The sequence below is a fragment of the Pseudovibrio denitrificans JCM 12308 genome, from assembly GCF_001310815.1.
In the GTDB taxonomy this organism is placed as follows: Bacteria; Pseudomonadota; Alphaproteobacteria; order Rhizobiales; family Stappiaceae; genus Pseudovibrio; species Pseudovibrio denitrificans.
In genome coordinates, this window is the sequence record NZ_BAZK01000034.1 from 1 (window position 1) to 45515 (window position 45515).

The following is a 45515-nucleotide window of genomic DNA, read 5'->3' on the forward strand; positions in this document are numbered from 1 at the left end:
TGCCATGCAACACCGCAAACGGACAAGTCCGGGTTCTTTGATAACTGAAGAAAGAAAAGCACCACCTCACCACGAAGCCGGGAGAAGTATGCAATGTAGGCCGATCCCTAAAGCCGAGGCTAAGCCACGAGGGATCATACATCTAATAGAAGCGGCAAATGACCGTCAGCAGTTCGAACTGAGAAAGGAGAAACTACCGAAAGCCAACATCATCACTTACGCAAAAACTGCTCCAATAGGTAACGCCCCTCAAACTGCCAATGCGACAGGCGTCCTGTATGTCCCATAATCAGCAAGCCCATACATTGAGCAATGGAGCCCGCAGTCCATTCCTTTGCTCGATCACCAAACTCAGCGGCAGCACTGCATTCAATCATACGAACGGTTGCGCCGACCTGGCGATTGAGCACAGCATCAAGCTCGCGGCCCAGACCAACCGGCTTGAGACCGTTGAACAGATATAGGCCAAGTGCGAGGTCATCTGGGCGGCTGTCATAAAAGTCAAAGAACGCAAGTACTCCGGCAGAGGCAGACTGCGCAGGAGATGCAGCACCCTCGATTGCTTCAGTCACCGCATGATGAAGCTGATCAAGCGTTTCTTGCAGGACAGCGCAGTAGAGTTCTTCCTTTCCGTGAAAGTAAGGATAGATGGCCCCTGTCGTACAACCTGCAGCCCGGGCGATGGAGCGCATTGAAGCTCCATCAAGTCCGTCCTGTGAAAACACGTCGCGGGCAGCTTTGACAATGAGTGAACAGCGAGCTTCACGCAAATATTCAGCCCGCTTCTGCCGTGCCTCAGCTTCTGGGTCGTCCTGATGATTTAAGTTGGTCATGATCTCTCATATTATAAAGGAGCATTTATTGGTCTGTTTGCGGTCCAATCAAAGGTTCCTTTATCGCGCTCACGGACAGCTTGCTTCCAGGAGACATCTTCTGCACGCTTCTTGAAGTTCATCTTCCGGGCTATGGCGAGTAATACCATCAAACAGCGTGGCAATCATTTGCGTCTGGTAAAGCCCCATAGACTCGATTGCTTGATTGATCATGAGTTTTTGCATCATCAACTGGTTTATCGGAATGCCAGCCATACGCTCAGCCAGTCTTTCAACTTCCGCATCAAGCTGATCAGCTGGCACTGCCTTGTGAACCAGTCCAATTCGCTCAGCTTCATGGCCATCAATCTTATCACCTGTCAGCAACATACGTTTCGCACGTTCAGCGCCAAGCCGGTACACCCACATCGCAGTCGTTGGACAGCCCCAAACACGCACCGGCATGTAGCCAATATGAGCATCTTCCGACATCACGATCATATCTGAACAAAGAGCAATATCTGAACCGCCAGCAACGGCATGGCCGTGCACCTTAGCGATAACAGGCCGGTAACTTCGCCATAATGACATGAATAGGTCCGTGTTCTGCTTCATGAAGGCATAGTCCTTCATCGGGTCCCATGGCATTTCCTGCACACCCGGGTTACTGCCTTCGGTTTCGGCATAAGCCGTCAGATCATAACCTGCACAAAACGCCGGGCCGCTTCCTCCCAGCACGATCACATGAACACCGTCATCTGCATTGGCTCGTGCCACACAGGCAGCCAACTCATGCGGAATATCCATATCAATGGCATTCATCACATCAGGTCGGTTTAATGTAATGCGCGCAATCCGACCGTCCTTTTCATAAAGTACCTTTGCCATAATCCCCTCCCATAACGACTCAATTAAAATATAACAGTGTTATATTGAGAGGAATTGGCCAAAAGAAGAACCCGGCAACACCATCAGTTACCGGGTTATAAGGAGCTAGAGCTTTTCTAGATTGGGAAGCGCCATACGATCAAGGACGAGAAGCGGCGTGATCCACTGATCCGGGCGATTGTACGCCCCACAAAAAACAGTGACGACAATATCAAGAGCCGGCACCACAAAAAGTCGTTGCCCACCATTCCCAGCACCTGAGATGACAGGAAAAGCACGATTGGCCGCTGGTACGAAATGCTCCTGCCAATACCAGGAATTGCTGTAGTGCGAACCGAAGGCAGTTCTCACCTGCGGCGCCATATAAGTCTCAAGCCATTCTTGAGGAACAATCTCCCTCTCATTCCATCGCCCACCAGCGGCAACCATCTGGCCAATGCGGGTTAATCCTTCCGCCGTCAATCTTAGGCCGGAAGCGGGAGAAGGAACCCCATCCGAGCCACGCATCCATTGGAACTGCGAAATACCAAGAGGTGCGAACAGCTGCTCTTTGGCAAACTCTTCAAGATCTTGCCCTGTTCCTACAGAAATCAAATGCCCCAACAAAGCAGTGCAACCGCCATTATAGTGCCAACGCACGCCTGGCTGCCCAATAATCGGGCGATCCAGAATAAAGCGATATCTGTCTGGAGCATTCTCCATCATGATCTCACTGTTGCGTGGGTCAGAGTACGGCAGATCTTCATTCCACTCAGTACCCATCGTCATGTTCAGCGCATTGCTAATGGTCCAGGCAGCACGCTGCGGGTCTTTTTTCAGATCCGCATAATCCGGAAAAGCATCGAGCAAAGGCGCATCGGGTGTCGGCACCTTGCCCATCCCCAAAGCGATACCATAGAGCAAGCTGGTAATGCTCTTGGTCACAGAGCGCAGATCATGCAGCGTATCACGCTCAAACTTCACAGTGCCCAGATCGTCTGCCCAGGCAAAATCCCGCCCTTCAAAAAAGTGCTCAAACACAACCTTGTCGCCATGGGCAATCATCACACCATGCAAATCGGTCAGCAGCCCCGACTGCACGCCAAGTTCCAGTTTCTCAGAAAGGTCATGCGCTGTTTTGAACTGAGCCTGCACCGCTCCAGTTCCGGCAGCCAGTGTCATGCTTCCAACCGCCATTTTCAGCACACTCCGTCTGTTCATTGTCATTCTGATGATCCTATTCCAGTGCCGAGATGTCCCCTTGCTCGCAAAACGCGTGAGAAGATTGACAGAGATCCCGGCAGAAAAGCCAATTGGCAAAATTCTAGTAGTGTTTATTGTGGTTCCAAAATGGAAAAATCAAAGATTTTGGAAAGATCATTGAAGGCGCACTAACGTGTCACCCTGCGCAGAAAACGCAAGATCCAGATTTAAGATAGAAACTACTTCCAACTCCATCAAGGCGGAAACTGGTATCCCCGCCCTGAAACCAAAAAGAAAACACTGCGTATTTTTCACCTAAAGCTCAAGCAGAAGCTCTGCGCCTGCGTCCTTTGCACGGGAGCAGCACAGAACCAGAGTGTCTTCCTTCTCTTTTCCGCTCAGCACAAAGTCACGGTGCTCAACATCGGCACCCTTGTATTTTGCGGTGCAGACGCCACAAATACCGTCCGAGCACTTGGTTGGAACAGAAATCCCCTTCTCGTTCAGTACATCCGCTGCGCTCTTATCCTCTGGGATCTCAATGCGCTCACCCGTTGAGGCCAGTTTCACAAAGAAGCTGGTGTTCACATAGTCGCCTTGATCAGGAACGGAGAAGTACTCCTTGTGCAGGCTCTCTTTTGCCCAGCCATTAGCAGCGGCCGTATCCAACACCCCATCCATGAAGACATCAGGGCCACACGTATAGACATGATAGCCATCCTCATAGCCGGCAAGAATAGACTTCAGATCAGCGCGCGTTCCTTCGCTGGAACAATGAATGAAGGCTTTATCTGCCCAAGGCGCGTTTTGGATTTCTTCGATGAAGCCCGCTTTGTGGCGATGGCGGAAGCAGTAATGCAGCTCAAAAGGTTTGCCGAGCGCATGCAGCCGGTGTGCCATGGCGATCATCGGCGTTACCCCGATACCACCACCAAACAGGAGCGTCTTCTTGGCATCTTCATGCAAAGGGAAATGATTGATCGGCTTGGAAATGAAGACACGGCGTCCTTCGTGGAAGATCCGGTGCATCAGCGCAGAACCGCCGCGCCCTTCTTTTTCTTCTAAAACGCCAATAACATACTTGCTGTTATCTGCCGGATCACCCGCCAGCGAGTATTGGCGCAGGAACTCAGGTGCAACAACCACATCAATATGGGCACCCGCCTCAAATACAGGAAGCGGTGATCCATCATCCAATGTGAACTCGTAACGCGACACGCCTTCAGCTTCCGCATTCACTTTGGACAGGCGTACAGCCAGAACAGGAGAGGAGCTTGCACTCACCTCGTACACAGGAGCAAGATCGTTAGATCCAGAAGCGAGGCGAACCTTGTACTCCTTAGCAGAAATCATGCCCTGATACGCTTTGATGCCCGCTTCACGGTCCATCATAAACGGAAACGGCCACGGATGCGGCGCGAGGTTGGCTGGGTACACGGCGAGGGTCTGGTCTTCATATTTCAGGTCGAGGTCCAGCTGCAACTCACGCGCGTTGGTCTCCTCCGCGATCACGTAGTTCCCTTCACCGCTGGCAACCAGATCCCACCACCATTTCTTGACCGGATTGATGGAACCATTACCCAACTTGTCATCAAGCTTGGCAAGCATTTTGGCCGAGGATGGCATCTTCATAGCCGTCCAGCGGAACGGTGCTTCACTGAACAGGCCCTCAAGGTTCCACGGACAGGTTTTCATACAGCGTCCGCACAAGGAGCCAGCGGGCTGAGACACACGGTAGCGCGCGCATTTCTCGGAATCTGACTTCCAAATCTCATAGCCGTTGAACATACGCTTCGGCCCGGCAGTGATCGCACCAGATGGACACTCGCGGGCACACTTGTTACAGCTTTCGCAGAAACGCTGCAGGCCGAAGTCGATGGGCTTGTCATAGGTGAACGGCATATCGGTGGTCACAACGCCGGACTTCAGACGCGGGCCGAGATACGGGTTCAGAATAACCTCACCAATGCGGCTCACTTCGCCAAGGCCGGAGAGCAGCAGCAGCGGTGGTTGGAGCACTTCGCCATCCACGACGGAGTGACACCGCGCCGGATAACCAAGACGGCGGATCTGCTCAGCGACAATACCACCGATAATGGAAGTACGCAGATAAGCACGCATGGATTGAGCGCCGGAGATCCAGTCATCTCCGCTGGCCCCCTCCATCGTCTCATGGCCCTGATCCACTAGAATGGAGATTGCGTTCTTATGATACGGCGTAATCGGCTCGCCGCGCGCATCGTGGGAGTAATATGCATAGTCCGGGCAGCGAGACAGGCCAACGGCATCCGCGCCGAGGAAATACAGCGCTGACTTCACGTTGGCTGCGTTCTTATCTGGATCCACCGCGCTTGGGGAGACCTCCGGTGCTGTATCACCATCTTGCAGCAGGATCAGCGCGGCTAGGGCACGGCGGGCGCAGTATCCCATCGGATTTTTTGCCAGATAGCCGCCATTTTTGGCAGCCTCCTGCAACGGTTTGCCCATATCGCCAAACAGCGCACGCGCGAACATGTCGGTGCGTTTAGGAACACGAGGCACGCGCGGCTCATCAATAAAGGTTGTCGTCTCTTCAACCCGCTTGATCCGCTCAAACGGAAACGCCCCCATGTGATAGTCACGGTTTTCAAAAGGCTTACGGTTGAAGGCATTTTTGAACGTCCCCATACCCAACTGCCAGGCAGGGCCGTGAGAACTCCAGATATCCGCTAGGTTGCGCGGTGCAAGCGGTTGGTCCGGCGTCAACTCCAGCGTGGTGGTGATGGCAGCCAGAGTGAACTCATGGCCAACATACGGATTGGAGACAACCGTCTCCCCATCCTTCTCCACCACCTCAACGAGACCGGCAGAAACAGCCAGTCGGTTCAGATCCACATCCGCACTGCTGGTGGTGTGCGCACGCGCCTCCACACCCAGCAGGCGCAGATAGTTGGCCAGCACCACGGCCACTTCTGCTGCCCGTATGGCAGAGCGCTGCTCGCAGGTGCCGGTGATCCAGTCCCCACCCGGCTCGTCGGCCCTTGGTGCGCGCGGATGTTCCATCAACACAACAAGCGCAGAACCATGGTGTGTCACGGGCCCCGGCGTGGCAGCCGCACTGTCGCGCACATCTGCCATAGTCACGTCGATACCGGCAGCAAGCGTCTTCGGTTGGAACGTCTGCAGATCTTTCGCAAGCTTATCCAGATCTGGGTTGCGCAATGGCTGATCAAGGAAGTGCTCAGGAACCAGATCACAGGTCCCCATCATGGTCGCATCAAAGAAATAACCCGCGGCCTTCAGGTGATTGGCTCGCTCCTGCGGATCATCAGGAATTTCAGAGAGCTTGGCATTGTGCGCGCCATCACGGATCGCATCCATGATGGCGCTAAACGAAGCCATCGAATTGCTCAGGATCTCGGGAGTGTCAGCTTGAGAGTAAATCGTTGGCTGCACACGGGGCACGCGCCCCAGATCAACAGCCTCGTGCGTCCGCTTCAGTCGTTCAGAAGGATACGGCCCAAGATGAACCTTTCTGTTTTTGTATGAAAACAGACGCATAATATTCTCCCCCAACCGGTGTGAGCTTGGCGATGCTCTTATTCCGGCTTTTTAGCAGCAGCAGTAGTACAGCCCTCCCCGACCGGACCACCACGAAAATTCAACAATCAACTCATAGGCATTGCTGAGCTCATGTCAACAATAAGCACCCGGATCACGACGACGTGAAAGAAAACCCGCAGCCAAACGACAATATAATTGCCAGCAAAGCGACCACAATTGAGATTTTCACTCAAATCACCTCGCATTTGAGGGGATACTGCCAGTTTCAGCCCAACACCACCCAATCTCAATTCCATCTGCCGGAACCGGCCAGACACACACCAGCAAACTGTAGAAGCAGCATATGATCACCAAATCTGCTTCAGCCAAATCACAGAGACACGAAGGACAGCGCCGTCATCCGCACATAAAAAAAGAGGCTCAGCATTTTCAGCTGAACCTCTTATGCGATGGAGTTTGCGAGCTTTTACTTGATCTCAATCTCATAGGTATTTCCGCCGGAGATCACGCGACCTGACGTGTACATCCGAAACTTCGTCACCACTTTGTCTGTGCCGCGAAAGTCTTTGTCCGGCGAGTAGTACATGATCAGATCGTTCGTCACCTTGCCCGCGCACTTACCTGCAGAACTTGGCAGCGCAGAGCGGGATTGCACAAAACGTACAACACCATGCTCCGGCTTTTTGACGAAAGAGACCTTAGGCAACTCTGCGGAGCCGCAGGTTTCAGGAACGTAATAGCTATAAACGTTGAGTTTTGCAGTGCGATTGGCTGCAACCTGCTTCCGAATAATGTCCGCATTTACACTGAATGAGAACATCACAAACACGAAGACTAAAAAATACTTCATCGCAATTCTCCCAAAATTTAATTCAAAATTATATAAACTAGAGAATCGACAAAGCACAATAAAACATATGTAATATTCATATTGAGCACACAGATAGATCTATTCTTTAATTTCAAGCATCTCCTTTACGTCAGGTTCTATTTTAGCAAAACAACACAAGCTAATATTTAGAATATTAACTCTAGTTCTACATCGAATTCTTATAAATCATTGATTGTGCAAGGCTCATGCAGATATTCGCAGCACTTGAACGACCAGTTCTTCTCGCGTAAGCCGTCCATCCAATCGCAAAGCTGGCTTGCCACAGCTTTTCATCCACGCCTCATGCCGATGCCGGCTTCTCCCAGCAAACTCAGGATTTTCGTATTGTGATGCCCATTTAAAGAAGGCGTCATGGATCTCAAACATGTCTCCACCTTCCAGAATGCGATCTCCAAAACGCTCTTGCTCTCGCTGCTTCAGGCGCTGCAACCGCAACTCTTGCGGCAAGCTGAGAAAAACAATCAGGGTCGCATCCGCAATAAAATCTTTGGCCCAGTTCTCGCAGGCACCAGTCAACACCCAGCTTCCATCTCCCAGAACTGGCGCCATAAGCTTCACCCGCTCTTCCTCAGGTCGCTTTTTGGAAAACGGAGGATCTGTTTGCTCCCAGAAATAATCATCTGAATCCGCATGAGGAATGGAAAGGGCTTGTGACAAGCCACGCCCAAGCGTGGTTGACCCGGAGCAGGAAGCCCCGAAAACATAAATTCGATTGTGCATCGCTAAAACCTTTTGGAAAGGCAATCAGGAAGGGATCCGCGCAGCAAGATCACTGGCAAACCGAACAAGCTCGCTTTGCGAGACAAAGCCAACCTTCTCAGTTATTCGTGCCAGATGATTACGCGCAGTGTTATAACTAATCTGCATTTTGTCAGCTGTCTCCCGCATTGACAGCCCACCCACAAGACATCGCACCAACTCAGCTTCTCGCAGTGAAATGCTTAGATAGCTCTGCAGCATCTGAACGTCAGTCACCGGAAGATCTGCCGGATCAATAAGAATGCAAAGGACAGGCTGAAACTCACCGAGAAAACAATCAAGATAGGGCTGTGTCGCCATTAAAGTTTCAAGCGGAACAGCAGCAAAAATCATTGAGGCTCGCTCTTCACTTTGAAGTACACAAGGAACCTGAGGCATCTGTGTTGAGCGTGCCATGTGAACAGAACGCTCAATATGCGCACGATGAAAACGACACTTGCTCGAAAGGGAGACACTTCGGTCAACAAGCACCCCCTCTCCTTTACGCAGCACAGCTTCTCCCCGCTGGTTTGCAAGCGCGACATGCAAGCCATGGTCCAGCACGAAAGCAGCACTCGGTATACGCTCCAACCAAAATAACTGATCATCACACTCAAACCGCCGCCGCTCCAACTCCAACCCAAGGGCAAAGGCGGATTGAAAGCTCGGCTTGATAAATTCAAGCATCGCGCAAAGTTCATCATCCTCCTGCCCCACAAACCTTTCTGGCATGGTCGCTGTGATGACAGCACCATCGGTTCCTCTCCGGTGCAGGATGATGCCACGTGAACGATCACACTTGTTCTGTCTGGAAAGGACGCGCTCATAGAACTCAGAGCGCTTAACTTGATCAGGGCTGATGAACCGCTCGCTGTAAATCACTTCATCAAAAGCAGCAGCATCCATGAGAGCTGGAAACGGGTTCACACTCTCTCCCTCCCGCATGTCCTGTTCAAAGCCATCATCGCAGTTCCAAAAAGCAAGATGATGCGTTTTCAGCCTGCAAAAGCACTGGGCCTGCACGCCAAACAACACCTCCGGATACGTGTGCGCCAACGGCTCAAGCGCGCTGAAGATATCCTCGCCAAGGGCCGCGCAGGCATACATGCGTTTCACAAGAGTATCTTGCAGGTTCTGCAACGGGCTTCTCCAGAAGATGTTGGCAGATCAGCGCCAACGAAATAGTCAGTCTAGCGAGGCACTCGCACTGAAAGGTCACTGGCCAAACGCACCAGTTCACTTTGCGAGCCTAAGGACACCCGGTCGGTAATACGGGCCAGATGGTTGCGGGCGGTGTTGTAGCTGATCTGCATTTTGTCAGCTGTTTCACGAACCGACAAACCAACCACAAGGTTCTGGATCAACTCCGCTTCTCGTTTAGATACATCCATACACTCCTGCAGATAAGTCACGGGTGCAACGGACAAACTGGACGGATCGATGACAATCGCAAGCACCGCCTCATCCGCAGGAACAAAGCAATCAAGATAAGCAGGCGAGCGCTCCAACACCCGAATGGGTGTCATCGCAAATAGCGTGCCCGGCATAAATTCCCCGTGCAAGGCCAAAGGCCCGACAGGCCTCTTATTTAGCCGAACATTTGCCGCCGTATCTTCCAGCAATTTACGTTGGCTATGAGAGCGGGTGGAAAGCTCACCACGGCAATCCACATCTATCAAATCTGAGGAGCGAAACATCCGTTCTGCCTCAGCATTGGCAACCGCAACATGTAAGCCACGATCAAGGACCATCGCCGCACTGGGAATGCGTTCAAGCCAATGTGCACCAAGATAAGCCTTCTGCTCTCGCTGCCTCAACTCAAGTGCCAGAGAGAATGCACGCTGAAAGTGAGGCCGAATGCGCTCCAATGTATCGCAAAGAAACAGATCTTCTTTGCCAACAAAATCATCCGGCATTGTAAACGCAACAATCGCCGCATCCCCATCCTTCCGATGCATCAGAAAACCACGGGAGCGATCAAACGTATTTCGCTTGCTCAGCACCCGCTCATAAAACTCCGAGCGCTTGACCATTTCCGGCGCAATGTAGCGCTCGCTGTAAAGAACGGACTGAAACGGGATAATCGCAGCCAATGGCGGAAACGGATTGCAGCCCCCGGCCTCATCCATGTCTTGCGCCATCCCTTCCTCAGCATTTTGAAAGGACATGTAATAGTAGTCATTGTTCAGATAACACTGCACCTGAACACCAAACAAAACATCACGGTTAGCAGCAGCAAGACCTTCAAAAACCTGCCCAAGATCCTGCCCCAGTATCACACTGGAGTACATTCTCCCGATCAGGTCTTCAGCAACGCTCATCTCACCCTCTATCGCGGCACTCTCGCTGCCAGATCACTAGCAAGACGCACCAACTCACTTTGTGAGTTCACTGAGACCTTGTCTGCAATACGCGCCATATGATTGCGGGCAGTGTTGTAGCTGATGTCCAGCGCATGCGAGGTTTCTCCCATGGAAGCGCCCTGAACCAGATGCTGCAGCAACTCCGCCTCTCGCTTTGAGATGCCAAAGTAATGTTGCAGGTTCTCCAGCTCTGCCAGTGGACGATCGCCCGGATCCATAATCATGCAAAGCAATGGCTGCAGCCCGCGCACAAACGGTGCCAGATAAGCGGGCGTTTCAGCCAGCACATCAATAGGCATCACCACAAAGAATGGATTGGGCGCTGCCTCTCCCTCCAAGACCAAAGGCCCCAACGGCTTGCTCGTCACCCGGCATTTGGTAACCGCATCCTCAAACAACTTGCGATGCCCGTTGTGGCGGGAGGAAACCTCACCGCGTCGGTCAATAAAAAAGCTTTCGTTACTGCCAAAGAACACCTCAGCCTGCTTGTTCGCAAAGGCAACATGCATGCCCTGATCCAGAATGAAGGCAGCGCTCGGAATACGATCCAGCCAGAACGTATAAGCATCCGTCAGCCCCCGCCGCTGCTCCAAATGCAACGCCACCGAAAACGCACTTTGGAAATGGGGCCGTACCGTATCAAGGGTCTTGTCAAGCTGTACAGCATCAGAACCGTCAAAGTCAGACTGCACGGCAACTGAAACCATGGCTGTGTCCATACCATTGCGATGGATCAGAAAGGCTCGAACACGGTCAAACGTGCCGTAGTCGCTGAATACGAGATCAAAGAAGTCCGTATCACGGATTTCATCCGGACTGATGAAGTCCTCAGTATGGATCAAACCATTCATAGGCGCGAACTTAGCAAAACGCGGAAGTGGGTTGCTCTGCCCAGCGGCAACAATCTTCGCCGCCATGTCATCCTCTGTATTGTGCAAGGCCATGTGGTGATATTGGAGCGAGTTGAGAGAAACGATCTTGTAGCAGAGCAAGGTCTCACGAAAGGAGGATGCCATTGGTGCAAAAGCCTGACCGATATCCTCTCCAAGAGCGATATTGGCGTAGAGCTTTCTCACCATCTCATCATGCACACCCTGCATCAGCCCACCCGAATCGAATAAACACCCCTTCTGTCTCTACGTAAATTAAATAGTAAAAATTCCAGATAGCAACAAATTGAGATAATATTTTCTTCGGATGCCGATGCGAAAAACAATTCACACCGATATCGCTCGAGGAACACCCCTGAAAAAACTCAGATATTCATGATGAATACAGACAAATACGTACGCTACTTAGCGAACAACTGCTGCTCATCATCACTTAAGGCTTGCGCGTCTCTTTCAACACCAGTCGCGTCACAATCGCATTGTCTCGCTCTTCCAGTGTGAACTCCCACCCCATCCTCCGGGCGATGCGCTCACAAAGGGAAAGCCCGAAGCCAAAGCTCTCTTCATAGATCGAAGCAGCCCCGTCTTTCTTGCCGGTAGCAACCGGGTTTTCGATCAGGAACACACCATCACGATAGCTGATCTTGATCTCCCCTTTCTGGGCATGCTGGAATGCATTGCGGATCAGGTTGCCAAACAGAATAAGCAGCGGCGCCTTCGGAAGCTCAGCCTCATCTTCACTCAGGTCCAGATGCTCCGTCAGCGGTTTGTTGCCCTTCAGATAATCCAGCTCCTCAATGCAGCCCATAATCAGTTTCGCGGGCACAAGCTTCTCTACCCGCGGCGGCGCTGAGCTCTCTCGTCCCAACCACAACAACGTCTCAACAATGATCCGCATGTTGAGGTTCGCCCGCTGGATGCGCTCCACCGGTATCGCATCTTCCGGATCACTCTCCCGGCTCTTCAGCAACGAGATATTGCCGGCAATCACCGTGATCGGCGTCCGTAGCTCATGGCTCGCATATCGCAGGAACGTCTGCTCCCGCTCCACAAACTCCGAAATCCGCGCCACGGTACGGGAAAGCTTCACGGCAAGATTATTCAGCTCCCGATACCGGAAGTTCGGCGGCGCTTCACCCGCATTTTCGCTATCCAGAGATTGCGCCCAGTTCTCCAGCGCTGCGATGGGTTTGATCAGCCGCTTGGAAAGAATGCGGGCACACACAAAAGTCGCCAGCAGGTTGATGAACCCAACAATCGCGAAAGCTATGATGACAACCTGATCCTCTTCGGAACCTTCAACATACTCTTCCGTGCTCTCAAGCGTGATGTAGAGATTTCGCCCATCTTCAAGCGGATAGATGTAGAGATAGAGGTAATACGTCGACTTGCAGTTGCCCTCCGCATCACACTCCTGGTCTTCCTCATCAAAATACAGCTCCAGCGGCTCCAGCGTTTCATCTTCAAAATGACGTGCCATTTCTGGCGGCAATGTCTCCAGCGAAAATGCACTTCGGATCAGATAAGTCTCAGGCAACGGAGCATTCGGATCAACCTGCGCGGCCTCCTCATAGGATCGCCCCAGATCATCCATCATGTAGATGATGCTCTCATCGGAGCCGGCGATGAAGAAGATCGGCAGCAAGAACGTATAGAGCAGCAGCAGCAGAATGACGCTGATGAAGAACGTGATGCCAAGCTCACGAAAGATGCTGCGCCCGCGCACCCCAACGGCTGCCTTACTCGCCATCCACTTTCTCCCGAAGACTGTATCCCCCATTGGCATCGCGATAAATCACCTCAACCTCATCAGGTTGCTGAAGTTGCTGGCGGAGTTTGTAAAGATGCACATTCAGGCTGTTGCTTTCCGGCGGCTCATCCCCCCACAACGCCCGTTCCAACTGCTCCCGGCTCACAGAGGCCGGACTGTGCTTGACCAGAACACTCAGGATCTTCCAGGCCGTTGGCGACAAACGCAGCACCCGATCCCCACGCTTGGCGATGTTGCGCGCAAAGTCTACCTGCAGATCCGCAAGCTCAAACAACTTCGACTGCGCACTCCGCCGTCCCGACAGCGCCCGTATCCGCACCACAAGCTCTTCAAAGGCAAAGGGTTTGACCAGATAGTCATCCGTCCCGGCCTCAAACCCGGCCAGCTTGTCGGAAAGCTCATCCCGCGCCGTCAGCATCAACACCGGACGATCAATCCCTTCACTCCGCAAGGTCTCGCAAACGGTCAGTCCATCCATCTTAGGCAGCGTCAGATCAAGGATGATGACATCGAAGTATCCTTCCCGCGCAAACTCCAACCCCGCCTCGCCGTTATAAGCATGATCGCAGCTGATGCCGTGCATCTTCAGCACATCAGAAATAGTGCCCGCCAGATCCAGATCATCTTCGATCAGAAGCGCAAGCAGGTTCTCTTTTTCGGTTTGTGCCATCATCTCATTTGCCCAACGTGCTCAACCACCACAAAACTCTCAGGTACACAGCACCCCATGGCAGCATGCATCCCACTCTCAGCATTCATCAATAGGCCATCGCCAATAACCAACGAGTGAACGCCGACGCACTTTCTGCCAACCACAGATATTTACCTGGAGCCTCCACTGGCCATATACATAGCCAAACAACACACCACCTGGAAATGTACCTGAGAAGTCGATATGCCAATCAGAATGAAACCCAAGTCTTATGGCCCCCTCACCGTCGCGTCTCATGAGTACGGCCAGTTCTGGGTGACCAACGAGTTCGGGCATCAATACTCAGCAGGTCTGGGAGACTCCGATGAGTTCTCCGCTCCATCAGACCTGATCATGTCCGCCCTTGGGTCGTGTATGGCAATCTCTTTGGAAATGGTAGCCAAGCAGCAAAAGGTGGCGCTTGGCAATGTCTACATCACTGTAAACGCGGAAAAGGCATCCACATTGCCCCACCGCTTTGGCAGCTTCCATCTGGAGTTTGCTCTCCCGGAGTTTGAGGACCGCGAGAAAGCAGAAGCCATGCTCAAAGCTGCCAAAGAAATTTGTACGGTGTCTAACACGCTCAACGCAGAGATCAGCTTCTCACTCGTTTAACGCAGAACACCAGCTCAGGCTTTCACAATCATCTTGCCGGTATTAGCGCCAGTGAACAGACCACACAGCGCCTCCGGCAACGTCTCAAAGCCGCCAATCAAGGTCTCATTGTACTTGATCTTGCCATCACGCACCCACGGACCCATCACCCTCAGCATTTCATCCATGCGAGCGGTGTAATCCCGTGCCAAAACTCCAGTCATAGTCGCACGTTTGTAAAGGAAGTGATGCAGCAATCGCGGCCCCATGTTCGGCACTTCAAGACCAGACTGATACTGACTGATCTGACCGCAAATAATGATACGTGCACGCAGGTTCATGCTCTCAATGAAAGCATCTGTCGTAACGCCGCCCGTGTTGTCGTAGTAGATATCGACACCGTCCGGAGCATGTTCTGCAAAAGCCTGCTTCATGCTTTCAACATCACTCACTTGCCGATAATTGATGGCTGCATCAAATCCAAGTTCTTCGGTGATCCAGCGCGCTTTCTCATCAGAACCGACCACACCAATCACTCGCAAGCCAGCCAACTTGCCGATCTGGCCAACAATGGAACCAACTGCACCGGCAGCTCCGCTCACTACCAGAGTTTCACCCGGTCTTGGCTTTCCAGCTTCCAGCAAACCGAAGTAGGCAATCCGCCCCGGCATACCAAGCACGTGCAACGCTGTTGAGGGCGAAACCTCATCAGCATTCAGCAAGCGGCAGTCTGCAACGGCCCGAAGCCCCGCACTGCGCCAACCCATATAAGTTTCAACCCAGTCACCAACTTTGAGAGCCGTAACACCCTCACCCACACAGGTGACCCGACCAACTACAGCTGCACCCTGTACTTCTCCGGTTGGATGCGGCGCTTCCCAGGTATCTTTGGAGCTTTGCTGAATACGCATATATGGGTCGACGGACCAGTACGCCCCTTCAACCACAACCTCACCCCGTACAGGCGTAAGGTCTTGCTCCACTTCCTCATACCGATAGTTCGCAGGAGACACGTCCGCCTCTGGCCGCATCTCATAAATCCACTGTTTAACCAGCACCATGTTCTTCTTCTTTTTCAGTAAGAAGCCCGGGACAGATCCGCCTCGGGCCAAAATATCAGCTCATCAAAAGACAGTATCAGCGCATCTGGCGCGCACTGCCGGAAATGCGAATGGAGGAACCTGCCTCAGCTGGAATACGAGCGGTGATGAGAGACTTTGATCCCATATCCTCGCCCTGCACAATGTGGATTTCACCGCCATGAGCCCAGCCAATATCCCGCAGATAACCGGAAAACGCCGCAGCAGCAGCGCCTGTAGCTGGGTCTTCAAACACACCCGCTGAGGCAAACGCATTGCGCACATCAAACTCTTGCGGCCCGCGAACATGAACCAGCATGATCGTCACCAAGCCCTGTCCAAGCATAAACTGCTTCATGGCTTCCAGGTCATAGGCCATTCCAGCCAGTTTAGCTCTGTCACTCAACGCGAGCACCAGATGGTTTGCGCCACCATGAATGCGAGCTGGCGGAATGCGAAGGTCCAGATCACTTTCATTTAAACCAAGCAGCCCAAGCAACTCAGCTTTCACCCCATCTTCCAAGCCCGCACTCTTGGTCAGCGGAGATTGCAAAGCAGCTTGCAGCTGCCCATTCTCCTGCCAGCTCTCAACGGAGATGACGGTTTCATTTAGTTCAAGCTGATGCGTTTTTCGGCCATGTTGCTGAGCCAGCACCGCGCCCAGCGCGATCGTTGCATGCCCGCAAAACGGCACTTCATTTTCAGGCGAAAAATACCGCACCCGATACCCATCTTTATCAGCAAGAGGCACCGCAAACACGGTCTCGGAATAGCCGAGATCAGCCGCAATAGACTGCATCTGCGCATCTGGAAGCATCACCTCCCCCACAAGAACACCAGCAGGGTTGCCACCCTCCTCTCCATGGGAGAATGCCGAGATGTGTTGAAGCGCTAAAAGATCTGTCTGCATGAGAACCTCCAATCGTCATGACTGAAAAAATAGCCAGCAACGGCTCTCTGCTATATAGAGAATAAAAGGCAAATTGCACGAAATGCCCTCACATTTTAAAGCGAGAGAACAAAAGTGCCTAAAGAGATAAAACAGCTAGACGAAACTGCCTGCAAAATCCTCGAGATTCTGGAGCGTGATGCCCGCATATCCATCAGCGAACTGGCCAGTCGCATCGGCCTCTCCGCCCCCAGCACCACAGAGCGTGTCCGCAAACTGGAGCAGGATGGCATCATCACAGGCTTTACGGTAGAGATAAACCCAAAGGCGCTTGGCTACATTCTGGAAGCAATCGTGCGCGTCAAACCAAGCCCGGGCAACCTCCATGTAGTGGAACAACTCATCCTCAACGAGCCCCGCTTTACCTCCTGCGATAAAGTCACCGGAGAAGACTGCTTCGTCACCCGCATCTACCTAAAAGACGTCAGCGAACTCGACGACCTGCTCGACCCACTCCACGAAAAAGCAATGACCAACACCTCAATTGTGAAGGCTTCTCCGATTAAGAACCGGATGGTACCACTTCGGTGAGAACTCCTTCACCTAGTTGATGCAACTCAGAACAAGACATTCAAATGCAAAGCTTCTTTACATTTCTAATCTTATTACTTTTTGCTGCAAACGACCAAGCCGATGCGGCATCCGTTTCGAGCCTATTAAGTAAGGATAAATGCATCAAACTCAACACCTTACTTGAAGTAGATATGGAGAGTTATCTCGAAAACGAAAAACGCTATATGATGGAGCGTAACCCATGCGATGCATTTGGCCTTTTGTATGTCCTCGGCCTTGGTCTCAATCCACCTCCATCAAGTCACTTCGATATAAATGTGGGCGCTGCGTACCAATTCTATTATTTTGCCAAAACATACCTTTGGAAGAAATCAAAACCGGCAAATACACCTGAGTATACCCAAGAACTCAACGTTTTGAGAAGTTTGACCCTAACAACATTATCAGACGGGGAAATCGAGATCTCCAAGGATAGAAAAGATATCTATCGGGTATTTCTGCTACGAGAACTTTTCTTTAATTCAAGAAATTCAGATGCAGCGAAAAGTGGGCTTCTAAAAAGCTTTATCGAGTTATACGCTTATGGCATACCGTTAAGTACTTACAGCGAGGTGGACTGCTTCATCAAACATGACATTCCAAAGTACTCTATCGCAGAAATAAAAAAGTCTCCTAGTTTTCTACACTGCGTCCAGAACTTACAGCAAGAAGAAGACGGCTAGAAGCTCAGCTTGTTCTCAGTACCGGAGAGCAGTCTGCCGATATTTGCGCGGTGCTTGGCAACCACCATGGATGCCATCGCCAGTGCGAAGATCTGAAAGTAGATTGTGTGACCAAACATCGGGATGAAGGAAAGCACTAGGAACAGCAGCGCGGCGCAGATGGAACCCAGAGAAACATAGCGGGTCGCAGCAACGATGAGCACAAAAGTCCCCAAACAACTTGCTGCAATCATCGGATCCAGCATGAACAGCACAGCAGCAGCCGTCAGCACACCTTTGCCGCCTCTGAAGCCGAAAAAGACCGGCCAGTTGTGGCCAACAATAGCCCCAGCCCCGGCAAGCAACATGCTCACACTGTCAACCGCAACACCAGAACCTGCATAAACGCCAAGGTACAGGCCAACCAAACAGGCAACGATGCCTTTCAGGATATCTCCAAAAAGAACAACCAAAGCAGCAGGTTTTCCCAGAACACGAAGTGTGTTGGTCAGTCCGGCAGACTTACTGCCATGCTCACGGATATCCTTGCCATAGGCTTTCCCAACCAGCACAGCCGTGCTGATACTGCCCAGCAGATAACCTGCTCCAAGAGCTGCAATTAGCTTAATCAGATCAATCACAGGAATAGCCCCTAGCCCACAACGCCCTGTAGCACCAGTTTCTGGTGCACCTCGATAATCTCATCGATACTAAGCCGTCCGTCGGGGCGATACCAGAAGCAAACACCAGTCAGCATGGCGATAATGGCGAAAGCAGCGACCTCCAGATCCACTTTGGGGAACACACCAGCCTTCACACCATCAGAAAGGATGTTTCGCAGGTTCGCCTCATACTGACTACGCTTGGTGACCACATCCGCACGGTAGTCCTCCCCCAGAGACCGCAGCTCCAGATTCGCTATCACGACATCTGCACGGCGTTCAATGTGGTAGCGAATGTGAAACGCAACAAAGGCTTTGAGACGAGAAACCGGGTCATCCCCTTTGCCTTCCAGCTTCTCCCAGTTCTCAATCAGGCTCACCATATGCTGGTTCATCAACGCCTGAAGCAGCTCGTCCTTACTCTCCACATAGCGATAAACAGACCCCGCTGGACGCCTACTTCAGCTGCAAGCTGACGAAGTGTCATCGCCTCAAAGCCCTTGGCTTCAATCAGCTTTTTCGCTGCGGAGTAGATTGCAGTCTTCGTATCTGCGCCAACGGAGCCTTTGGTTCGTGCCACGATCTGAGCCTTTATCATTCAATATAGGAGACGCAGTCTGTCTGCGCATGCCCGAGTGATGCCTAGCAGTTTTCGGGAAAGAATACGCAACAGGAAATGCGCCCTAAGGGTTATTGCATAGTAACTGAGCGCCTGCTACTAATCAAACGAACGTTCGTTTAATTAATTTGCGATCCACTGGGAAGCTCAACAAAGAGCGTGGATTGACTGGATCGGTAGCAGGAGGAAGCGCCGTGTTTGACGCCGTAATGAATTTTGGTCTTGGTGAAGACATTGATGCTCTGCGCGAAACCATTCGCCGTTGGGCACAAGACAAACTCGCACCGCGCGCCGCTGAGATCGACGAGACCAACGAGTTCCCGAATGACCTCTGGACAGAGATGGGTGAACTCGGCGTGCTGGGCATGACGGCTGACCCGGAATACGGCGGCACCGGCATGGGCTACCTCGCCCACGTTGTTGCGGTTGAGGAAATCTCCCGCGCGTCTGCATCCGTCGGCCTTTCCTACGGCGCACACTCCAACCTGTGTGTGAACCAGATCAACCGCCACGGCACCCCTGAGCAAAAGGCAAAGTACCTGCCAAAGCTCTGCTCCGGTGAGCATGTCGGCTCTCTGGCCATGTCCGAGCCGGGCGCTGGTTCTGACGTTGTTTCCATGAAACTGCGTGCTGAAAAGCGCAACGACCGCTACGTGCTCAACGGCAACAAAATGTGGATCACAAACGGCCCGGACGCCTCCACTCTGGTAGTCTACGCCAAAACCGATCCGGACGCAGGCCCGCGTGGCATGACAGCCTTCCTCATCGAAAAAGGCATGAAGGGCTTCTCTACCGCACAGAAGCTCGACAAACTCGGCATGCGCGGCTCCAACACCTGTGAGCTGGTCTTTGAAGACTGCGAAGTCCCGTACGAGAACGTCCTCGGCGAAGAAGGCAAAGGCGTGAACGTACTGATGTCCGGTCTGGACTACGAGCGCGTCGTTCTCTCCGGTGGCCCACTGGGCATCATGGCAGCAGCTATGGACATCGTTGTGCCTTACATCCACGAGCGTAAGCAGTTCGGCAAGTCCATCGGCGAGTTCCAGCTGATGCAGGGCAAGATCGCTGACATGTACACCCTGATGAACGCCTCCCGCTCCTACGTGTACGCAGTGGCCGCCGCGTGTGACCGTGGCGAAACCACCCGTAAGGACTCCGCTGGCTGTATCCTCTACTCCGCAGAAAACGCTACTAAACTGGCGTTGGAAGCCATCCAGTCCCTCGGTGGCAATGGCTACATCAACGAGTACCCAACCGGTCGCCTGCTGCGCGATGCGAAACTCTATGAAATTGGAGCTGGCACATCTGAAATCCGCCGCATGCTGATTGGTCGTGAGCTCTTCCAGGAAACCAAATAATGGCTGTCATCAAGTCTCAGGCTGCAACGGGTTCGGAAAGCTATAAGAACAACCGCACCCAGCACCTCGCCGCGATGGATGAGGTCCGCGCTGCAAGCCAGCAAGCACTGTTAGGTGGGGGCGAAGGCCCTCGCGAGCGGCACGTGTCTCGTGGGAAAATCCTCCCGCGCGAGCGCGTTGCCCGTCTGATCGATCCAGGTTCTCCATTTCTGGAAGTCGGTCAGTTTGCTGCCCATAACATGTACGACAACGCCTCCCCTTCGGCTGGCATTGTCACCGGTATCGGTCGGGTCAACGGCATCGAATGTATGATTGTTGCCAACGATGCCACGGTTAAGGGCGGCACTTATTATCCGCTGACGGTAAAGAAGCACCTCCGCGCCCAAGAAATCGCCATGGAGAACAATCTCACATGCATTTACTTGGTGGATTCCGGCGGAGCGAACCTGCCTCAGCAGGATGAAGTGTTCCCGGATAAAGAGCACTTTGGCCGCATCTTCTACAATCAAGCCAATATGTCCGCAAAGGGCATTCCGCAAATCGCGGTGGTTATGGGCTCCTGTACCGCTGGCGGCGCATACGTGCCAGCCATGTGCGATGAGACCATCATCGTGAAAGAGCAAGGCACCATCTTCCTCGCCGGTCCTCCACTGGTGAAAGCCGCCACGGGCGAAGTGGTTTCTGCTGAAGATCTAGGCGGCGGGGATGTTCACACCCGCCTCTCCGGTGTGGCAGACCACTTGGCCCGTGACGACGCTCATGCATTGGCGCTGGCCCGTCAGGCCGTCTCCAACCTCAACCGTCGCAAGCCGGACCAGCTTCTGCTGCAAACGCCAGAAGATCCGCTCTACGACCCGGAAGAAATCCTCGGCGTTGTCCCTGCGGACCTTAAAACTCCATACGACGTACGCGAAGTAATCGCCCGCGTGGTCGACGGTTCCCGCTTCGATGAGTTCAAAGCCCGCTACGGCACCACGCTCGTCACCGGTTTCGCTCACATCCACGGCATGCCTGTTGGCATCATCGCCAACAACGGCATCCTGTTCTCCGAAGCAGCCCTCAAAGGCGCGCACTTCGTTGAACTGTGCTGTCAACGCAAAATCCCGCTGGTCTTCCTGCAGAACATCACCGGCTTCATGGTCGGTCAGAAGTACGAAGCAGGCGGCATCGCGAAAGACGGCGCAAAGCTCGTCACCGCAGTGGCATGTGCCAAAGTTCCAAAAATCACCATGCTCATCGGCGGCTCCTTCGGTGCCGGCAACTACGGCATGTGTGGCCGCGCTTACTCACCGCGAATGCTCTGGACATGGCCAAGCTCCCGTATCTCCGTGATGGGTGGCCCACAGGCAGCTGGCGTGCTGGCAACTGTGCGTCGTGACGGCATTGAGCGTAAAGGCGGCACGTGGTCAGCAGAAGAGGAAGCAACCTTCAAGCAGCCGATCATCGATCAGTTTGAAGAGCAAGGGCACCCGCTCTACGCTTCTGCTCGCCTCTGGGATGATGGCATTGTCGACCCGCGCAAAACCCGCGACGTATTGGCTCTGTCCATCGCAGCAACCCTCAACGCACCAATCGAAGACACGCCATTCGGCGTCTTCCGCATGTAAGGGGGCAGCATAGTGTTCAAGAAAATCCTCATTGCCAACCGCGGTGAAATTGCTTGCCGTGTTGCAAAATCCGCCAAAGCCCTCGGCATCAAAGTTGTGGCTGTCTACTCAGACGCCGACCGCGATGCTCGTCATGTGCAAATGGCCGACGAAGCTTACCGCCTCGGCCCAGCACCAGTGGCAGAAAGCTACCTCAACATTCCTGAGCTGCTCGCAGCAGCTAAAACCAGCGGCGCAGACGCCATCCACCCAGGCTATGGTTTCCTTTCAGAGAACCCAGAGTTCGTGGAAGCGGTAGAAGCTGCTGGCCTCGTCTTCATCGGCCCACCAGCGGACGCAATCCGCGCGATGGGTTTGAAAGACGCAGCGAAGAAGCTGATGGAAGAATCCGGCGTTCCTGTTGTACCGGGCTATCACGGTGACAACCAAGACGGCGAGTTCCTAAAAAGCGAAGCTGAAAAGATCGGCTATCCAGTTCTCATCAAAGCCCGCGCAGGCGGCGGCGGTAAAGGTATGCGCCGCGTTGATGACCCGGCAGACTTCATCGAAGCGCTGGAAGGCGCTCAACGTGAAGGCCAGTCCAGCTTTGGCGATCCACGCGTGCTCATCGAGAAGTACATCCTGTCCCCTCGCCACATCGAGGTTCAGGTCTTCTGTGATGGCCATGGCAATGCTGTTCACTTGTTCGAGCGCGACTGCTCCCTGCAGCGTCGCCACCAGAAGGTGATCGAAGAAGCTCCTGCCCCCGGCATGACTGAAGAGATGCGCAACGCCATGGGCGAAGCTGCCGTCAAAGCAGCGCAGGCTGTAGCTATGAAGGGGCCGGTACTGTTGAGTTCATCGTTGATGGCTCTGATGGTCTGCGTCCTGATCGCTTCTGGTTCATGGAAATGAACACCCGCTTGCAGGTAGAACACCCTGTGACCGAGGCAATCACCGGTCAAGATCTGGTCAACTGGCAGCTCTCCGTAGCAGCTGGTGGCACTCTGCCTCTGATGCAGGACGAGCTCACCATCTTCGGACATGCATTCGAAGCACGTATCTACGCAGAAGATGCGGAAGCAGGCTTCCTGCCAGCAACCGGAACGCTGAACGAGCTAAAGCTGCCAGAACTGTTTGCCCGCATCGATAGCGGTGTGCGCAAAGGCGATACGATCACCCCTTACTACGATCCAATGATCGCAAAGGTGATCTGCCACGGCGAAACTCGTGAAGCAGCTCTGGCAAAAATGTCTCTGGCATTGGAAAAGAGCCACGCAGTCGGCTGCACCACCAACATCACCTTCCTGCACCGCCTGTGTAACCACGAGGGCTTTGCAAAAGGTGAGATGGATACAGGTCTCATCGACCGTGAGCTGGAAGCTCTCACCAAACCAACAGCCCCAACCCGGCATGCTTTTGCAATGGCCGCTCTCATCGAGCTCGGCTTTGCAGCTGAGACTGCCGTATTAGATGATGATCCATGGGTAAGCCTCACCGGTTGGCGTCACTGGACCGCTGCAAAGCAGTTCGCACACCTCTCATGGCGTGATGAAGTGACCGAGGTTGTTGCAAGCCGTCATCATGATGGCAGCCTGACAGTGACGGTTGATGGTGAGACGTTCGATCTGCAGATCCTCTCCGTAGATAACAACCACATGCGCGTGGACTTCTCCGGTCAGATCACCTCTGCAGATTTCTTCGTCGAAGACACCAGCCTCACACTCTTCTCTGATGGTGTGACATGGCGCTTTGACCTGCCGGATCATCTGGCAGAGCAGGATGACAGTGCAGCGTCAGGCAATGCAATCACCTCTCCAATGCCAGGCCTTGTGCGTGCAGTAAACTGCAAGCCGGGTGATAAGGTATCTGAGGGCGACACCCTGATTGTCACTGAAGCCATGAAGATGGAACACTCTCTCAAAGCACCACGTGATGGTGTGGTGGCAGAAGTGATGGCGAACGCAGGTGACCAGGTGGAAGAAGGCGTTATACTCCTCACGCTTGAGGAGGAGGAATAACCGTTGTTGCCATCTGCGAATACCTATGAGGAACTCCGAGAAAAGTTTCAGTGGAACATCCCGGAGTTCTTCAACATTGGCGTAGATATCTGTGACAAGTGGGCGGACAAAGATGCCGCCCGCGAAGCACTCATCTTCGCTGAAGAAGAAGGGCCAACAACCACCTACACGTTCGGTGACTTGAAAAAGCTGAGCAATCAGCTGGCCAACCTGCTCATTTCACAAGGCATTAATCGCGGTGATCGTGTTGGCATCCTGTTGCCGCAAGCACCAGAGACAGCCTTCTCCCATATCGCAATTCACAAGCTCGGCGGCATCTCTATTCCGCTCTTCTCCCTGTTTGGCGAAGAAGCACTGGAGTACCGACTGGGTAACTCCGGCGCCAAAGCTCTCATCACCAACAACGCAGGTGCTGCAAAGCTTGAAAAGATCCGCGAAAGCCTGCCAGAGCTTGAACTAATCTTGAATATTGAGGGCACTGACTTCGGCACCCGTTCGCTCCATGTAGAAATGGCAGAGCAGAGCGAAGACTTCATACCGGTGAAGACGAAGGCCGAAGATCCAGCTATTATCATCTACACCTCCGGCACCACAGGCCAGCCGAAAGGCGCGTTGCACGCACACCGCACGCTGCTTGGTCACTTGCCTGGCGTAGAGATGCCGCACAACATGTTCCCGAAAGCAGGTGACCGTTTCTGGACGCCTGCGGACTGGGCATGGATTGGCGGTTTGATTGATGTTCTCCTGCCAAGCCTGCACCACGGTGTTACAGTCGTCGCCTGTCGCTTCAAAAAGTTCAGCGGCGAAGCAGCCTTCCAGCTGATGCAGGATCTAAAAATTCGCAATGCCTTCATCCCTCCAACCGCGTTGAAGATGATGCGGCAGGTTGAGAATCCGAAGAACCGCTGGAACTACTCTCTCCGCTCTCTCGGCAGTGGTGGCGAAGCCCTCGGCGCTGAACTGATCCAATGGGGCCACGATACATTTGGCCTGACAATCAGTGAGTTTTACGGCCAGACAGAGTGCAATCTTGTTGTCTCCACCTGCGCAGAGTTGATGGAAACCCGTCCCGGTGTCACCGGCAAAGCCGTGCCGGGCTTTGATGTGCAGATTGTAGACGATAACGGCACCATTCTGGAAACCGGTCAGCTCGGCAACATCGGCGTTCGCGCACCGAACCCTGTTATGTTCCTGCAGTATTGGAACAACCCGGAAGCCACGAAGAAGAAGTTCTCCGGCGACTTTCTCATCACGGGCGATAAAGGCGTGATGGACAAGGACGGCTGGATCCAGTTTGTTGGCCGCGACGATGATGTCATCACGTCTTCCGGCTATCGCATAGGCCCCGGCGAGATTGAAGACTGCCTGCTGAAACACGACGCTGTTGCCATGGCAGGTGTGATCGGCAAGCCGGATAAACTGCGGACTGAGATCGTCAAAGCCTACATTGTGCTCAAGGAAGGCATTGAGCCTTCTGATGAACTCGCCAAAGAACTTTCTGAGTTTGTTAAGCAGCGTTTGGCTGCCCATGAATATCCAAGAGAACTGGAATTTGTCGAAGCCCTGCCAATGACAACAACCGGTAAGGTGATCCGCAGAGAACTTCGTGCCCGCGCTATCGACGAGGAGGTTTGATCAGCGATGAGCAAGAAACTAAACATTTTTGAAATGGGCCCACGCGACGGCCTTCAGAATGAAAAAACGCTGATCCCAACAGCAAGCAAAATCGAACTGATCAACCGCCTTTCCGAATGCGGGTTTGAGAAGATCGAAACATCAAGCTTCGTCTCGCCCAAGTGGGTGCCACAAATGGCAGATGCGGCGGAAGTGTTTGCAGGCATCGCTCGCAAGCCCGGCATTCGCTACACCGCGCTAACGCCAAACATCAAAGGCTACGAGCGCGCTAAAGCATCCGGTGCGGATGAAGTTGCAATCTTCGCATCTGCGTCTGAGGGCTTCTCGCAAAAGAACATCAACTGTTCCATTGAAGAGAGCTTCGACCGGTTCGCTCCAATCGTGGAAGCCGCAAAAGCAGACGGCATTCCGGTTCGAGGTTACGTCTCCTGCGTTGTTGAGTGCCCCTATGATGGCCCAACACCGGTTGAGAACACCGCCATGGTCTCCGAACGTTTGCTACAGATGGGCTGCTACGAGGTTTCCCTCGGCGACACCATCGGGGCTGCAACTCCGGAAACAACCGAGGCCATGCTGGACGCAGTGCTGAAGGTTGTTCCTGTTGAACAGCTTGCGGGCCACTTCCACGATACCAAGGATCTGGCTCTGGCTAACATCATGTCCAGCATCAAGATGGGTCTGCGGACATTCGACTCCGCAATCGGTGGCTTGGGTGGATGTCCTTATGCTCCGGGAGCCAAAGGCAACGTCAGCACACTGGCAGTCGCAAAAATGGCGAAATTGCTGGACTACGATACCGGTCTGGACATCGAAAAGCTGGAACAAACGCAAGAGTTCATTCTCTCCATTAAAGAGGCAGCCGCCGCATGACCTTTGAGAACATTCGCATCGAGAAAGCCGAAAACGGTATCACCACCCTATGGCTGGCACGCTCTGAAAAGCACAATGCCATGAATGCTGAAATGATGGACGAACTTGCAGCCGCAGCCGAGGAGCTCGACAACTGCGAGCAAACCCGCGCTGTCATTCTGGCTGCAGATGGCGAAACCTTCTGCGCTGGTGGCGACCTCAAATGGATGCAGGCACAGGCTGAAAAAGACCGTATCGGCAAGATGCAGGAGGCCAACCGTCTGGCAGGCATGCTCAAACGCCTCGACAGCATGAAAAAGCCTCTGATCGCCCGCGTCCACGGCCCAGCCTATGGCGGCGGTGTTGGTATGCTCAGTGTGTGTGATCTGGTGGTCGCAGCCGACAACACCAAGTTCGCCCTCACTGAAACCCGCCTCGGCCTGATCCCGGCAACCATCGGCCCGTATGTGGTACGCCGTCTGGGTGAAGGTCATGCCCGTCAGGTGTTCATGAACGCCCGTCCATTTGGCGCAGAAAGAGCCCGTCATCTGGGTCTGGTTTCACTGGTGACATCAGCCGATGACCTGCACGCAGTAACGCAGAAAGAAGCAGAAGCTTATCTGAACTGCGCACCGGGCGCGGTTGCCGATGCAAAAGCACTTTGTCAGAATTTGGCACGCATGCAGGTAGAAGATCAGATTGACTACACAGCAAATGCCCTAGCGGATAGATGGGAAACATCTGAAGCACAAGCCGGAATTGCTGCCTTCTTCGCTAAAGAAACACCACCTTGGCGTAAATAAATCTTCATGACGACTGTTTGACCTGCGGCATATGCACAAATGCTGAGTTTTTTCTTTACTTGCTGGAGCGCTTTGTTACATAGCATTTAGCGAAAAAACGAGAAAAGAATGCTGCCGGCACTGCAAGCTATCAGGTCAAAACAGGATTTTCATACCCTTGTCTTCATTGCAGGGACTGTTTTGCTGAACGCGATTGGTGCTGGTTTGATCATTCCGGTGACCCCGGCACTGGTTGCAGAACTCAGCCAAACCACCATCGCAGACGCAGCCCTCTGGGGGGGCTACATCGCGGCAAGCTACGCTGCCATGCAGTTCCTCTTCGGCCCTGCCGTTGGCGCAATTTCAGACCGCTTTGGCCGCCGCCCAGTGCTGCTGATCTCACTGGCTGTCCTGACAATCGACTACCTGATCATGACCTTCGCAGGCTCGCTCTGGGTCTTGTTCATCGGCAGGCTACTCGCCGGAGTGGCCAGCGCTACCTACGCCACCGCTTACGCAGCCGTCTCCGACATCTCCCACAACGGCAAACGCGCCACCCGCTTTGGCATGGTCGGTGCAGCCATCGGCTTCGGCTTTGTGATTGGCCCTGTCATTGGCGGCACCCTCGCCCTCTTCGGCATTCGTGTACCGTTCTACATTTCCGCGATCCTGATCGCCATCACCTTCGTCTACGGTCTGTTCTATATGCCAGAGACCCTGCCAAAAGCAGCGCGAAAAGCCATCCGCTGGCGCAGAGCAAACCCTGTTGGGGCGGCTTTGGACATCGCCCAGACACCTGTACTGATGTGGCTGTTCATCGCCCTCTTCCTGTTTGAGATGGCGAACTTCGTGTACCCGGCCATCTGGCCTTACTACACCATTGAAGCCTTCCACTGGACCACCGCACAAGTGGGCCTCTCCCTTGCCATCGTCGGCATAGGCTTCTCAAGCGTCAAAGGCGGCCTCATCCGCTGGATCATCCCTCGCAAGGGAGAAGCCAAAACGGTTCTCTATGGCTTCTTCTTCGCCGTTATCGCCTTGTTGGGCTTCGCCTTCGCACCCAACACGCTCACCGTCATCCTGCTGCTCCCACCAGCAGCGCTTGGTGCCATGATCCCACCTGCAATGATAGCCCTGATGAGCCACCACGTCTCTCAGGACAAACAGGGCCGTCTGCAAGGCGCACTGACCAGCATCATCGGCCTCACACTGGTGCTCTCCACACTGATGATGACCCAGCTCTTCACCCACTTCACAGCTGATGGAGCAGAGCTTTATTACCCTGGCGCACCATTCCTGCTCGCAGCCACATTCATGGTGCTTGCCATCGGTCCATTCCTGATCGGCTTGAAGAAGATCAACGGCAACTCACAACCAGTTGCCCTGCCAGAAAGCACACTCGCAGAGTAACCCCTCAGGCTATCGAATTTCGCTGCAGATACTCTGTTGTTGAGACGATATTGCTGCAAATGAACGACAGTGAAGCCATGATCGCTGCCTGCACAAACTCCTGTTGCGACGACTGGTCATTCGCCCCCGGCTCACGCGTCGCACAAGCATCATAGATAATCGTAATCGGATACCCCAGTTCCGTCGTCGCATGCGCTGCCGCAGCAATGCAGTCCTTGCTCATGGAGCCGCAAATCACCAGCTCCTCAACATTCTCATCATCCAGAATTTGCTTGAGATTGTTATTGAGGAAGATGTTGGAGGTGTACTTGGTCACCACAGGCTCATGCGGCAACGGCTTGGCCATGTCATGGATCTCTGCTCCGATGGTCCCCTCAACAGTAAACGGCGCATCCTTCTCTTTGAAGTGGTGTTGAATGTGAACGATGGTCTGATCCTGAGCGCGTGCATTTGCAAGCAACATCTGAATGTTCCCTGCAGCTTCCAACTGCCCTTCCAACTCACATTTCCCACCGGGAAAGAAGTCGTTTTGACAGTCAATTATCAGCAGCGCTGTCCTCGTCATTTTCCGTTCAACACCTCCTGTCACAGGCAGTTCGCGAACATTCTAATAGATATCGATTGACGGAACTGAGCCAGAAAAACCCGCATTTTTCATAAAATCTAGAGGTAAGCGCCAGACCTTATAAAGAGCGGTCCACACACATGCAGCCCAGCTCAGACAGCCAGATATTCTTCGGTAGTAATCACTTTGCCATAGGCAAAGGAAAGTGCAGCCATGATTGCCCCTTGCACATACTTTGCAGGCACAACTTCCCCCTCAAACTCAAGGTCACAGGTCGCACAAGCATCATAGATAACGGTAATCGGATACCCCAGATCAACAGTCGCCCGCGCTGCTGCATCAATGCACAAATGAGACATGCCCCCACAGATAACGATCTCCTCAACCCCGGCATCCTCGAGGATTTGCTGAAGGTTGGTGTTGAGGTAGCTGTTCGCCGTGTACTTCACCACCACATGCTCCCCTTCCACCGGCTTGCAGCTGTCATGTAGCTCAGCTCCGATGGTTCCTTCAGCCAGGAAGGGTGCATACTTGTCTTTGAAAAAATGCTGAATATGGACAACGATATCTTTGTTTTCACGCGCAGCTTTGAGCAAACGCTGAATGTTTGCTGCAGATTCGACCTGCCCCACCAACTCACACTTCCCACCCGGGAAGAAGTCATTCTGACAATCTATGATGATAAGGGCCTTTTTGGTCATATCCCCTCTACAGGCTGTTCATGAAAAAAGTCGCTTACGCTCCATTCACCGTGTCCAGAAACTCATCTGTCGAAATCACGTTGCTATGCGCAAAACGCAAGGACGCCATCATCGCGGTATGAACGTGATCCGCTGGCACTTTCACACCATTGAACTCAAGGTCTTCTGTCGCACAGGCGTCATAGATAATCGTCAACGGATAGCCCAGATCCAGAGTTTGCCGCGCGGTTGCGTTCACGCAGTTCTGGCTCATGGAGCCACACATCACGATTTCATCAATACCTGCCTCAACAAGGATCTGCTGTAGGTTAGTATCCTTATAGCCGTTCATGTAGTTTTTAACGACAACCGGTTCCCCATCAACGGGCTTGGCGCACTCGTTAATCTCTACCCCGGGAGATCCTTCAACCAGATAAGGCTCTGACTTATCTTTATACATATGCTGGAGATGAATGACGTTCTCGTCGTTGTCGCGAACCACCTCCAGAAGACGGGCAATGTTTTTTCCTGCTTCAACTTGCCCAGCTAAAGGGCAGGCACCACCTGGAAAATAATCGTTCTGGCAGTCGACAATAATTAGGGCCCTTTTTGGCATAAGCACACCTCAGTCCTATTGGTCTTTTCAGCGCAGACAATAAGGGCAACACGTTTAAGCATGCCGGATTTTAAGAAGCAGATTTTATAAAATCCCGAGCTAACAACGCCAAAAGCCAGCTTGAACAGCTGGCTCCTGAACTCATCTGAAAGTGCGCAGTTATCCCGCCAGATAGTCGTCTGTCGTGATCACCTTGCCATAAGCGAATGCCAAAGCCGCCATGAAGGCACCGTGCACGTACTTTGCTGGGATCACTTCGCCATTATGCTCCATGTCCAAAGTTGCACAGGCATCATCAATGATGGTTGCGGTGTAACCCAGATCAACAGCACCGCGCACTGTCGCATCAATGCAGTTGTGAGACATGGAACCAACAACAACCAGATGCTCAATGCCCTGCGCGTCCAACACCTCTTTCAGATTGGTCTCAAGGAAGCTGTTTGCAAACTGCTTCACAACAAGCGGCTCACCATCCTGCGGCAACACAGTCTCATGAATTTTAACGCCTTCAGTGCCTTTGTTGAAGAACGGCGCATCACCTGCTTCCACCACATGCTGAATATGGATGATCGGTGTGTTCTTGCTGCGGCTGTCTTCCAGCAAGCGCTTGACGTTCTGAGCAGCTTCAACCTGCCCCTTCAGTTCCCAAGCACCGCCCGGGAAGTAATCGTTCTGCACATCGACGATAACCAGTGCTGACTTAGACATGTATGCCTCCATAGGTTTGTTCTTATGCAGCCAACCTAATCTGCATCCACCAATCCCTCGATTGGCATATACGACATAAAACATGCTATAATCGCCAAATGAGCTACTCGGACAAACATCATCGCATTGGCATCCTCTCCTATCCGGGTGCCCAGCTTTCAGCTGTTTACGGCCTCGTTGACATGCTCAACGCCGCAAACAAGGGTGAAGCAACGCGCATAGAGCTGTGATCCTTCAGCAAGATCAGCTGCCGACTATGGAAAACAACACATTCTCCGCAGTCATCCTCCTCCCAGTCTGGCAGCTCAGCAACCAACAGTTTCCCCAGCCCTAACTCAATGGCTCAAACAGCAGCATGGGCACGGCGCTATCCTCTGCTCCATCTGCGTTGGCGCTGTCTTACTTGCCGAAACTGGCATTCTTGACGGCAGACCTGCGACAACTCATTGGGCCATTACAGAGAGCTTCGCAGAACGGTTCCCGCATGTGAAGCTCGACACGGACAAGATGATCGTGGACGAAGGCGACGTCATCACCGCCGGCGGCATAATGGCCTGGACAGATCTCGGCCTAAGACTCATCGATCACTTCGCAAGCCACGCAACCATGCTGGACGTCGCTCGTCATTTTCTCATAGATCCAGCAGGACGGGAGCAAAAAAACTATCGCCGCTTCTATCCTAACCTCTCCCATGGCGATCAGGCCATCCTCAAAGCCCAGCACTGGCTGCAGATGGCTTACAAGCAAAAGCTGACGGTGCCCGACATGGCAGAGAAAGCTGGCCTCACCGGCAGAACCTTCCTGCGCCGTTTTGAAACCGCAACAGGCCACACACCCAACGCTTACCTCCAGCAACTGCGCATCACTGAAGCCCGTCAGCAACTGGAGCAGACCAAACGCTCTTTCAATGAGATCGCGTGGGAAGTTGGCTACGACGACCCAACCGCCTGTCGCCGTGTCTTCATCAAAACCACAGGACTAAGCCCCGGTCAGTACCGTCAAAAGTTCGGCTATCAAAGCCACGCTGCTTAGTGCGGATGTGTCAGAAACTCATCCGTCGATACCACAGACGCATTAGAAAAAATGAGCGAAGCCATGATCGCAGCCTGCACATCATCAACGGAGACTTCGCGCCCGCGGAACTCCATGCAACTCGCTGCACAGGCATCATAAATCACGGTCACCGGATATCCCAGATCCATGGTGGCACGCGCTGTCTCAACAATGCAGTACTGAGTCATTGATCCGCAGATCACCAGATCATCAATCTTGTGATCCGTCAGCAACTGCTTGAGATTGGTGCCCTCCAATGCGTTGAAACTGTATTTGGTGACAATCGGTTCGTCTTGTTTTGGCCAGACCATCTTATTGATCTCAGCCCCAAATGATCCCTCAGCCATGAAAGGGGAATTAGGGTCTTTGTAGACATGCTTGATATGAATGACGAACTCGTGGTGCTGCCTCGCATCTTTCAGCAGTTCAACAATGTTCCCCGCAGCTTCCATCTGCTTGGGCAACTCAAACTTCCCACCTGGGAAATGGTCATTCTGACATGCAATGATGAGCAAAGCGGTGTTATGCGTCATACCCAACCCTCTACAGCGCATCCCTGCTGGACGGTTCAGCACCCGCAAAGGAAACGCGCAACAAGCGTCAGAGCCTGAAAAAAGATGCTCACAAGCGCGTCAGGCCCTAGTGAAAATTCACCACCCCACATACTAGGCCCCAATTCATTTAGGCCACGCGCACGCAATCAGTCGGATTTTAGAGAACTGTGAGGATTGCTCGCCTACTACGATGCCCATCGTGTTCCTTGATGATAAATCATAGACCACTGCTCGCCCTCAAACTTCCAGATAGAAGTCCGCTGCGTTTCATTCTCAACGATGCTGTAAAACACCTGAACAAGCCCGCTGCTTAACTCCCGCAGGCGAAAATTCTCTATTGTTCTGACAGGATAATCCGCGGCCTCTTCCGGAAGCGCATCGAGTATCTGCGCCCGATCATACATCCGACCACTCGCACCAATCTCAATGAAGTCTGGATGCAGCAACAACTCAAGTTGCTGGTGATCTCCACGAACTGAAGGCAGAAGAAGTTGATTTTCAAGAGAGCGGAGAGTTTCCAGCATGTTCAACTAGCCTTTTGTTTTGATACGCTTTTCAGCAAACCATTTACCAACAAATAGTCCCAATGCAGTGCAAAGCGCCATGCCCAGAAAATGGAGCAATAGCAAGAACAACAATCCCAACGAGACAGATAATTCAATCCCAAATCCTGAAAACAGTAAGGCAACCAAACCAAATATAAAACGCGCAGCGAAGTCCAATGGGGTTTGGCTAAGAGGGCTAACAATCAATAGCTCTCGCTCAAATCCCGGGAGATCAAAGCCATTACCAACAAGACCACTCTTGCTGAGATACTGCTCAATAATATGAAGAAGAATGGTACCGTTGGTAGCTTCTTTAAAAACCAGAACAAACAAGTAAGCACATGCAGAACAGGCCAATGCCAACTTGCACAAGTCCTTAGTTTTGATTTTTTGATGGTTTGAACGAAACAGATTGAATCCGATAATAATACCTGAAATCACCAGCAAAATCGTAGGAAGGCTATTAGCCGTGATCGCGACATTAAACAGCTCTTGTGTGTAATGAAAAACCAGCCAAATGCTCAAATAAAGTAGGATGTAAACGATCCCATATGTGACTGCTATTTTTTCAACTCGCCACAAAGATTTAGCATTCGGCATGCATGAACTCTCCACTCCAAAAAACTGAGCACATAAACACATGCAATTCTAGGTTTAGTCAAGTAAACCCTAAACGCACTTTGCAAGTGTGCCTGTTTTACGCCGCTATAAGTCTGACATCATTAAGTCTCATGAGAATAAAAAACCCGGCGCCTTTCGACACCGGGTCTCTTAATTCTCGCAGTACTTTCAGCGGTTAGCCGCCGAAGTCATCTAGCATGATGTCTTCACGTTCCACGCCCAGATCAAGCAGCATGTTGATCACGGACTGGTTCATGATTGGAGGACCACACATGTAGTACTCGCAGTCTTCTGGCGCAGCGTGGTCCTTCAGGTACTCGTTGTAGAGCACGTTGTGAATGAACCCGGTGTAACCGTCCCAATCATCATCTGGCTGAGGATCAGAAAGCGCCACATGCCATGTGAAGTTCGGGAACTCTTTCGCCAGCTGGTCAAAGTCTTCAACAAAGAACATCTCTTTCTTGGAACGCGCACCGTACCAGAAAGTGATCTTACGATCGCGGTTCTCAAGACGCTTCAGCTGATCGAAGATGTGGGAGCGCATTGGTGCCATACCAGCACCACCACCGATGAACACCATTTCCTTGTCAGTTTCGCGAGCGAAGAACTCACCGAACGGACCGGAGATGGTCACCTTGTCACCTGGCTTCAGGTTGAAGATGAACGAAGACATCTTACCAGCCGGAATGCCTGTGGTGCCAGGAGGTGGAGAAGCAACACGAACGTTCAGCATGATCATGCCTTTTTCGTCCGGGTAATTCGCCATGGAATAAGCACGCTCAACTGGCTCGTCCACGATGGACTCATACTGCCACAGATTGAACTTGTCCCAATCTTCACGATACTGCTCTTCGATGTCGAAGTCGGTGTACTTCAGCTTGTGCGCAGGCGCTTCAATCTGAATGTAACCACCAGCACGAAAGTTCACGTCTTCGCCTTCTGGCAGGTCCAGAACCAGCGCTTTAATGAAGGTCGCAACGTTTTCGTTGGAGCGAACAGTACACTCCCACTTTTTCACGCCGAACACTTCTTCAGGCACTTCAATCTTCATGTCCTGCTTCACAGCAACCTGACAGGAAAGACGGTCACCACAGCGCGCTTCACGCTTGGTGATGTGGCTTTCCTCAGTCGCCAGAATGGAACCACCGCCCTCATGCACTTTCACGCGGCACTGAGCACAGGTACCACCGCCACCACAGGCGGAAGGAACGAAGATCTTCTGATCAGCCAGAACATTGAGCAACTTACCGCCCGCAGGAACGGATACAGTGCGCTCACCGTTGATTTCGATATTAACGTCGCCGGAAGCAACCAGCTTGCTGCGCGCCATGAGAATGACGATCACCAGCGCAAGCACGATCAGAGTGAAGAGCGTAATGCCCCAGGTAAAGTCTTGCATCTGCTCGTCTCCCTTACAGCTTCACGCCTGAGAAAGCCATGAAACCCATAGCCATCAGACCAGCGGTGATGAAGGTGATACCAAGACCCTGCAGTCCATCAGGAACGTCAGAGTACTTCAGCTTTTCACGCACACCAGCCATTGCAGTAATCGCGAGCGCCCAACCAATACCGGAAGCAACACCGTAAACGGAGGATTCTGCCAGGTTGTAGTCACGCTCCACCATGAACAGAGAACCACCCATGATGGCGCAGTTCACAGTGATCAGCGGCAGGAAGATACCCAGCGCATTGTAAAGCGCAGGAACATAGCGATCGAGGAACATTTCCAAAATCTGCACCACAGCAGCGATAACGCCGATGTAAGAGATCAGACCCAGGAAGCGCAGGTCAGTACCTTCAAGACCAGCCCACTCCAGCGCGCCTTCATTCAGCAGCGTGGTGTAGAGCAGGTTGTTGATTGGCACAGTCAGAGCCTGCACAACAACAACGGAGATACCCAGACCCAACGCAGTCTCAACCTTCTTGGAAACCGCAAGGAACGTACACATTCCAAGGAAGAAGGAGAGCGCAAGGTTTTCGATAAAGATCGCCTTTACGGCGAGGGAAAGAAGCCCTTCCATAATCAGTGAGCTCCCTCAGTTTCCATGATTTTATATTCGCGCTTCTCAACCTGCGCAGGCTTCCAGGTACGGAATGCCCAGATCAGCAAGCCAATCACGAAGAACGCGGACGGAGGCAGCAGCAGCAGACCGTTTGGCACGTACCAGCCACCGTTGTTGACGGTTTCAAGGATCTGAACACCAAACAGGGAACCTGAGCCGAACAGCTCACGAACTACACCAACCAGCAGCAGGATCAGGGAGTAACCCAGACCGTTACCGATACCATCAAGGAAGGATGGGATTGGTGGGTTCTTCATTGCAAATGCTTCAGCGCGCCCCATCACGATACAGTTGGTGATGATCAGACCAACGAACACGGACAGTGTCTTGGAGATCTCATAGAGATACGCCTTCAGGATCTGGTCAACCAGAATAACGAGAGACGCAATAATCACCATCTGCACGATAATGCGGATAGAAGACGGGATCTGGTTACGCAGAATGGAGATGAAGAAGTTGGAGAACGCCGTCACAAGCGTCACCGCAATCGCCATCACAAACGCAACTTTCAGAGAGGACGTTACCGCTAGTGCGGAACAGATGCCAAGAACCTGAAGTGTGATCGGGTTGTTATCGACCAACGGGTCCTTGAGCATGGAGAAGTCTTTGCCAGCCATTACGCCTCTCCTTTTTTCAGATTGTCGAGGAAGGTCTTGAAGCCCTGCTCGCCCATCCAGAATTTGACGAGGTTGTCGACACCACGGGAGGTCAGCGTTGCACCTGCAATCGCATCAATGTGGTGTTTGGAGCCATCAATACCTGCTGGAGCAGCTTTGCCGACGCCAATGTTAACTGCGCCGTTATCGCCATAAACCAGCTTGCCAGGCCACTGAGCCATCCATTTTGGATTGTCTACTTCAGCGCCGAGACCAGGTGTCTCACCGTGAGCGTAGAAACGCAGGCCGTACACTTCATTGCCATCAGCATTCAGTGCGATGAAGCCATAAAGCGTAGACCACAGGCCGTAACCGTGAACCGGCAAAACGATGCGTTCGATTTTACCCGCATCATCACGAAGCAGATAAACGGAAGCCAGTTTTGCCTGACGCTTGATGGATGCCGGATCGTTTGCCAGAGCGATAGAACGAGCTGGATCTTTCGCAGCAACACGCTGGTCATAGGTCGCAGCGTCTTCTGCATCAGAAAACTTGCCAGTCGCAACATCAACAAGGCGAGGTTCGAAGGCACCAAATGCCTTTTCAACATCGATGCCATCCTGGTAGAGGCCAGCAACCTTGAGGATGTTGGTCTTCTTATCCAGCGTCTTGTTGATTTCCTGCTGTGGCTTCAACATCACCGCAGCGCCGGAAACAATCATGGAACAGATCAGACACAGAACCACAGCAACGGTAATCGTGCGCGGTGCAGAGTCCAGAGGCATCGCGTTGAAGCGCGCCCACAGACCTGTTGGAGCTGTTGTGTTTTCAGCATTAGGCATGGCGCTTCATCCTCCGTGTGATGTTCGCCTTCACAACGAAGTAGTCGATCAGCGGGGAGAAGATGTTGCCGAACAGAATTGCCAGCATCATACCTTCAGGGAAGGCCGGATTGATGACGCGGATCAGGATACACATCACGCCAATCAGCGCAGCATAGATGTAGCGGCCCGGATTGGTCATTGCAGCCGTCACCGGCTCAGTCACCATGAACACGAGGCCGAACATGAAGCCGCCAGTGACAAGGTGCCAGTACCAAGGCATTGCAAACATTGGATTGGTGTCGGAGCCGATCAGGTTCAGCAGTAAGCTGAAGCCGATCATACCAGCCAGACAGCCAACAATCAGACGGTAGTTCGCGATACCCGTGGTCACAAGGAACACACCGCCGATCGCAATTGCAATCGTGGAGGTCTCACCAAAGGAACCCTGAATGGTGCCGATGAAGGAGCTGGTCCAGGTGATGCCATTCGCAGCCAGACCCTGCATGCCGTCAGCCGCAGCAACACCCAGTGCAGTCGCACCGGAGAAGCCATCAACTGGCGTCCAAACCGCGTCACCGGACATTGCTGCCGGATAAGCGAAGTACAGGAACGCACGGCCAACAAGCGCCGGGTTCAGGAAGTTTTTGCCGGTACCACCGAACACTTCCTTGCCGATAACCACACCAAACGCGATACCAAGGCCAACCTGCCACAGCGGAGTGGAAGCTGGAAGGATCAGCGTGTAAAGCATGGAAGAAACGAAGAAGCCTTCGTTCACTTCGTGACCACGCACAATGGCGAACAGCACTTCGAAGATACCACCAACACCGAGCGTTACGATGTAGATTGGCAGGAAGTACAGAGCACCATGCGCCATGTTGGCGAAGATGTTGTCCGGATTAAAGCCGATACCCAGCAGAGACAGGATCGCAGCGCGCCAGCCAGCTGGCTCGGTGATGCCCATCGCAGCCAGTGCTGAGTTGGTCTGCATGCCGGTGTTATACATACCAAACAGGATCGCAGGGATCGTCGCCAGCACAACGTAGGTCATGACACGCTTAAGGTCAGCATGGTCACGAGCGTGCGGCGCAACGCTGGTCACTGTTTTTGGAGTGTAGATGAAAGTGTCCACCATCTCATAGACGGCGTAGAACTTTTCGTATTTGCCACCCTTTTCAAAGAGCGGCGCAATACGATCAAACTTATCGCGCAAGCTCACGGGTTAGCCCTCTTTCTCGATTTTATCAAGATTTGCACGCAGCGCAGCTCCGTATTCATTCTTGGAATGGCAGATGAAGGTGCATAGCGCCAAATCTTCTTCGTCCAACTCCAGAGCACCAAGCTTCTGCGCCATGTCAGTGTCCAGCACCATCAGGGCACGGAGCAGCTGAGTTGGAAGAACATCGAGCGGCATTACCTTCTCATAAGTACCCAATGGAACGATCGCACGGATGGAGCCGTTCTTGTTGGTACCAAACGGGAACTTCAGCTTGCTGCGGAAGAAACCGGAAGGATGCACATTAAGGTTAGACCACTTGGTCATGAATGGGCGAACCCAGCCAACAACGTCTTGCTTGCGGTCTTCTTCCATCAGCGTCACCTGAGTGTGGTAACGGCCAAGGAAGGCAAACTGGTCTTCGGCAATCGTGCCGGAGAGAATAGAGCCGGAAACCACGCGGGCAGGAACACCCGGAAGAGTTTCACCAGCCAGCAACTCAGTCAGATCAGCACCAACGCGAGTTGTTACCAGACGCGGCTTAGTCGCCAGCGGGCCAGCAACAGAAACAACGCGGGAAACATCCAGCTCACCTGTCAGGAACAGGTTACCGATTGCGATGACATCCTGATAACCGATGGTCCAGACTGTCTTGTTCTCGTTGACCGGATCGAGGAAGTGAATGTGAGTACCGCATTACCTGCTGGGTGCTTACCTTCAAAGCTTTCCATCTGCACATCAGCAACATCAGCGCCTGGGAGTTTGTCCTTAGGGCTGTGGCAGACGAATGTGCGGCCATCGGTCAGTTTAGAGACAACCTGAAGCCCTGCTTCAAACGCGCCAGCATTCGCATTGATGATCACACCAGCATCCGCTGCAAGCGGGTTGGTGTCCATCGCAGTTACGAAAATGGAACGCGGCTGCGTTTCAAAAACCGGAACCTTGGAGTATGGGCGGGTGCGGAAGCTTGTCCAAAGACCAGACTTGGCAAGCTGCTCACGAACGACAGTTGCGTCCAGAGTTGCCAAAGCGCTAGCTTCAAACTTTGAGAAAGCGACCTGTTCTTCGTTGCCATCGTCCAATTTGATAACGATGGTTTCCAGAACGCGACGTGCACCACGATTGACTGCTTCAACGACACCAGCACCCGGAGCAACATAGTTGATTTCAGGAGAGCGTTTGTCGATGAAAAGTGGTTGACCCTTTACGACGCGATCGCCTTCAGCAACCAGCATACGCGGTTTCAACCCGTTGTAATCTCCACCATTCACGGCAACACGACGAACCTCTTGACCCTTGTGGATCTCTTGGTTCGGAGCACCGATGATCGGCAGATCCAATCCTTTTGTAATCTTCATCCTTACCCTGTCAGGCTTCTTATAGGGCAAACCACTAGATGTTCACGGGATATCTACGGGTAAGTGATGCTAAGTCATTCTGCTACGTACAAAATGCCGCGCATGCGGATTATTGACTTTGGCAAGTCGAACCGAGATAAATCCCCCCACAGATCGCATTTTCAGCAACAAAGCCCGAGCATTGCTGAACGTAACTCATCCGTGGCTCCGGTTAGGAGTAACCGCCCGCATACCATTAAAGTGTGCCGCGGTCAGCTATTCCTACGGATTTATGCGGGCCAATACCCTGATATACCGCAAATTTCAATAGGGATTCGTGATATTGACGCAACGGCAATAAGGGTGTTTCGCGAAAATTTTATCTCAAATAAGTTTTCCCCGAACTTTTCACATGCACGTAGTACCACCTACGACTTTCTTCATCTTCAACTAATGCTGATCTTGGTCGCGGCAGTAACCTCCCCCTATTTAACTTGACAGAAAACCAGAATAAGCCGATTACGCGGGGAAATGAAAAAACTCTGAGGCCGAAATGCGCTTCCTCATTACAGCTCTCGTACTCATCTTTGTCACTGCATGTGTACCCAATGACAAAAGCCGCGAAGAAATCGTACTTCACGGCAAAACCATGGGCACAACATTTAATGTCAAAGCCATTAAAGGGTCGTCTTCTGTAACCCAGCAGGAGCTGCAAAAGCAGGTCGATGATGCTCTCGTCGGCGTCAACAAGGCTATGTCCAACTGGGACAAAAACTCAGAGATCAGCCGTTTTAACCGCTCCACCAGTACCGAATGGACGCCAATCTCCCGCGATTTCAGCATCGTGATGCAGGAAGCTTTGCGGATCCATAATCTGACGGGCGGCTACTTTGACGTTACCCTCGCACCGCTCATCGAGCTGTGGGGCTTCGGCACCAAGCAGGACACTCCTCCGCAGCCAAGCCCACTTGAAATCCGCGAGGCACTCGAGTCCGTCGGCATGAGCACCATGCTTGAGTTCGAGACCGATCCTCCGGCATTGCGCAAGGTCAACACGGACACCTCCGTGAACCTCTCCGCAATCGCAAAGGGCTTCGGCATCGACAAAGTTGCCTCCGTTCTGGAGCAAAACGGCATTAACGAATACCTCGTCGAAATCGGCGGTGATCTGGTCACCAAAGGCAACAACGCCAAGAATGAACCTTGGGTCGTTGGCATCGAAAAACCAGATTCCGCAACGCGAACAGTTCAGCAAATCGTTCGTATCAGCGATAAAGGCATGGCAACCTCCGGCGACTATCGCATATATAAGGAAGTCAACGGCAAGCGCTTCTCACACATTATTGATGCTGCATCAGGGCGTCCTGTGACGCATAAACTTGCATCAGTAACTGTAATTGCTGACAATGCGATGCGCGCTGACGGTCTGGCAACAGCTCTCCTGGCAATGGGAGACAAGCGCGGCATGGCTCTGGCAGAGCGTGAAGGGATTGCCGCATTTTTCATCGTTCGTGAAGGGGACCACTTCATCACCCGGTCTTCCAGCGCGTTTAGAAAATTCGAGCAGTCTGCAGAGAAATAACGGAATATCGAAATGGCAACTTTCATCATCGCGTTTGTCATGCTGATCCTGATCGTAGCAGGAATGGCAATTGGCGCCGTTTTCAGAAACAAGCCAATCACTGGCAGCTGCGGCGGCTTGAACGCTATTGAAGGCGCAGATCATTGCGTCGTCTGTAAGCGTGAGATCGACCCAAACAGCCCGCTGCGTGAAAAGCTGCAGCCTTGCAAACGCAAACAGGCGATGGAAGAGCAAAGCGCAGCTTAACTGCACTCCATTTCAGCAAATCCGAAGGGGCCACACGGCCCCTTTTTCATGCCTGCTACTTGTCGGCTGTGTAATCCCGCGCCGCATCCGGCCCTTCACCACCAATCAGCTTGGCAAAGAAACCGGCTACGATCCCAAAGCCAACACCAATAGCGACAAAGCCGATGCCGAGGAACAAGCTTCCCAGTGTCGGAAAGATCCCCTGCCCGATCGAAGTCAGGCTATCTCCACCAATCAACCAGAGCAGTAAGTTCATCCATCCGCAGATAAAACCGCCAGAAAACCAGCTCGGCATGCTCGACTTCAGCAGCGGGTGATAGTTGATCACACCAATCAGCGCCACAAGACCACCAAGCGTAATGCACCAGAGGATCAGACCGAACTGAACCACAAACGATACATTCAGATTAAGCCAGGCAATGAGGTAGAGACACAGAAGCCCAAACGCCAGTCCAAACAACTTGGCGGTGATCCCTCGTCTGAGCAGTGACGGTTTAGAAAACATAACTTCTGGCTCCCATCGGTTCATGCGGCTGGCCAATGCCATGAGTATACCACCATAAACCAAGGGTCTTAAAACTAGTTTTCTGCAATCAGAAGATTATCTGTTCGCCCAGCCAAAATCGAAAACGCCGAACACCATCAGGCAGAAGCTGACAAGCGCCAACAGACCAAACACCCAACACCTAAGCTTCCAGCGACCAGTCTGGCCTTTCCAGGCATCACGGAACAGGCGACCGCTCAGCACAAACACCACAAGCAGGATCACGCCGACCCAGGATGGTATGTCGCTAAAGAAGTTTGAGAGCTGACCCATTGTGCCTCCGCATTGTTGTTGCCTCTCTTTAGTTCTGCCTTTCCAAAAAGGCAAACGCTCAAAGCAATCACACCGCCACCTTGTCAAAGCCAGAAGTCAAAATGCTCAGCTGCCCCAGCAGCACATCCAGCACCACAGCCTCATTTCCTGAGGGAGCAAAACAATGTCAGGACTTCGCCAGAGCAAACAACCTCCCTACTACCTCCTCCTGCTAAACACCCAAATACAGCCAACTTACATGCATCTTTCATATCTATTTTTCATATTTCATTGACCTTTTCAGCTAGGCAGACTACAAGGCCCACGAAGAAAAGAGCTCGCTTGCCATTTGCCGCCTCATGATCTCCCCGTTACGGTTCATGAGTGAGCGGAAGCGATGGGTAGGGCAACAAAGCTCTTGCTTTACAGATAATGACCCTCCTCGAAAGAAATACTAAATGACGATACCTGAAGGGGTTTCCCCGGCGCTTTCTACCGCACTAGAAAAGCGCGAATACACGTCTCTCACCCCGGTCCAGACCGCCGTTCTTGATGAAGAGCTGAAAGGCAAAGACCTTTTGGTTTCTGCTCAGACAGGCTCTGGTAAAACCGTTGCATTCGGCATCGCAATTGCGCCGGAACTGCTGGGTGACGAAGAGCGTATGGGCCGGGCAAACGAACCTCTTGCATTGTGTGTTGCGCCAACCCGTGAGCTGGCAATCCAGGTCTCCAAAGAACTGGAATGGCTCTACGGCGAAGCTGGAGCTCGTATCACCACCTGTGTGGGTGGTATGGACATGCGCCGTGAACGCCGCAATCTTTCTGCAGGCGCGCACATCGTAGTCGGCACCCCAGGCCGCCTGCGTGACCATATTGAACGCGGTTCTTTTGACACCTCCGCTCTGCGCACTGTTGTGCTCGACGAAGCGGATGAAATGCTGGACCTCGGTTTCCGCGAAGACCTCGAATTTATTCTCGACGCAGCACCAGAAGAACGCCGCACTCTGCTGTTCTCTGCAACTGTTCCTCCGCAGATCGAAAGCCTCGCGAAGCGTTTCCAGCGGGATGCACAGCGCATCTCCACTGTAACCAATCGCGAACAGCACGCAGACATTGAATATCGCGCAATGCAGGTCGCTCCCAACGACCGCGAAAACGCAATCATCAACGTCCTGCGCTTCTACGAAGCACAGAACACTATCATCTTCTGCGGCACCCGCGAGATGGTGAAACACCTTTCCGCACGCCTCGGCAACCGTGGTTTCGCAGTTGTGGCTCTCTCCGGTGAGCTGAGCCAGGCTGAACGTAACCATGCGCTCGGTGCAATGCGTAATGGCCGTGCCCGCGTTTGTGTGGCAACCGACGTCGCAGCACGCGGCATCGACTTGCCAAACCTGGATCTCGTGATCCACGCAGACCTGCCAAACAACGCAGAAACCCTGCTGCACCGCTCTGGTCGTACCGGTCGTGCAGGCCGTAAAGGCGTTTGTACGCTGGTTGTACCACACACCCGCCGCCGCTCCGCAACGCGCCTCCTCGGCTTTGCGAAAGTGAAAGCAGAATGGGGTCCGGCACCAACAGCACAGCAAATTCGCGACAAAGACCGTGAGCGCATCCTCGCGTCTACCGATCTGCAGGAAGCACCAAGCGAAGAAGATCTGCCAATGGTGCAGGAGCTTCTTGAGAAGTTCACACCAGAACAGATCGCAGCCGCTTACATGCGCCAGATCCATCAGGGCCTGCCTGCACCGGAAGAACTGCTGGCAAGCTCCTTCGAAGACCGTGAGCGCAAGCCACGTAAGGACTTCGACAACGGTGTTTGGTTCCGCCTCAACGTTGGCCGCAAGCACAACGCAGAACCTCGTTGGCTCCTGCCAATGATCTGCCGCGCAGGTCACATCACCAAAAAGACATCGGCTCCATCCGCATCTTTGATGCAGACAGCCGCTTCGAGCTCGACGCAAAACTCGCTGACAAGTTCCAGGAAACCGTCAAAGAAAACGGCACCGGTGAAAAATCAATCACCATCACCCGTATCGAAGGCAATCCTGAGCGTGGCAGCAGCGGTCGTCCAGGCGGTCGTCGCAACCACCGTGGCGGTGGCGGCGGTGGTTACCGTGGCGAAGGCGGACGCGGCGAAGGTCGTGGCCGTGGTCGTGGTGGCGAAGGCGGTGGTTACCGTGGTCGTCGTGATCGTGATGGCGAAGGTCGTGGTCGTGGCCGCGGCGAAAACAAGCCGGGCGGCGGCAAAAGCTTCCGCGACAACCGCGGCGGCGAATAAGCCTCACATCTTAAGATTTGCAAACGGGCCTCTCGGGGCCCGTTTTCTTTTGCAGCCAGCTTACCAACCAAACTGCACAAACACAAACAGCACCGCATGGCATCCCATGCAGTGGTGAGGCTGAAAGTCCCCGCAAGGCGGGTGGAGCAAGACGAACAGGCTGAGCCTGCGCTACTTGTTAGAAATGAGTCTTCGGCAACAGCTGGTCGCCTCGCTCGGGTCTTTTAATATGGACAACATCGCCTCTTATCCTGAAAGACACGATGGCCAGTTTCCTGGAAAGACAAAGCTGCCCTCGCAACGGGTTTCCCCAAAAGCAAAAGCTCTTTGCCTCTGGCATTCACCGCTCTGACCAGTAAATGCCACCGCTTGATGCCCTTCAGACTTGGGCCCTTCCTCCCAGACCATGCGGTCACGCCTGAAAATCGGTTCCACCGGACAACCGAAAGATGCGTTACTTCTCCCGAAAGCCCAACCCCGCCCACGCCGCGAGATGGACGGTCCACCCCGGCCCGATTGCGTGGGCACACAACAAAGATAACTCTGCCAAATGGCAAGGGGGATAAGTTTTCTGGAACCCTCATGTCCTGCCCCCCAATCAGCTTTCGATGCAGGAGGCTCCCCTTCCTTCGTCATCCCGCACAAACGCAGTGCGATGCGGGACCCAGAGCCCCACACCCGAACCTCTCTGCTGGATACCGGAC

Annotated in this window: 45 protein-coding genes and 3 pseudogenes; 16 read left to right on the forward strand and 32 right to left on the reverse strand. The window is 53.0% G+C overall.

Annotated features, from left to right (window positions below; genetic code table 11):
* Nucleotides 1-212: 212 nt before the first annotated feature.
* The 11 genes from JCM12308_RS25645 to JCM12308_RS25700 all read right to left on the reverse strand — a co-directional run bounded on the left by JCM12308_RS25645 (nt 213) and on the right by JCM12308_RS25700 (nt 13752).
* The gene (locus JCM12308_RS25645) at nt 213-833 is read right to left on the reverse strand and encodes a TetR/AcrR family transcriptional regulator (RefSeq protein WP_054785558.1); all 621 of its coding nucleotides are present in this window, start codon (nt 831-833) and stop codon (nt 213-215) included.
* Between the two features lie 69 nt (nt 834-902).
* Complete coding sequence (locus tag JCM12308_RS25650) at nt 903-1700, reverse strand: crotonase/enoyl-CoA hydratase family protein (protein WP_244272032.1); 798 nt, start codon at nt 1698-1700, stop codon at nt 903-905.
* Nucleotides 1701-1805: 105 nt separating this feature from the next.
* A complete protein-coding gene (locus JCM12308_RS25655; RefSeq protein WP_208609289.1) occupies nt 1806-2906 on the reverse strand; it encodes a serine hydrolase domain-containing protein in 1101 nt (366 codons plus the stop codon).
* Between the two features lie 291 nt (nt 2907-3197).
* Nucleotides 3198-6422 carry a 2Fe-2S iron-sulfur cluster-binding protein gene (locus tag JCM12308_RS25665; protein ID WP_054785560.1) on the reverse strand — a complete coding sequence of 1075 codons (3225 nt, stop codon included), beginning with the start codon at nt 6420-6422 and terminating at the stop codon, nt 3198-3200.
* A 469-nt stretch (nt 6423-6891) separates the two neighbouring features.
* The gene (locus JCM12308_RS25670; protein WP_041768804.1) at nt 6892-7275 is read right to left on the reverse strand and encodes a hypothetical protein; all 384 of its coding nucleotides are present in this window, start codon (nt 7273-7275) and stop codon (nt 6892-6894) included.
* A gap of 225 nt (nt 7276-7500) precedes the next feature.
* On the reverse strand, nt 7501-8037 hold the full coding sequence (locus JCM12308_RS25675) for an AAA family ATPase (RefSeq protein WP_054785561.1): 537 nt from the start codon (nt 8035-8037) through the stop codon (nt 7501-7503).
* A 24-nt stretch (nt 8038-8061) separates the two neighbouring features.
* Complete coding sequence (locus JCM12308_RS25680) at nt 8062-9195, reverse strand: helix-turn-helix transcriptional regulator (protein ID WP_208609288.1); 1134 nt, start codon at nt 9193-9195, stop codon at nt 8062-8064.
* Between the two features lie 50 nt (nt 9196-9245).
* On the reverse strand, nt 9246-10376 hold the full coding sequence (locus tag JCM12308_RS25685) for a helix-turn-helix transcriptional regulator (protein WP_054785562.1): 1131 nt from the start codon (nt 10374-10376) through the stop codon (nt 9246-9248).
* Nucleotides 10377-10384: 8 nt separating this feature from the next.
* Entirely contained in the window at nt 10385-11518 is a 1134-nt protein-coding gene (locus JCM12308_RS25690; RefSeq protein ID WP_054785563.1) for a helix-turn-helix transcriptional regulator, read from the reverse strand.
* Nucleotides 11519-11741: 223 nt separating this feature from the next.
* The gene (locus JCM12308_RS25695) at nt 11742-13058 is read right to left on the reverse strand and encodes a sensor histidine kinase (protein ID WP_208609287.1); all 1317 of its coding nucleotides are present in this window, start codon (nt 13056-13058) and stop codon (nt 11742-11744) included.
* Complete coding sequence (locus JCM12308_RS25700; protein WP_014287189.1) at nt 13048-13752, reverse strand: response regulator transcription factor; 705 nt, start codon at nt 13750-13752, stop codon at nt 13048-13050. Before JCM12308_RS25700 ends, JCM12308_RS25695 begins: the two co-directional genes overlap by 11 nt.
* Nucleotides 13753-13986: 234 nt before the next feature.
* On the opposite strand from JCM12308_RS25700, the gene JCM12308_RS25705 reads away from it, so the two are divergent.
* A complete protein-coding gene (locus tag JCM12308_RS25705; protein WP_208978941.1) occupies nt 13987-14385 on the forward strand; it encodes an OsmC family protein in 399 nt (132 codons plus the stop codon).
* Nucleotides 14386-14399: 14 nt separating this feature from the next.
* Here JCM12308_RS25705 and JCM12308_RS25710 read toward each other — a convergent pair whose 3' ends face one another.
* Both JCM12308_RS25710 and JCM12308_RS25715 read right to left on the reverse strand, forming a co-directional pair.
* A complete protein-coding gene (locus tag JCM12308_RS25710; protein WP_054785565.1) occupies nt 14400-15425 on the reverse strand; it encodes an NADP-dependent oxidoreductase in 1026 nt (341 codons plus the stop codon).
* Nucleotides 15426-15501: 76 nt separating this feature from the next.
* Nucleotides 15502-16353 carry a PhzF family phenazine biosynthesis protein gene (locus tag JCM12308_RS25715; protein WP_054785566.1) on the reverse strand — a complete coding sequence of 284 codons (852 nt, stop codon included), beginning with the start codon at nt 16351-16353 and terminating at the stop codon, nt 15502-15504.
* Nucleotides 16354-16467: 114 nt separating this feature from the next.
* Here JCM12308_RS25715 and JCM12308_RS25720 point away from each other — a divergent pair, with 114 nt between their 5' ends.
* Nucleotides 16468-16923: an Lrp/AsnC family transcriptional regulator gene (locus JCM12308_RS25720; protein ID WP_008552661.1), complete on the forward strand. Its 456-nt coding sequence runs from the start codon at nt 16468-16470 to the stop codon at nt 16921-16923.
* Nucleotides 16924-16967: 44 nt separating this feature from the next.
* Complete coding sequence (locus tag JCM12308_RS25725; protein WP_054785567.1) at nt 16968-17627, forward strand: hypothetical protein; 660 nt, start codon at nt 16968-16970, stop codon at nt 17625-17627.
* On the opposite strand, the gene plsY is transcribed toward JCM12308_RS25725, so the two are convergent.
* From plsY to JCM12308_RS32845, 3 genes are read right to left on the reverse strand one after another with little or no spacing between them, the layout of a single operon-like run.
* Nucleotides 17624-18247, reverse strand: coding sequence for a glycerol-3-phosphate 1-O-acyltransferase PlsY (gene plsY, locus JCM12308_RS25730; protein ID WP_054785568.1), 624 nt, complete (start codon nt 18245-18247; stop codon nt 17624-17626). The two genes, JCM12308_RS25725 and plsY, sit on opposite strands and share 4 nt — an antisense overlap.
* 11 nt (nt 18248-18258) lie before the next feature.
* Entirely contained in the window at nt 18259-18663 is a 405-nt protein-coding gene (locus JCM12308_RS25735) for a TetR-type transcription factor C-terminal domain-containing protein (protein WP_306303382.1), read from the reverse strand.
* Nucleotides 18663-18866 carry a TetR family transcriptional regulator gene (locus JCM12308_RS32845; RefSeq protein WP_306303383.1) on the reverse strand — a complete coding sequence of 68 codons (204 nt, stop codon included), beginning with the start codon at nt 18864-18866 and terminating at the stop codon, nt 18663-18665. Before JCM12308_RS32845 ends, JCM12308_RS25735 begins: the two co-directional genes overlap by 1 nt.
* Nucleotides 18867-19096: 230 nt before the next feature.
* Here JCM12308_RS32845 and JCM12308_RS25740 point away from each other — a divergent pair, with 230 nt between their 5' ends.
* The 8 genes and pseudogenes from JCM12308_RS25740 to JCM12308_RS25770 all read left to right on the forward strand — a co-directional run bounded on the left by JCM12308_RS25740 (nt 19097) and on the right by JCM12308_RS25770 (nt 28528).
* Complete coding sequence (locus JCM12308_RS25740) at nt 19097-20245, forward strand: isovaleryl-CoA dehydrogenase (RefSeq protein WP_174519224.1); 1149 nt, start codon at nt 19097-19099, stop codon at nt 20243-20245.
* Nucleotides 20245-21852 carry a carboxyl transferase domain-containing protein gene (locus JCM12308_RS25745; RefSeq protein ID WP_054785569.1) on the forward strand — a complete coding sequence of 536 codons (1608 nt, stop codon included), beginning with the start codon at nt 20245-20247 and terminating at the stop codon, nt 21850-21852. The genes JCM12308_RS25740 and JCM12308_RS25745 overlap by 1 nt, the downstream gene beginning before the upstream one ends.
* 53 nt (nt 21853-21905) lie before the next feature.
* Nucleotides 21906-23528, forward strand: a pseudogene (locus tag JCM12308_RS31965) (ATP-binding protein); the annotation flags it as partial.
* A 123-nt stretch (nt 23529-23651) separates the two neighbouring features.
* The gene (locus tag JCM12308_RS31970; RefSeq protein ID WP_244272033.1) at nt 23652-23852 is read left to right on the forward strand and encodes a biotin/lipoyl-containing protein; all 201 of its coding nucleotides are present in this window, start codon (nt 23652-23654) and stop codon (nt 23850-23852) included.
* 3 nt (nt 23853-23855) lie between these two features.
* Nucleotides 23856-25487 carry an acyl-CoA synthetase gene (locus JCM12308_RS25755; RefSeq protein ID WP_054785570.1) on the forward strand — a complete coding sequence of 544 codons (1632 nt, stop codon included), beginning with the start codon at nt 23856-23858 and terminating at the stop codon, nt 25485-25487.
* Nucleotides 25488-25493: 6 nt separating this feature from the next.
* The gene (locus JCM12308_RS25760; RefSeq protein ID WP_054785571.1) at nt 25494-26357 is read left to right on the forward strand and encodes a hydroxymethylglutaryl-CoA lyase; all 864 of its coding nucleotides are present in this window, start codon (nt 25494-25496) and stop codon (nt 26355-26357) included.
* Nucleotides 26354-27139 carry a crotonase/enoyl-CoA hydratase family protein gene (locus JCM12308_RS25765; protein ID WP_054785572.1) on the forward strand — a complete coding sequence of 262 codons (786 nt, stop codon included), beginning with the start codon at nt 26354-26356 and terminating at the stop codon, nt 27137-27139. The genes JCM12308_RS25760 and JCM12308_RS25765 overlap by 4 nt, the downstream gene beginning before the upstream one ends.
* A 108-nt stretch (nt 27140-27247) precedes the next feature.
* Complete coding sequence (locus JCM12308_RS25770) at nt 27248-28528, forward strand: TCR/Tet family MFS transporter (RefSeq protein WP_054785573.1); 1281 nt, start codon at nt 27248-27250, stop codon at nt 28526-28528.
* A gap of 4 nt (nt 28529-28532) precedes the next feature.
* Here the strand turns inward: JCM12308_RS25770 and JCM12308_RS25775 are convergent, their stop codons facing one another.
* The 4 genes from JCM12308_RS25775 to JCM12308_RS25790 all read right to left on the reverse strand — a co-directional run bounded on the left by JCM12308_RS25775 (nt 28533) and on the right by JCM12308_RS25790 (nt 31097).
* Nucleotides 28533-29093 (reverse strand): isochorismatase family protein, encoded by a 561-nt coding sequence (locus tag JCM12308_RS25775; protein WP_008552582.1) that lies wholly within the window; start codon nt 29091-29093, stop codon nt 28533-28535.
* 152 nt (nt 29094-29245) lie between these two features.
* On the reverse strand, nt 29246-29794 hold the full coding sequence (locus JCM12308_RS25780; RefSeq protein ID WP_054785574.1) for a cysteine hydrolase family protein: 549 nt from the start codon (nt 29792-29794) through the stop codon (nt 29246-29248).
* 34 nt (nt 29795-29828) lie between these two features.
* Nucleotides 29829-30389, reverse strand: a complete 561-nt coding sequence (locus tag JCM12308_RS25785) for a cysteine hydrolase family protein (RefSeq protein ID WP_008552656.1) — start codon at nt 30387-30389, stop codon at nt 29829-29831.
* A gap of 159 nt (nt 30390-30548) precedes the next feature.
* Nucleotides 30549-31097 (reverse strand): cysteine hydrolase family protein, encoded by a 549-nt coding sequence (locus tag JCM12308_RS25790; RefSeq protein ID WP_054785575.1) that lies wholly within the window; start codon nt 31095-31097, stop codon nt 30549-30551.
* A 98-nt stretch (nt 31098-31195) separates the two neighbouring features.
* On the opposite strand from JCM12308_RS25790, the gene JCM12308_RS32625 reads away from it, so the two are divergent.
* Both JCM12308_RS32625 and JCM12308_RS25795 read left to right on the forward strand, forming a co-directional pair.
* Nucleotides 31196-31327, forward strand: a complete 132-nt coding sequence (locus tag JCM12308_RS32625; RefSeq protein ID WP_280138428.1) for a hypothetical protein — start codon at nt 31196-31198, stop codon at nt 31325-31327.
* A 139-nt stretch (nt 31328-31466) separates the two neighbouring features.
* A complete protein-coding gene (locus JCM12308_RS25795; protein ID WP_244272034.1) occupies nt 31467-32129 on the forward strand; it encodes a GlxA family transcriptional regulator in 663 nt (220 codons plus the stop codon).
* On the opposite strand, the gene JCM12308_RS25800 is transcribed toward JCM12308_RS25795, so the two are convergent.
* The 10 genes and pseudogenes from JCM12308_RS25800 to JCM12308_RS31060 form a co-directional block, all read right to left on the reverse strand.
* Complete coding sequence (locus JCM12308_RS25800; RefSeq protein ID WP_054785576.1) at nt 32126-32683, reverse strand: cysteine hydrolase family protein; 558 nt, start codon at nt 32681-32683, stop codon at nt 32126-32128. The genes JCM12308_RS25795 and JCM12308_RS25800 overlap by 4 nt on opposite strands.
* Before the next feature lie 206 nt (nt 32684-32889).
* Nucleotides 32890-33228, reverse strand: coding sequence for a nuclear transport factor 2 family protein (locus JCM12308_RS25805; protein WP_128647513.1), 339 nt, complete (start codon nt 33226-33228; stop codon nt 32890-32892).
* A gap of 6 nt (nt 33229-33234) precedes the next feature.
* Entirely contained in the window at nt 33235-33849 is a 615-nt protein-coding gene (locus tag JCM12308_RS25810; protein ID WP_054785578.1) for a hypothetical protein, read from the reverse strand.
* A 196-nt stretch (nt 33850-34045) separates the two neighbouring features.
* On the reverse strand, nt 34046-35269 hold the full coding sequence (gene nqrF, locus JCM12308_RS25815; RefSeq protein WP_014287211.1) for an NADH:ubiquinone reductase (Na(+)-transporting) subunit F: 1224 nt from the start codon (nt 35267-35269) through the stop codon (nt 34046-34048).
* A 13-nt stretch (nt 35270-35282) separates the two neighbouring features.
* The gene (nqrE, locus tag JCM12308_RS25820) at nt 35283-35891 is read right to left on the reverse strand and encodes an NADH:ubiquinone reductase (Na(+)-transporting) subunit E (RefSeq protein WP_008552594.1); all 609 of its coding nucleotides are present in this window, start codon (nt 35889-35891) and stop codon (nt 35283-35285) included.
* Nucleotides 35892-35893: 2 nt separating this feature from the next.
* Nucleotides 35894-36550, reverse strand: a complete 657-nt coding sequence (locus tag JCM12308_RS25825) for an NADH:ubiquinone reductase (Na(+)-transporting) subunit D (protein ID WP_014287212.1) — start codon at nt 36548-36550, stop codon at nt 35894-35896.
* On the reverse strand, nt 36550-37371 hold the full coding sequence (locus JCM12308_RS25830) for a Na(+)-translocating NADH-quinone reductase subunit C (protein WP_054785579.1): 822 nt from the start codon (nt 37369-37371) through the stop codon (nt 36550-36552). Before JCM12308_RS25830 ends, JCM12308_RS25825 begins: the two co-directional genes overlap by 1 nt.
* Nucleotides 37364-38572, reverse strand: a complete 1209-nt coding sequence (locus tag JCM12308_RS25835; RefSeq protein ID WP_054785580.1) for an NADH:ubiquinone reductase (Na(+)-transporting) subunit B — start codon at nt 38570-38572, stop codon at nt 37364-37366. The genes JCM12308_RS25830 and JCM12308_RS25835 overlap by 8 nt, the downstream gene beginning before the upstream one ends.
* A 3-nt stretch (nt 38573-38575) precedes the next feature.
* Nucleotides 38576-39208 (reverse strand): hypothetical protein, encoded by a 633-nt coding sequence (locus JCM12308_RS31055; protein WP_373282422.1) that lies wholly within the window; start codon nt 39206-39208, stop codon nt 38576-38578.
* 6 nt (nt 39209-39214) lie between these two features.
* Nucleotides 39215-39927 (reverse strand): annotated as a pseudogene (locus JCM12308_RS31060) (NADH:ubiquinone reductase (Na(+)-transporting) subunit A); the annotation flags it as partial.
* A gap of 532 nt (nt 39928-40459) precedes the next feature.
* Here JCM12308_RS31060 and JCM12308_RS25845 point away from each other — a divergent pair.
* Both JCM12308_RS25845 and nqrM read left to right on the forward strand, forming a co-directional pair.
* Nucleotides 40460-41488, forward strand: a complete 1029-nt coding sequence (locus tag JCM12308_RS25845) for an FAD:protein FMN transferase (protein WP_014287216.1) — start codon at nt 40460-40462, stop codon at nt 41486-41488.
* A 12-nt stretch (nt 41489-41500) separates the two neighbouring features.
* Nucleotides 41501-41734: a (Na+)-NQR maturation NqrM gene (gene nqrM / locus JCM12308_RS25850; protein ID WP_008552621.1), complete on the forward strand. Its 234-nt coding sequence runs from the start codon at nt 41501-41503 to the stop codon at nt 41732-41734.
* A gap of 55 nt (nt 41735-41789) precedes the next feature.
* Here nqrM and JCM12308_RS25855 read toward each other — a convergent pair whose 3' ends face one another.
* Nucleotides 41790-42239 (reverse strand): hypothetical protein, encoded by a 450-nt coding sequence (locus JCM12308_RS25855; protein WP_208609285.1) that lies wholly within the window; start codon nt 42237-42239, stop codon nt 41790-41792.
* Nucleotides 42240-42335: 96 nt separating this feature from the next.
* Nucleotides 42336-42551 carry a hypothetical protein gene (locus tag JCM12308_RS25860; protein WP_054785581.1) on the reverse strand — a complete coding sequence of 72 codons (216 nt, stop codon included), beginning with the start codon at nt 42549-42551 and terminating at the stop codon, nt 42336-42338.
* A gap of 437 nt (nt 42552-42988) precedes the next feature.
* Between JCM12308_RS25860 and JCM12308_RS25865 the strand changes: the two are divergent.
* Nucleotides 42989-44811, forward strand: a pseudogene (locus tag JCM12308_RS25865) (DEAD/DEAH box helicase).
* Nucleotides 44812-45515 lie beyond the last annotated feature (704 nt).

Bases quoted from the DNA above. Each gene is read 5' to 3' on its own strand.
- JCM12308_RS25735 (WP_306303382.1), bottom strand. From the start codon at position 18,663: ATGAACCAGCATATGGTGAGCCTGATTGAGAACTGGGAGAAGCTGGAA.
- JCM12308_RS25805 (WP_128647513.1), bottom strand. From the start codon at position 33,228: ATGCTGGAAACTCTCCGCTCTCTTGAAAATCAACTTCTTCTGCCTTCA.
- JCM12308_RS32625 (WP_280138428.1), top strand. From the start codon at position 31,196: ATGAGCTACTCGGACAAACATCATCGCATTGGCATCCTCTCCTATCCG.
- JCM12308_RS31970 (WP_244272033.1), top strand. From the start codon at position 23,652: ATGCCAGGCCTTGTGCGTGCAGTAAACTGCAAGCCGGGTGATAAGGTA.
- JCM12308_RS25745 (WP_054785569.1), top strand. From the start codon at position 20,245: ATGGCTGTCATCAAGTCTCAGGCTGCAACGGGTTCGGAAAGCTATAAG.
- JCM12308_RS25760 (WP_054785571.1), top strand. From the start codon at position 25,494: ATGAGCAAGAAACTAAACATTTTTGAAATGGGCCCACGCGACGGCCTT.
- JCM12308_RS25780 (WP_054785574.1), bottom strand. From the start codon at position 29,794: ATGACCAAAAAGGCCCTTATCATCATAGATTGTCAGAATGACTTCTTC.
- JCM12308_RS25710 (WP_054785565.1), bottom strand. From the start codon at position 15,425: ATGGTGCTGGTTAAACAGTGGATTTATGAGATGCGGCCAGAGGCGGAC.
- JCM12308_RS25645 (WP_054785558.1), bottom strand. From the start codon at position 833: ATGACCAACTTAAATCATCAGGACGACCCAGAAGCTGAGGCACGGCAG.
- JCM12308_RS25655 (WP_208609289.1), bottom strand. From the start codon at position 2,906: ATGACAATGAACAGACGGAGTGTGCTGAAAATGGCGGTTGGAAGCATG.
- JCM12308_RS25725 (WP_054785567.1), top strand. From the start codon at position 16,968: ATGCAAAGCTTCTTTACATTTCTAATCTTATTACTTTTTGCTGCAAAC.
- JCM12308_RS25685 (WP_054785562.1), bottom strand. From the start codon at position 10,376: ATGAGCGTTGCTGAAGACCTGATCGGGAGAATGTACTCCAGTGTGATA.
- JCM12308_RS25845 (WP_014287216.1), top strand. From the start codon at position 40,460: ATGCGCTTCCTCATTACAGCTCTCGTACTCATCTTTGTCACTGCATGT.
- nqrM (WP_008552621.1), top strand. From the start codon at position 41,501: ATGGCAACTTTCATCATCGCGTTTGTCATGCTGATCCTGATCGTAGCA.
- JCM12308_RS25765 (WP_054785572.1), top strand. From the start codon at position 26,354: ATGACCTTTGAGAACATTCGCATCGAGAAAGCCGAAAACGGTATCACC.
- JCM12308_RS25650 (WP_244272032.1), bottom strand. From the start codon at position 1,700: ATGGCAAAGGTACTTTATGAAAAGGACGGTCGGATTGCGCGCATTACA.
- JCM12308_RS25810 (WP_054785578.1), bottom strand. From the start codon at position 33,849: ATGCCGAATGCTAAATCTTTGTGGCGAGTTGAAAAAATAGCAGTCACA.
- JCM12308_RS32845 (WP_306303383.1), bottom strand. From the start codon at position 18,866: ATGATAAAGGCTCAGATCGTGGCACGAACCAAAGGCTCCGTTGGCGCA.
- JCM12308_RS25665 (WP_054785560.1), bottom strand. From the start codon at position 6,422: ATGCGTCTGTTTTCATACAAAAACAGAAAGGTTCATCTTGGGCCGTAT.
- JCM12308_RS25705 (WP_208978941.1), top strand. From the start codon at position 13,987: ATGAAACCCAAGTCTTATGGCCCCCTCACCGTCGCGTCTCATGAGTAC.
- JCM12308_RS25775 (WP_008552582.1), bottom strand. From the start codon at position 29,093: ATGACGAGGACAGCGCTGCTGATAATTGACTGTCAAAACGACTTCTTT.
- JCM12308_RS25785 (WP_008552656.1), bottom strand. From the start codon at position 30,389: ATGCCAAAAAGGGCCCTAATTATTGTCGACTGCCAGAACGATTATTTT.
- JCM12308_RS25790 (WP_054785575.1), bottom strand. From the start codon at position 31,097: ATGTCTAAGTCAGCACTGGTTATCGTCGATGTGCAGAACGATTACTTC.
- JCM12308_RS25675 (WP_054785561.1), bottom strand. From the start codon at position 8,037: ATGCACAATCGAATTTATGTTTTCGGGGCTTCCTGCTCCGGGTCAACC.
- nqrE (WP_008552594.1), bottom strand. From the start codon at position 35,891: ATGGAAGGGCTTCTTTCCCTCGCCGTAAAGGCGATCTTTATCGAAAAC.
- JCM12308_RS25855 (WP_208609285.1), bottom strand. From the start codon at position 42,239: ATGTTTTCTAAACCGTCACTGCTCAGACGAGGGATCACCGCCAAGTTG.
- JCM12308_RS25690 (WP_054785563.1), bottom strand. From the start codon at position 11,518: ATGCAGGGTGTGCATGATGAGATGGTGAGAAAGCTCTACGCCAATATC.
- JCM12308_RS25695 (WP_208609287.1), bottom strand. From the start codon at position 13,058: ATGGCGAGTAAGGCAGCCGTTGGGGTGCGCGGGCGCAGCATCTTTCGT.
- JCM12308_RS25715 (WP_054785566.1), bottom strand. From the start codon at position 16,353: ATGCAGACAGATCTTTTAGCGCTTCAACACATCTCGGCATTCTCCCAT.
- JCM12308_RS25700 (WP_014287189.1), bottom strand. From the start codon at position 13,752: ATGATGGCACAAACCGAAAAAGAGAACCTGCTTGCGCTTCTGATCGAA.
- JCM12308_RS25740 (WP_174519224.1), top strand. From the start codon at position 19,097: ATGAATTTTGGTCTTGGTGAAGACATTGATGCTCTGCGCGAAACCATT.
- JCM12308_RS25860 (WP_054785581.1), bottom strand. From the start codon at position 42,551: ATGGGTCAGCTCTCAAACTTCTTTAGCGACATACCATCCTGGGTCGGC.
- JCM12308_RS25825 (WP_014287212.1), bottom strand. From the start codon at position 36,550: ATGGCTGGCAAAGACTTCTCCATGCTCAAGGACCCGTTGGTCGATAAC.
- JCM12308_RS25830 (WP_054785579.1), bottom strand. From the start codon at position 37,371: ATGCCTAATGCTGAAAACACAACAGCTCCAACAGGTCTGTGGGCGCGC.
- JCM12308_RS25770 (WP_054785573.1), top strand. From the start codon at position 27,248: ATGCTGCCGGCACTGCAAGCTATCAGGTCAAAACAGGATTTTCATACC.
- nqrF (WP_014287211.1), bottom strand. From the start codon at position 35,269: ATGCAAGACTTTACCTGGGGCATTACGCTCTTCACTCTGATCGTGCTT.
- JCM12308_RS25670 (WP_041768804.1), bottom strand. From the start codon at position 7,275: ATGAAGTATTTTTTAGTCTTCGTGTTTGTGATGTTCTCATTCAGTGTA.
- JCM12308_RS25800 (WP_054785576.1), bottom strand. From the start codon at position 32,683: ATGACGCATAACACCGCTTTGCTCATCATTGCATGTCAGAATGACCAT.